Genomic DNA, 54539 nt, shown 5'->3' with positions numbered 1-54539 from the left:
GATGAGGGCGCTGGTCCCGCTGGGGGAGGCGGCCGTGGGCCCGGCCTGACCACCCCCGTACTCCGGCCGGTGCCACGCCGCGGAAGGGCGGGTGGGGAGGCGGGAGCTTCGCTCCCGGCCCTGCCCCGAGCCACGCCTCAGAAGGGATACCACCGCACCCCCGCGTCCCCGTCCCGCAGGGACGCCACCCGGCGGCGGAACTCCGCGAGCGCCTTCGGGTTGGCCGGGGCGTGCTGCGCGACCCACGCGCAGCTCGCCGTCTCCCGCGCTCCGCGCAGCACCGCGCAGCCGTCCCACTCCCGTACGTCCCACCCGTACGCCGAGGTGAACGCGTCATAGGCGTCGGCTGCCAGCCCGTACCGGTCGCGGGACAGGGCCAGCACCACCAGATCGTGTTCGCGCAGATCCGTCGAGAAGGTCTCCAGGTCCACCAGGACCGGCCCGTCGGGGCCGACGTGGACATTGCGCGGGAGCGCGTCGCCGTGGATCGGGCCCGGGGTCAGACGCGGTGTCAGTGCGGCGGCGGCCGTCGCGAACCCGTCACGGCGCTCGCGCAGATACGCGGCGTCGGCCGGGTCGATCGCCTCACCCGCCAGGCGCAGCCAGCGCTCGACGCCGCCCAGCAGCTCCCGGCGGGGGAGGGGGAGGCCTTCCGGGGCCGGGGTCGAGTGCACCGCGCGGAGCAGCGGCGCCAGATCCCGCGGCTCGGCGGGCCGCACCGCGTCGGGGAGCCGGTGCCACACCGTCACCGGGTGGCCCTCGACCAGCCGGGCGGCGGGCTCCGCGGCCCGTACCGCGGGCACCCCGGACGCGGCGAGCCACTGCGCCACGGCCACCTCGCGCTCGGCGCGGACCCGCAGCTCCGGACTGCCCACCGCGTCCCGGCCGACCTTGACCACCAGGTCGCCCGCGGCGAACACCGCGTTCTCGCCCAGCGCGAGCAGCTCCGCGTCGCCGGGGTGTCCGGCAGCGGTCAGTACCTCGCGCGCTCGCATCTCGTTCATGGATCCGATTTTCGCATCTGTGCAGGTTGCCTTGACGAACCGACGGCGCCTCAGCACGATAACGGAGGCCACCTGAGCGGCCGGAGCGGTATCAAGCCGGTCGAATGACGCAAAGGGGGCTCATCCATGACATTGGCGAGTGCAACCGTGCAGCCCGGACGGCACGGCCCGCCCGGCGGCCCGCGCGGCAAGGGCTCCGCGGGGGTCAACAGGAACGCGGGTTCCTGGTTCCTGGTGCTGCCCGCCCTCATCCCGATCCTGGTCCTCAGCGTCGGACCGCTGCTCTACGGCATCGCCCTGGCCTTCACCGACGCGCAGTCGGGCCGCACGAGGTCCACCCAGTGGACGGGGCTGCTGAACTTCCAGGACCTGCTCCACGACGGCCTGTTCTGGGACTCGTTCCGGATCGGCCTGGTGTGGGCGGTAGGTGTCACCGTCCCGCAGTTCGTGCTCGCTCTCGGCCTGGCGCTGCTGCTCAACGAGAACCTGCGGATGCGGTGGCTGGCGCGGGCGCTGGCGATCATCCCGTGGGCGATGCCCGAGGTCGTCGTCGGCATCATGTGGCGGCTCGTCTACACCCCGGACGCCGGGATCCTCAACGAGACCATCCGCGATCTTGGGCTCGGTGACGGCCGTGACTGGCTGACCGGCCTCGCCACCGCGCTGCCCGCGGTCGTCCTCGTCGGGGTCTGGGCCGGGATGCCGCAGACCACGGTGGCACTGCTGGCCGGTCTGCAGAACACCCCGGGCGAACTCCACGAGGCGGCCGCCCTGGACGGCGCCGGTGCCTGGCGCCGCTTCCGTACCGTCACCTGGCCCGCGCTCAGGCCCGTCGCCCTCGCCATCACCGCGCTCAACTTCATCTGGAACTTCAACTCCTTCGCCCTGGTCTACGTGCTGACCAACGGCGGTCCCGGTGGCCGTACCCGGCTCCCGATGCTCTTCGCGTACGAAGAGGCCTTCCGGTACGGGCAGTTCGGCTACGCCGCGGCGATGGGCTGTGTGATGGTCGCGGTGATCTCCGTGCTCCTGGCCGTGTACCTCGTGGGGCGGCTGAGGGGAGGCGAGGACCGATGAGCCCGCGTACCCGCAGGTCCGTGCGGGCCGGACAGTACGTAGCGCTGCTGTGCTACCTGGTCTTCCTGGCGTTTCCGTTCCTCTGGCTGATCTCGACCGCCTTCAAACCGGCACCCGAACTGGGTTCCCTGCACCCCACCTGGATCCCCCACCACCCGACGCTCGACAACTTCCGGGCCGCCTTCGACGAACAGCCGCTGCTGCGGGCCGCCGCCAACTCGCTGATCGCCGCCGTCTCGGCCGGGATCATCGCCGTCGTCATCGCCACCCCGATGGCCTATGTGATGGCCCGCCACCGCTCGCGGCTCTCCACGGCCGCGACCGGCTGGGTCGTCGTCAGTCAGGCGTTCCCGTTCGTCCTGCTGATCATTCCGCTCTTCCTGGTCCTCAAGCATCTCCATCTGATCAACACGCTGTGGGGGCTGATCATGGTGTACGTCGTCTGGTCGCTGCCGTTCGCGCTGTGGATGCTGGTCGGATACGTACGGGCGGTGCCGCCCGAACTGGAGGAGGCGGCGGCCGTCGACGGCGCGAGCCGGCTGCGGACGCTCGTCTCGGTCACCGCCCCGCTGCTGGCCCCCGGGATCGTGGCCACCTCCCTCTTCGCCTTCATCACCGCCTGGAACGAGTTCTTCTTCGCGCTCGTCCTGCTCAAGACACCGGAGAAGCAGACCTTGCCGGTCGTACTGACGCACTTCCTCGGCGCGGAGGGCGCGAGCGATCTGGGCCCGCTGGCCGCCGCCGCGTTCCTCGCCACCCTTCCCTCGCTCGTCCTCTTCGCGTTCATCCAGCGGCGGATCACGGGCGGCATGCTGGCCGGGGCGGTGAAGAGCTGATGGGCCGAGCGGTGCGCACGGCAGCCGCGGCGGCCACCGCGCTGGCCCTGCTGCTCACCGGCTGCGGCGGGGGAGGCGGCCGGACGGACGGCACGGTCAGGCTCCGCTTCCAGTCGCTGGCCTGGCAGAAGGAGTCCGTCGACGCCAACAGGCAACTGGTGGAGGAGTGGAACGCGAGCCATCCCGACGTCCAGGTCCAGTACGTCCAGGGCAGCTGGGACAGCGTCCACGACCAGCTCCTCACCTCGTTCGAGGGGGACGAGGCGCCCGACGTCATCCATGACGCGTCCGACGACCTCGCGGACTTCGCCTACGGCGGCTACCTCGCCGACCTGCGCACCCTGCTGCCGGACCGGCTCACCCAGGACATCCCGCAGCGGAGCTGGAGCACCAGCACCTTCGACGGCGGTGTCTACGGCGTGCCGTTCCTCCAGGAACCCCGCGTCCTGATCGCCAACACCAAAATCCTGAAGGCCTCGGGGGTCCGCGTCCCGACCCCGGAGAGGCCCTGGAGCTGGCCGGAGTTCCGGCGGATCACCAAGGAGCTGACGGGCAAGGGCCGTTACGGGATCGCCTGGCCGCTCAAGGAGCCGGTCTCCGTCACCCTCAACCTGGGCCTCTCGGCAGGCGGCGAGCTGTTCCACCGGGGCGCCGACGGAAAGGTCACGCTCGCCATGGACGAGGGCGACCTCGTCGTCCCCGGCACCATCCACGACCAGGTGGACACCGACCACAGCGCCGCGCGCACGGCCCTCGGCATGGGCGGCGGCGACACCCTTCCGGGCCTCTTCGGCGGCAAGTACGCGATGGTGCCGCTGGGCTTCTCCTACCGTCAGCAGGTGGTCGAGCAGGCGCCGAAGGGCTTCGAGTGGTCGGTGCTGCCCGCCCCGGCGGGCAGCGGAGGTCTGGCCCAGGGGGTGAGCCCGCAGACCCTGTCCGTCGCCGAGGACAGTCCGCACAAGAAGGAGGCGGCGGAGTTCATCGACTTCCTGCTGCGGCCGGCGAACATGGTGCGGCTGGCCAAGGGGGACTGGATGCTGCCGACCGGCAGGAAGGCCCTGGCGGATCCCTCGCTGCACACAGCCGACCGGGGCTGGGCAACCGGCGTGGCCCTCGCGGGCGCACTGCGTTCAGCGCCGGCCCAGTCCGTGCGCGGCTACCCCGAGTGGAAGGACAAGGTCGCCACCCCCGCGTTCCAGGAGTACTACAGCGGCGCGATCGGCGTGGCCGAGCTGAGGAAGCGTCTGGTCGATGACGGGAACCGGGTGCTGGCCCGGTATCAGCGCTGAAGCACCTGCGGCCGGCCGGCCCCCGTCGCCACCGCCACCGCCACCGCCTCGTGCGCGAACGCTGAAGCGGGGGAAAGCGAACGCGAATGCGGAGGAAAAGAGGAGGAGGGGGTGGAATCAAGCCTTCTCCTCGTGCTGTCCGCGGAGTCGGCGGAGGGGTGCCCGGCCCGTGCGGGGTGGAAGCGCCCCCGGTAGGGAGGGTGCGCGCCTCTCACATGTAACGGGCGTGAGGGGGTATGTGCCCGACTTGCGGAGCACTGGCCGGTTTCTTATTACGAAACCTTGTTGAGTAAGTCACAGGCGTATGAAGGTCTTGATCTGAGCGCGTCAATGGGCGAGGGTTTCGAGCCAGCCCCCGGAGATCTTCCGGCCGAGGGCCAATCCCCCCACAAAAGAATGACGAGGAGATCCCTCTTCATGGCAATTCACAAGCGCGCACGCCGCTTCAAGCTCACCGCCGCCATCACCGCAGTCGCCGCCGCAGCCGGAGTCACCCTGCTGGGCAGCCCCATGGCCGGAGCGGCGCCCGCCCCCGCGATGGGCAAGATCTACGGTGCCGACGCGGCAACGGCCGTGTCCGGCAGCTACATAGTGATGCTGGACCACAAGGCCGACAAGTCGAAGCTGGCCAAGGAGTACGGCGGCAAGCTCAAGCGCAACTACAGCTCGGCCATCAACGGCTTCTCCGCCAGCGGCCTTTCGCAGACCGAGGCCAAGCGGCTCGCCGCCGACCCGGCCGTCTCCAAGGTCGTCCAGAACAAGAAGTTCCACGTCGACGCCACCCAGGACAACCCGCCGTCCTGGGGCCTGGACCGCATCGACCAGACCGAGACCGCCGGCGACAAGGCGTACAACTACCCGGACAGCGCGGGCGAGGGCGTGACCGCGTACGTCATCGACACCGGTGTCCGCATCACGCACGAGGAGTTCGAGGGCCGGGCCAGCTACGGCTACGACGCCGTGGACGACGACGACACCGCCGACGACGGCTACGGTCACGGCACCCACGTGGCCGGCACCATCGCCGGTGCGACGTACGGCGTCGCCAAGAAGGCCAAGATAGTCGCCGTCCGGGTACTCGACGACTCGGGCTCGGGCACCACCGAGCAGGTCGTCGCCGGCATCGACTGGGTCACCGAGAACCACGAGGGCCCGTCCGTCGCCAACATGAGCCTCGGCGGCGGCGTGGACGAGGCGCTCGACGCGGCGGTCCAGAAGTCCATCGCCTCCGGAGTCACCTACGGGGTGGCCGCGGGCAACGAGTCGGGCGACGCGAGCGAGAGCTCCCCGGCGCGCGTCCCGGAGGCCATCACGGTCGCCTCGTCCACGGTCGACGACGAGCAGTCGTCGTTCTCCAACTACGGCTCGCTCGTGGACATCTACGCCCCGGGTTCGGACATCACCTCGGCGTGGAACGACAGCGACACCGGCTCGGACACCATCTCCGGTACGTCCATGGCGACTCCGCACGTCGTCGGTGCCGCCGCCCTCTACCTGGCGGGCCACCCGGACGCCACCCCGGAGGAGGTCTCCACGGCACTGACCGACGGAGCCACCCCGGACGCCATCAGCAACGCCACCCAGGGCACGGCGAACAAGCTGCTGAAGGTCGTTGAGTAACAGCACCACTTCCTGAACCGGCGGCCACCGCGCCCTCCCCCACGGGGCGCGGCGGCCGCACGGCCCGGGACGGCCGTCCTATGGTGTGCCCATGACGATGTACGCGGCGCTGCTGCGCGGGATCAACGTGAGCGGCCACCGGAAGATCCCGATGGCCGAACTCCGCGCCCTGCTCACCGGACTGGGCCACGGCGACGTCCGTACCCATCTGCAGAGCGGCAACGCGGTCTTCAGCAGCGAGTCGGACGACGAGAACGCGCTCGCCGCTGAGCTGGAGCGGGCCATCGCGGAGCGGTTCGGCTTCGACGTCCCGTGTCTGGTCCGGGACGGGGGTTACCTCGCGGCCGTGGTGGCAGCCTGCCCGTTCCCCGTCGCCGAGCTCCAGCCCAAGGAGCTCCACATCACCTATTTCGACCAGCGGGTCGACGAAGCACGATTCGCCCCCCTGGACGCTGCGGCCTTCCTCCCCGAGGAGTTCCGGCTCGGCGAACGCGCCCTCTATCTCCACGCCCCCGGCGGGCTGGGCGGCTCCAAGCTCGCCGCCGCGCTCTCCCGCCCCTCCCTCGTCAAGGGCCTCGTCGCCACCTCGCGCAACTGGAACACCGCCACCAGACTCGCGGAGATGACCGGGGGCGACGCGTGAGCGAGCCGACACCGGGCGTGGCCGCGGCGGTCGAGGGTGAACTCCGCCTCCTGGACCCGGTGGTGCGGGCCTCCACCGAACTCCTCGTCCAGGTCCTGCACCCCGAGTTCCACGAGGTGGACACCGACGGCCGCCACTGGAACCGGGACATGGCCATCACCTCGCTGATCACCGGCGGCGGCTCACGCCCCGGGCAGCTCACCGCCTCACGGATGCACGGCACCCAGCTCGCCGGCGAACTCGTCCACGTGACCTTCGACACCGAGGCCAGGGGCATGCGCGCCCACCGCAGTTCGCTCTGGCGGCTCACCGGGGCGGGATGGCAGCTCTACTACCACCAGGCCACCCCCTTCGTCACCGCTCCGGCGGCCGACGCGTGAGCCCCCGGGTCAGCGGCGTCCGCCCCGCTGGGCCCGCGCCGTCCACCGGCCGTCCGTGCGCGCGATCCGTACCGGATGACCGAAGCAGTCGCTGACCCGGTCCGTGGTCAGCACCTCGTCCGCCGGCCCCGATGCCACGCACCGGCCGGCACGCAGCAGCATGGCGTGCGTGGTGGAGGCGGGCAGCTCCTCGAGATGGTGCGTGACCAGCACCGTCGCAAGCTCCGGGTTCTCCTCCCGCAGCACGTCCAGGCTGTCCAGCAACTGCTCCCTGGCGGCCAGGTCCAGCCCGGTGGCCGGCTCGTCGAGCAGCAGCAGCCGGGGCTGTGGCATCAGGGCGCGGGCGATGAGCGTACGGCCCCGCTCGCCCTGCGACAGCGACGGCCAGCGTGACGTCTCCTTGCCGCCCATGCCCAGCATCTTCAGCAGCCGCTCCGCCCGCTCCCGCTGCTCCGGCCCCGCCGACCAGCGAGGCACCGGCTCCACCGAGTTGGTCAGACCCGTCAGGGCCACCTCGCGCACCGTCAGCGGGGAGCGCAGCGGATGGCGCGGATCGACATGCCCGAGCAGCGTGCGAAGCTCCCGCAGATCGACCCGCCCGATGGTGCGGCCCAGTACCTCGACCGAGCCGCTGGTGGGATGCCTGATCGCGCCCAGCAGCCCGAGCAGGGTGCTCTTGCCCGCGCCGTTGGCGCCGAGCAGCGCCCAGTGCTCCCCGCCGCGCACGGTCATCGAGACCGAGTCGAGCAGCACCTTGCCGTCCCGGACGAGAGTGACGCCGTCGGCCCTGATCACCGGAACCGGGGCGGTGGGGGACGGCGTGGCGAGGGCGGCTGTGGTGGTCACGTGCGGGTACTCCTTCATGCGGATGCGAGGGCCTCCAGGAGGCTCATGTCCTCGGTCGACAGCAGGATCTCCCGGGCCCCGAGGTTCTCCGCGAGATGCACGGGCGAACCGGTGCCGGGAGTCGGGCAGAGCACGGGGGGCGGTGCAGCGGCCAGGCGAGGGCGATCTGCCCGCGGGTGGCACCGTGGCGTTCCGCGACCCCGGCGAGCGCCGCGGCGTCCTCGCCGGTGAGAGCGCCGTTCGCCGGCGGGAACCAGGGGAGGAGGGCGAGGCCGTGGGTCTCGCACACCTTGAGTACCGCGTCCGACGAACGGTCCAGGAGATTGAAGCGGTTCTGCACCGAGACGATCCCGGTCAGGGAGAGCGCCTGCTCCAGCTGTTCGGCGGTAAGGGTGTCCAGGCCGATGTACCGGATCCTACCCTCCTGCCGCAGCGCATCCAGAGCGCCCAGCTGCTCGGCCATCGGCACCAGCGGATCCAGCCGGTGCGGCTGGTAGAGGTCGGTCCGGTCCGTCCGCAGCCGGCGCAGGCTCGCCTCGCACATCGCCCGCAGCTGTTCCGGTCGCCCCGCGATGTGCCAGGCGCCGTCACCTGTCCGTTGTCCGTACGACGCCGCCCTTGGTCGCGATCACCAGATCGTCGCGGTACGGGTGCAGGGCCTCGGCGACCAGTTCCTCGGCCACCTCCGGGCCGTAGTTGTCGGCGGTGTCGATCAGGGTCATGGAACAGTAGTCTGGATGGCGGATACAACTTCCGGCCCGGGGCGCCGGCTCCGCCACCACGGCGATGCCGTCGGCCCGGGCCGCGGCCGTGCGGAGGAGCGGGATGCGCTACGTCATCGTGGGAGCGGGCGCCGTCGGCGGCGCCATCGGCGGACGGCTGGCCGAGGCCGGCCACTCCGTGGTGCTGGTGGCGCGCGGGGCCCACTACGAGGCACTGCGCACCGGCGGGCTCCGGCTCGCCACCCCCGACGGCGCCCGCATCCACGACCTCCCCGTCGTCGACGGGCCCGAGGCCCTCGCCCTGGCCCCGGACGACGTACTCGTACTCGCCGTCAAGACGCAGGACAGTGTCGCCGCGCTCGACGCCTGGAGCATCCGGCCGGTGGCGGGCGGCGGCACGGCGGGGGAGCGGCTGCCGCTGATCTGCGCGCAGAACGGCGTGGAGAGCGAACGCCTCGCGCTGCGCCGCTTCGACCGCGTGTACGGCATGTGCGTCTGGCTGCCCGCCACCTTCGTGGAGCCCGGCCGGGTCTCCGCGGCAGGCGCCCCGCTCACCGGCATCCTGCACCTGGGCCGCTACCCGACGGGCACCGACGACACCGCCCGGCGGATCTCCGCCGACCTGGAGGGCGCCAAGCTCCTCGCCCCGGTGGTGGCGGACGTGATGCGCTGGAAGTACGGCAAGCTCCTCTCCAACCTCGCCAACGCCATCGAGGCGGCCACCGGCCCGCTCGCCGGCGACGACGCCGTCGCACTGTTCGAGCGGGCGCTGGCCGAGGGGCGGGCCGTGCTCGCGGCGGCCGGGATCGAGGCCGTCGGCCGGCAGGAACAGGCCGAGGTGCGCGGCGACCGGATCCGCTTCGAACCCTTCGACGGCTCCCCGCGCGGTGGCGGCTCCTCCTGGCAGAGCCTCAGCCGCGGCACCGGCACGATCGAGGCCGACTACCTCAACGGCGAGATCACGCTGCTCGGCCGGGTCCACGGCGTACCCACCCCGGTCAACGACGTACTGCGCCGGATCGCGAACGACTGCGCCCGCGAGCGCCGGGAGCCGGGCTCGATGTCCGTCGCCGAGCTGACCGCACGGGTCGACGCGGCCTGCTGAGAGCCGCTGTCGCCTTTCTTCAATACCCCGGGCACGCGCCGGTCCTAGCGTGCTGTGCATGAAGACCGAGCACGCCCATATGACCGAATGCGCCGCCGAGGCGGCCCGCGTGGCCCGCGCCGTCCGCGCGGCACGGCTCGACAGCCCAGACACCCCCTGCGCCGGCTGGGACCTCCGCGCGCTCATCAACCACTGGGTGCTCTACACCTCGCACGGCATGGAGCACCGCGCCCTGCGCACGGAGCTGCCCGAGGAACTCGTCGCCCGTGACTTCACAGCGGACCCCGACTGGGCCGAGCGATACGCGGCGCAGCTGGACCGTGCCGTCGCCGCCTGGTCGGACCAGGCCGCCTGGGAGGGCGCCATCGGGGAAGGCGAGGCGGCGTCCCCGGCCGCGGACACCGCCGCGATGCTCGTCGAGGAGACGGCCCTGCACGGCTGGGACGTGGCGCGGGCCACCGGCCAGGAGTTCCGGCTCTCCGACGGGGCGGCCGGCTACGTCCTGCGCACCGTGGAGAGGACCGCCGAGCTCTACCGGCGGTACGAGGGCTTCGCCGCCGAGATCACCATCGGCGAGGAGGCCTCCGGATTCGAACGGGCGCTGGCCCTGAGCGGACGCGATCCGCGGTGGACCGCCGGGTGAAAGTGGCCCAGCCCGGACGCTGTTGAATGGCCCGCGGGAGTGCGCCAACGGCTGGCTACGCTCATGCCATGACCACTCACCGCAGCCCGGCACCGGGCAGGCCCGTCGTCGACTTCTACTCCGACCCGGCCTGCCCGTTCGCCTGGATCACCTCCCGCTGGATGCTGGAGGTGGAGCAACAGCGCGACATCGAACTCCGCTTCCACGTGATGAGCCTCTACCTGCACAACACCGGCAACGAACTCCCCGACTGGTACCGCACCCTGGTCGACAAGTCGATCGGACCGGTGCGCGTCGCCGCGGCCGCGGCCGGACAACACGGTCAGGCGATCCTGCGCGACCTGTACACCGCCTTCGGCACCCGCATCCACCAGGAGAAGAACGAGGACTTCGACGAGGTGATCGCCCAGTCCCTGGCCGAGGTGGGCCTGCCCGCCGAGCTTGCCGCCGCCGCGCACACGGACACGTACGACGAGGCGGTGCGGCGCAGCCATGACGCGGGCAAGGACCCGGCGGCGGACGGATACGTGGGCACGCCCACCATCCATGTCGACGGGACCGTCTGGTTCGGTCCGGTGCTGCGGGCGGTGCCGCGCGGTGAGGCGGCGGCGCGGCTGTTCGACAGCTTCCGGGTGCTCGCCGGCTACGAGGACTTCTTCGAGCTCAAGCGCACCCGGACCGGCAGCCTCGACGTCGGCTGAGCGCGGGCCCGCAACTACGCGCTGAGCGACGCCATGCGGTCGGCAGGCACCCGGGCCTCGTCGTACCGGCCCAGCAGCAGCCGTGCCAGCTCCGGGGAAGGGCCCAGCACCCCTGCCAGGACATCCGCACGGGCCTCGGCCGCCCCCGCCGCGATGCGGTCAGGGAGGCGGCCGGGCGCGATCACGTAGGGGGCCACCGCGACCCGGCGGACACCCTCGGCCCGCAGGGCCCGTACCGCGTCCTCGGTACGGGGATGGGATGCGGAGGCGAACGCAGGCCGCACGGAACACCAACCGGTGCGCCGCAGCTCCCGCGCGATTTCAGCGATCACTGCGATCGCCTCCGGGTCTGTGGAGCCCGCCGAGGCCAGGACGAGCCCGGTCGACGCCCTGTCGCCGGGGCGCACCCCGGCCTCGCGCAGCCGCCGCTCCAGGGCGGAGTTGAGCAGCGGGGACGGGCCGAGCACCTCGGCCTGCCGAACCCTCAGCCGCGGCAGCCTGCCCCGCGCCTCACGCAGCACCGCCGGGATGTCGGACTTGGCGTGGAAGGCCCGGGTGAGCAGCAGCGGAAGCGCCACCACATCGCCCACATCCTGCGCGGCCAGCCGTTCCAGGACCCGCGGCACCGACGGCGCGTTGAAGTCCAGGAACCCGGTCTCCACCCGCAGTCCGGGCCGCAGCGCCCGCACCCGCGCGGTGAGCGCGTGCACGGTCGCGGCGTGCCGCGGATCGCGGCTGCCGTGGGCGATGACGAGAAGGACCGGAGCAGTCATGGCAGTGGCTCAGTTCTTGACGAGGAGACCGCGGCTGCGCAGCACCCACCGCTCCAGGGGACTGAAGATGAGCAGATCGATCGCGATGCCGACGATCAGGATCAGGAAGATGGCGAGGAAGACCATCGACATGCTGCTGGTCTCCCGGCCCTGCTCCAGCAACTGCCCGAGACCGACGCCGAGATCGGGCGAGGAGGCGATGATCTCGGCGGCCATCAGCGAGCGCCACGAGAACGCCCAGCCCTGCTTCAGCCCCGCGAGATAGCCGGGCAGGGATGCCGGGAGGACGATGTGCCAGGTGCCGCGCAGCCCGGTGGCGCCGAGCGTCTTGCCGGCCCGCAGGTGCAGCGGCGGGATCTGGTCGACACCGGCGACGAGCCCGTTGGCGATCGACGGGACGGCGCCGAGCAGGATCACCGCGTACATCATCCTGTCGTCCAGCCCCAGCCAGATGACCGCGGGCGGCACCCACGCCACCGACGGCAGCGACTGGAGCCCCGAGAGCACCGGGCCGATCGCCGCGCGCACCACCTTGACCCGCGAGACCAGCAGCCCGAGCGGGGTGCCGATGACGAGGGCGAGGAGGAAGCCGAGCAGGCCGCGCGAGACGCTGGTCCAGATGTAGCCGAGCAGGGTGCCCTGCGCCCAGGCGTTGGACACCTCGTCCCAGACGTGGGACGGCGCCGGCAGTTTGTAGTCGTCGGTGACCTTCGCCCAGATCAGGATCTGCCAGACGATGAGCACCAGCGCGACCGCCACCACCGGAGGCAGCACCTTCTGCACCAGCACCTGGCGCACCGGGGTCCGGCTGACCCGTACCGCGTCGAGGGCGTCGAGCCCCGCTTCGAGGCCGGCCAGCTCCTGGGCGGCGGCCTCGGGGGCGCCGTCCTCGGCCTTGCTGCCCTTGGCGGTGGTCTCAGTGCTGGCCATGTCGGCGGATCTCCCCACGCAGTTCTTCGGTGATCTCGACGGAGAGTTCCGCCACGGCGGTGTCCTCGATGCGGCGCGGCTGCTCGATGTCGACCGTCCACTCCCGGGCGATCCGGCCGGGCCGCGACGAGAGCAGGACGACCCGCTCGGCGAGCCGGACCGCCTCCCGCACGTTGTGGGTGACGAAGAGGACCGACACGTTCGTCTCGCGCCAGATCCGGGTCAGCTCGTCGTGCAGCACATCACGGGTGATGGCGTCGAGGGCGGCGAACGGCTCGTCCATCAGCAGCAGTTGGCTGTCCTGGGCGAGCGCGCGGGCCATCGCCACCCGCTGGCGCATACCGCCCGACAGCTCGTGCACCCGCTTGCCGTACGCCCCGCCGAGACGGACGAGTTCGAGCAGCCGCTCCGCCTCGGGGCGGCGCTCCGACTTCGGTACACCGCGCAGCCGCAGTGCCAGTTCGATGTTCTTGCCTGCGGTCAGCCACGGGAAGAGGGCGTGCTCCTGGAACATCAGGGCCGGCCGCCCGCCGGGGGTCTCGATGGACCCCGCGGACGGGCGGTCGAGTCCGGCCACCAGATTGAGCAGGGTCGATTTGCCGCACCCGGAAGCTCCCAGAAGGGTGACGAACTCGCCGGGAGCGACATCGAGTGTGATGTCGTCCAGGACGAGCTGCTGCCCCTCCGGTCCACCGAAGGACTTCGAGACGTGGTCGAGACGGGCGGCGTGCCCGACGGCCGTACGGTCCTCGGCCTTGGTGAGCGTGGTCGTGGCCATGGTCGTCACCTCCTGGGAGATCCTGGAACGGTCCGGTGGTTACTTGACGCCGAGACCGGCGTCGGCGACCTCGGGCCTGCCCGCGGCCTTGAGGATCTTGTTCAGCGGCTTCAGGTCGTAGATGCCGTCCAGGTCCGGCTCGTCCAGCAGACCGGCCTTCACCGCGTGCTTGGCCTCGGCGTCGAGCGTGGCGGCCAGCGGGTCGTCGGTGAACTGGATCGACTTCCACGCCGGGTCGATGACGTCGGCCGGCAGTTCCTTGCCGGACAGCTTCTTCAGCGCGGCGTTGGCGGAGTCCTTCGCCTTGTCCGAGTTGGCGTTGATCCACTTGTTGGTGTTGACCGAACCGCGCAGCACCGCCTCGACGACGTCCGGGTGTTCGGTGAGGAACTTCTGCGACACGATGATGTTCGTGATCACGAACTTGTTGTCCGGCCACAGCGTCGACTCGTCCAGGAGCACCTTCGCGCCCTGCTCGACCAGCTTGGACGCGGTCGGCTCGGGGGCCCAGGCACCGTCGATGGAACCGGACTTGTAGGCGTCCGGGGTCACCTTGTTGTCCGTGCGGACCACGGAGACGTCGCCCTTGCCGCTCTGGGCGTCGACCTTCCAGCCCTTCTCGGAGGCCCAGTTGAGGAACGCCACGTCCTGGGTGTTGCCGAGCTGCGGGGTGGCGATCTTCTTGCCCTTGAGGTCGTCCAGGGTCTTGATCTTCTTCGGGTTGACGACCAGCTTCACGCCACCGGAGGCCGAACCGCCGATGATGCGCAGGCTCTTGCCCTTGGACTTGGTGAATCCGTTGATGGAGGGCGAGGGGCCGATGAAGCCGATGTCGATCGAACCGGCGTTGAGCGCCTCTATCTCGGACGGCCCGGCGTTGAACGTCGAGGGCTTGACCTCCGTGGAGCCCAGCTCCTTGGCGATGATGCCTTCCTGGATGCCGACCAGGGCGGTGGCGTGCGTGAGGTTCGGGAAGTACCCGATCTTCACGGTGTCCGCGGAGAGCTTCTTCCCGCCGGCGGAGACGTTCGCCTTCTTGGCGTCGTCGTCCTTCGAGTCGGAGCCGTAGCCGCAGGCGGTGAGCGCCACGGCGAGCAGCGGCAGGGCGGCGGCGGCGGCGATGCTGCGGCGCAGCGTGGTACGGGGGGCAGACACGGGAGGTCTTCCTCTCGGAGGCCCGGTGCTCACGTCCCTCGGAGGTCCGGGGAGGCGGCCGGGAGATCGGCAGGTCTTCGTCTGAACTGGCTTTGCGGGCGGTGCGGGTGGTGCTGCCGGGCGCGCAGGCAGTGCGCGTACGTCATCACGCACATCGCGCGACCCCGCCCTTGCCTCCCCCAACCTCTCGGCTTCGCTCGAGCAGGGGGCACCCCCTTCCGAGGGCGCCGCTGCCGACGCGGCCGCCCTCCTTCGCGAAGGTCGAGAAGACGTCGATGCTCATCAGAAGTCCCATTCGGCGTCGTCGTCCGCCGGAGCCGGTACCTGCGACTCGGCGGCGAACGAGGCGCCCGCCATGCCGGCCGACAGGGTGGTGCCGTCCGCCGGGTCGATCAGCAGGAAGGAACCGGTGCGGCGCGAGTCGGCGTACGCGTCGAGCGCGAGAGGCTCGGCGGTGCGCACCACGACCCGGCCGATGTCGTTGGCGACGAGCTGTCCGGGGGCCGGGTGCTGCGAGAGGTCGTCCAGCGTGAGGCGCGAGGGGATGTCCTTGACGATCGCCTTCACCGTGCGGGTGGTGTGCTTGAGCAGCACCCGCTGTCCCACGGTGAGCGGCTGGTCCGCGACGTGGCAGACGGTCGCCTCCACGTCCTGGGTCACCGCGGGCGCGTCGTCCGCCGGGGCGATCAGATCGCCGCGCGAGACGTCGACGTCGTCGGTCAGCCGGACGGTCACCGACTGGGGGGCCCAGGCGATGTCCACGCTGTCGCCGAGCAGATCGATCCCGGCGATCGTCGACGTACGGCCCGAGGGCAGTACGGTGACGGGCTCGCCGACCCGGAACACACCGGCGGCGATCTGGCCCGCGTAGCCCCGGTAGTCGGGGTTCTCGGCGGTCTGCGGCCGGATGACGTACTGGACGGGGAAGCGGGCGTGGCAGGCGGTGAGGTCGTGGCTGACCGGGACCGTCTCCAGGTGCTCCAGGACGGTCGGGCCGCCGTACCAGTCCATGTTGGCGGACGGCTCCACGACGTTGTCGCCGGCCAGCGCGGAGATCGGGATCGTGGTGATCTCCGGGACGCCGAGGGAGGCCGCGTACGCGGTGAACTCCTCGGCTATGGCGGCGAACACCGGCTCCGCGTAGTCGACCAGGTCCATCTTGTTCACGGCCAGCACCACGTGCGGGACGCGGAGCAGGGCGGCGACGGCGGCGTGCCGGCGGGTCTGCTCGACGACACCGTTGCGCGCGTCGACCAGGACCACGGCCAGCTCGGCCGTGGAGGCACCCGTCACCATGTTGCGGGTGTACTGCACATGGCCCGGGGTGTCGGCGAGGATGAACCGGCGCCGGGTGGTGGCGAAGTAGCGGTAGGCGACATCGATGGTGATGCCCTGCTCGCGCTCGGCCCGCAGCCCGTCGGTCAGCAGCGCCAGGTCAGGCGCCTCCTGGCCACGCTTGCGGGACGCGTCCTCGACCGCCTCCAGCTGGTCGGTGAGTACCGACTTGGAGTCGTGCAGCAGCCGTCCCACGAGGGTGGACTTGCCGTCGTCGACGGACCCCGCGGTGGCGAACCGCAGCAGGGTCGTCGTCGACAGCTGCTCGGCCAGCTGGGTGGGTGTGGTCATGTTAGAAGTACCCCTCGCGCTTACGGTCTTCCATCGCGGCCTCGGACATCTTGTCGTCGGCACGCGTCGCGCCCCGCTCGGTGAGCCGGGAGGCGGCGATCTCGGTGATCACGGCGGCCAGCGTGGTCGCGTCGGAGTCGACGGCGCCGGTGCAGGACATGTCGCCGACCGTGCGGTAGCGCACCTGACGGGTCTCGGTCCGCTCGTGCTCCTTGGGGCCGCCCCAGTCGCCCGCGGTCAGCCACATGCCGGAGCGGCTGAAGACCTCGCGCTCGTGGGCGAAGTAGATGCCCGGGAGCTCGATCCCCTCGCGCTCGATGTACTGCCACACGTCGAGCTCGGTCCAGTTGGAGATCGGGAACACCCGGACGTGCTCACCGGCGGCGTGCCGGCCGTTGTACAGCTGCCACAGCTCGGGACGCTGGCGGCGCGGGTCCCACTGGGAGAACTCGTCGCGCAGCGAGAAGACCCGCTCCTTGGCGCGCGCCTTCTCCTCGTCGCGGCGGCCGCCGCCGAACACCGCGTCGAAGCGGTGCTGCTGGATCGCCTCGGTCAGCGGCACCGTCTGGAGCGGGTTGCGGGTGCCGTCGGGGCGCTCGCGGAGCTTCCCGGCGTCGATGTACTCCTGCACGGACGCGACGTGCAGCCGCAGCCCGTGCTCGGCGACCGTGCGGTCGCGGTACTCCAGGACCTCGGGGAAGTTGTGCCCGGTGTCCACGTGCAGCAGCGTGAACGGCACCGGCGCGGGCGCGAAGGCCTTGAGCGCCAGGTGCAGCATCAGGATCGAGTCCTTGCCGCCGGAGAAGAGGATCACCGGCCGCTCGAACTCTCCCGCCACCTCACGGAAGATGTGCACCGCCTCGGACTCCAGGGAGTCCAGGTGGCTCAGCGCGTACGGATTGCCGGTGCCTTCCGGCACAGTCGCGACGGTGGTCACGCCGCACCCCTCTCGCTCAGCAGCGTGTACAGCTCCGCCGCGGACTCCTGCACGGTCTGCTGGTGCGACTCGATCCGCAGATCCGGCGACTCCGGGGCCTCGTAGGGGTCGTCCACCCCGGTCAGCCCGCTGATCTCGCCCGCCGCCTGCTTGGCGTAAAGCCCCTTGACGTCACGCACCGAGCACACGTCGACCGGAGTGGCGACGTGCACCTCCAGATACGCGGTGCCCTCCGACCGGTGCCGCTTGCGGACGGCGTCCCGGCTGTCCGCGTACGGCGCGATGACCGGGACGAGTACCTTCACGCCGTTGGCGGCCAGCAGTTCGGCGACGAAGCCGATCCGCTGGACGTTGGTGTGCCGGTCCTCGCGGGAGAAGCCGAGGCCCGCGGAGAGGAACTCCCGGATCTCGTCGCCGTCGAGCACCTCCACCTTGTGCCCCTCGCCGCGCAGCCGCCCGGCGAGTTCGTACGCGATGGTGGTCTTGCCCGCGCTCGGCAGACCGGTCAGCCAGATGGTGGCTCCCGTCTCCGTCACGCTCATCGAAGTCTCCTGATCAGTCGTCATCAACCGTGCAGCCCGCACTCGGTCTTGCCGCTCCCGGCCCAGCGGCCGGCGCGCGCGTCCTCGCCCTCCAGCACCCGGCGGGTGCAGGGCGCGCAGCCCACGGAGGCGTAACCGTCCATCAGCAGCGGGTTGGTGAGCACCCCGTGCTCGGCGACGTACGCGTCGACGTCGTCCTGGGTCCAGCGGGCGATCGGCGACACCTTGACCTTCTGCCGCTTCTCGTCCCAGCCGACCACCGGGGTGTTCGCCCGGGTGGGGGACTCGTCGCGGCGCAGGCCGGTCGCCCAGGCCGTGTACGAGGTCAGGCCCTCCTCGAGCGGCTTGACCTTGCGCAGCCCGCAGCAGAGGTCGGGGTCGCGGTCGTGCAGCCTCGGCCCGTACTCGGCGTCCTGCTCGGCGACGGTCTGCCGCGGGGTGAGGGTGATGACGTTGACGTCCATCACCGCTTCCACGGCGTCGCGGGTGCCGATCGTCTCGGGGAAGTGGTAGCCCGTGTCGAGGAAGACCACGTCCACACCGGGCAGCGCCCGGGAGGCGAGGTGGGCGACGACCGCGTCCTCCATCGAGGAGGTGACGCAGAACCGGGGGCCGAAGGTCCGGGTGGCCCAGCCGAGGATCTCCGCCGCCGAGGCGTCCTCCAGCTCGCGGCCGGCCCGCTCGGCCAGCTCCCTGAGCTCCTGCGAAGTCAGCTTGTCGGTCTCCAGAGTGTCCGTCATATGCCGTCCCCTTCAACGTCGTTGCGCTGCAGCCCACGGGCCAGCAGGCCCAGGAACTTCAGCTGGAACGCTCGGTTGCAGGAGGCGCATTCCCAGGCCCCGTGCCCCGTCTCGTGCGGGCGCAGGTCCTCGTCACCGCAGTAGGGGCAGTGGAACGGTGCGGCGCGTTCGCTCATGACAGCGACTCCGCACTGGCCCGTGCCGCCCAGGTCGCGAAGCGCTCGTCGCCCTCGCGCTCCTTCTGGAAGTTGGAGAGGACCCGCTCGACGTAGTCGGGCAGCTCGGCCGAGGTGACCTTCAGACCGCGGACCTTGCGGCCGAAACCGGCCTCCAGGCCCAGTGCGCCGCCCAGGTGCACCTGGTAGCCCTCCACCTGGTTGCCCTCGCCGTCCAGCATCAGCTGGCCCTTGAGGCCGATGTCCGCGGTCTGGATGCGGGCGCAGGCGTTGGGGCAGCCGTTGATGTTGATGGTGAGCGGCTCGTCGAACTCCGGCATGCGGCGCTCCAGTTCGTCGATGAGCGAGGCGCCGCGCGCCTTGGTCTCGACGATCGCCAGCTTGCAGTACTCGATGCCGGTGCAGGCCATCGTGCCGCGGCGGAACGGGGACGGCTTCACCTGGAAGCCGAGCTCCTCGAGTCCCGCCACCAGCGAGTCGACCTGGTCGGGCTCCACGTCGAGGATCAGCATCTTCTGCTCGACGGTGGTGCGCAGCCGGTCCGATCCGTGTGCGGCGGCCAGATCGGCGATCTTGGTGAGGGTGGGGCCGTCCACCCGGCCGACCCGAGGGGCGAAGCCGACGTAGAGGCGGCCGTCCTGCTGCTCGTGGACGCCCACGTGGTCGCGCCAGCGGCTGCTGGGCTGCTCGGGGGCGGGGCCGTCGACCAGCGGCCGCTTCAGGTACTCGTCCTCCAGCACCTGACGGAACCGGGCGGGTCCCCAGTCGGCCATCAGGAACTTCAGCCGGGCACGGGTGCGCAGCCGCCGGTACCCGTAGTCCCGGAAGATCCCGACCACACCGGCCCAGACGTCGGACACCTCGTCCAACGGCACCCAGGCGCCCAGCCGTTCGGCGAGCCGCGGGTTGGTCGAGAGCCCGCCGCCGACCCAGAGGTCGAAGCCGGGGCCGTGCTCGGGGTGCACGACGCCGACGAAGGCGATGTCGTTGATCTCGTGGACCACGTCCTGCACGGGTGAGCCGGAGATCGCGGTCTTGAACTTGCGCGGCAGGTTGGAGAACTCCTTGCTGCCGATGTAGCGGTCGTGGATCTCGTCGACCGCCGGGGTCCCGTCGATGATCTCGTCGGCGGCGATCCCCGCCACCGGGGAGCCGATGATCACGCGGGGGCAGTCGCCGCAGGCCTCCGTCGTGGACAGGCCGACGGCCTCCAGCTTCTCCCAGATGGCCGGTACGTCCTCGATGCGGATCCAGTGCAGCTGGATGTTCTGCCGGTCGGTGACGTCGGCGCTGCCGCGCGCGTACTCGTGCGAGACCTCACCGATCGCCCGCAGCTGCGCCACCGTCAGCCGGCCTCCGTCGATGCGGACCCGGAGCATGAAGTAACGGTCGTCCAGCTCCTCGGGCTCCAGCACGGCGGTCTTGCCGCCGTCGATACCGGGCTTGCGCTGGGTGTACAGCCCCCACCAGCGCATGCGTCCGCGAAGGTCGTTGGGGTCGATCGAGTCGAACCCGCGCTTGGAGTAGACAGTCTCAATGCGCGTCCGCACGTTGAGACTGTCATCGTCCTTCTTGAACTGCTCATTGCCGTTGAGAGGGGTGTAGTGCCCCAGCGCCCACTGACCTTCGCCGCGGTGGCGTCCTGCCTTGCGGCGGGGTGCGGCGGGCGCAGGCTTTTCAGGGGTAGCGGCCATGACAGTACGTCCTTCGGGACTGCAGGAGGGCGGCTCTGAACTGCACACTCGCGGATGGGCGCGGCGGTGCGCAGCGTTTGCAGAGAAAGGGATCGCGGCGGAGCTGGGGAGACTCTCAGCGCGCCGGACAGATGGCGCTGGACATGCGGCCGAGGTCGACGTGGCGTCGACTCACCAAGGCAATTCCAGTTCCAGACATGACGGAAGCGTGTCACGCGGATCTCGGAGCAGTCCACCACTATCCATGATGTGGACGAGACTGTCCCGACAGGCGAGACGATGTGGCGCCCGTCACTGGGTCGACGGACGCCGGGCCGCCCGGAAAACCGGACAACCACGTGTATTTCCTACGGATGGCCCGCTACGGGAGCAGCTCCCGGCCGGAACCCGGCCAGGGGCCGGGTGTGGACGCCCCGGACGCCGGCTCGGTCCGGGTGTCGAAGAGCCGGAAACCGCGGCGCAGATAGTTGTCCATCGCGTGCGGACCGTCGTCGGAGCAGGTGTGCAGCCACACCCGCTTCGTCGGCGGCCGCTCCGGCCAGCGCTCCGCCAGGTCCCAGGCACGGGCCACCCCGTACGACAGCAGATGGCCGCCGATCCGGCGCCCCCGGAACGCCGGGACGAGACCGAAGTACATGATCTCCACTACACCGTCGTCCTGCGGATCCAGCTCGACGTAGCCGGCCGGGGTCCCGTCCGCGTACGCCACCCAGGTCTCCGCCCCGGGCCGCTCCAGGGCCTCCTGCCACTGCGCGTACGTCATCGTCAGCCGGTCCGTCCACCGGATGTCGCCGCCGACCGCCGTGTAGAGGAAGCGGCTGAACTCGGGCAGCGGTACGCCGGACCGGACGATCCTGATGTCCCCTTCCGGCACGGCCGATGGCGACAGATCGGCGGGGGAGGTCTGCTCCAGGGACCAGATGGTCACATCGGAGTCGGTGCCGGTGGTGGGCGCGGGGTTGCTCATGGCTGCCAGAGAACCACGTCCGGCGGCCCCGGCCCAAGCCGGTCCCGGCAGACGGGCACCCCCGGACCTGCGAGAACGCCGCTCAGCCGGTGCCGCGCGCCGCCGTCACCACCGGAGCCTTCGAGCGCGGCAGCAGATCGGCCGGGTGCTCCGGGCGGATGACCTCCACCTCGACGCCCTCCCCGAAGCGGTACGGGCGGTGCGCCAGCACCTCCGCGAGATGGCGCCGCAGCCGGGAGACCTCCGCCCGCACCGTCACCGTCCTGGTCGGATCGCCGAAGATGTCCTCGGCCAGTTCGGAGGCCGTACGCCCCTCGCGGTGCAGCGCCAGCGCGAACAGCAGCTCGGCGTGGCGGGGGGAGAGCCGCTGCGTCCAGGTGCCCACCGGGCTCACCACATTCACCGCGAGGCCGCGCGGCCGGCTCAGATCGAGCACCACCCGGCGCGGCGGGCCGTCCAGCGTGCCGTCCGCCACCTGCACCAGCCAGCCGCCCGGCAGCGGCTCCACCCGGCACATCCCGAGCGAGGGCAGCCACACCCGGCCCGGCTGAAGGGACTTCGGCAGCGGCAGCCGGTCCACCGGCGGCATCCCGGTGACCCCCGCCAGCCAGCCGTGGGCGTCCACGGCCAGTGCCGGCCCGTCCAGCCGGCACAGCATCGGCGCGGCCACCGAGCGCAGCCGGTCGATCGACTCCAGATGCCGGGTCCTGATCTCGCTCTCGGCCAGCCGGGCCACCGAGCCCACCAGGGCGAGCGTCGTCGGATGGAACGTCGACGCCGGACCGCTGATGTCGACGATCCCCATCAGCCGGCCGTCACGCGGATCGCGCACCGGCGCCGCCGCGCACGTCCACCCGTGCAGGCTGCGCACGAAGTGCTCGGCTGAGTGGACCTGCACCGGGGCGCGCGAGGCGAGGGCCGTACCGATCGCGTTGGTGCCGGTGCTCTCCTCGGACCAGGCCGCGCCCTCGGCCAGACAGATGTCGTCGGCCCGGCGCAGCACCCCCGTGTGGCCCTGGCGCCACAGCACCCGGCCGTCCACGTCGGTGACCACCATGATCTGCTGCGAGGCGTCCGCGATGGCCGCCAGACCGTCACCGAGCAGCGGCATCACCTCGCCCAGCGTGGAGCTCCGGCGCCGGTGCTCGATCTCGTCCAGCTCCAGCAGGACACTGTGGGTGGACTGCTCCGGATCGATTCCGCTGCGCAGCACCCGGTTCCACGAGGCCCCGATCTCGGCACGCGGTGCGACCGGCATGCGGTCACCCGCGATCCGCGCCTCACGGGCCCGGTGGACCAGCCGCGTGGCCCGCTCCGATTCCAGGGCAGCCAGCCGCATCACATCGACAGGACCAGTCTCCATGCCGCATCCCCCCAGGGCCTTTCGGAAAGCCGCACCAAGGCCGCAAGCCCCCATCCTGCCGCCACGGGGGTCCTGATGCCGCAACTCCACACAATGGTTGCAACCCTCTGCAACTCTGGCGACGCTCCCCGGACCGTACAAGAGTGGCGTTACACCGGGCGGCGCGGCCTCGGCCTCGCAGCCCGGTGTACAGCATGGGGGGTGGTGCCGTGTCGGCGCAGCACCACCCCCTGTTGCTGCCCCGCCCCCCGGGGCCGGATGTCAGACCTCCACGGGCCGTGCCCTCTCCACGACGGATGCCAGGTCGAGGGTGTGCGGCAGTGTTCCGAACGCCGAGCCCCAGTCCCCGCCGAGCCGTGACGCGCAGAACGCGTCGGAGACCGCCGGCGGAGCCCAGCGCACCAGCAGCGAGCCCTGCAGCACCAGCGCCATCCGCTCCACCAGCCGGCGGGCCCGCGCCTCGATCCCCTGGAGATCGGCGAGATCGGTCAGCAGCTCCTTGATCGCCCGGTCGAGCCGGTGATCGGCGCCGCGCGCCTCGCCGACCTCCTGGAGGAACGCGTTCAACGCCAGCGGCTCCCGTTGCAATGCCCGCAGCACATCGAGTGCCTGTACGTTCCCCGAGCCCTCCCAGATCGAGTTGAGCGGCGCCTCACGCAGCAGCCGGGGCATCCCCGACTCCTCCACGTATCCGTTGCCGCCCAGACACTCCAGCGCCTCGCCCACCATCGGCGTGCACCGCTTCGTCACCCAGTACTTGGCCGTCGGCACCGCGATCCGTAGGAACGCCGACTCACTCTCCGACCCGGAGTCGTACGCGGCCGCCAGCCGCATCGCCAGCACCGTCGCCGCCTCCGACTCCAGAGCCAGATCGGCCAGCACGTTGCGCATCAACGGCTTCTCGACCAGCACCCCGCCGAACGCGCTGCGGTACGTGGCGTGGTGGACCGCCTGCGCCACCGCCTGCCGCATCAGCGCGGCCGAGCCGGTCACGCAGTCCAGCCTGGTCGCCGCCACCATCTCGATGATGGTGCGCACCCCGCGCCCCTCCTCACCGACGCGGCGTGCCCACGTACCGTCGAACTCGACCTCGGCCGAGGCGTTGGACCGGTTGCCCAGCTTGTCCTTGAGGCGCTGGATCGCGAAGGCGTTGCGGGTGCCGTCCGGCAGTACCCGGGGGAGCAGAAAGCACGTCAGACCGCCGGGGGCCTGTGCCAGCACCAGGAACCCGTCGGACATCGGGGCCGAGCAGAACCACTTGTGCCCGGTGAGCAGGTACTCGCCCTCGCCTCCGATCGGTTCGGCCCGCGTCGTGTTCGACCGGATGTCCGTGCCGCCTTGCTTCTCCGTCATCCCCATTCCGAAGAGCACCCCGGGCTTGTCCCGGGCCGGCCGCAGCCCCTCCTCGTACACGTGCGAGGTCAGCAGGGGCTCCCACTCGGCGGCGACCGCGGGATCGGTGCGCAGCGCGGGCACGGCCGCGTGCGTCATCGAGAGCGGGCAGCCGTGGCCCGCCTCGGCCTGCGTCCAGACGAGGAAACCGGCCGCCCGGCGCACATGGCCGCCCGGCCGGTCCCAGGCGTCGGTCAGCCCCGCTGAGACCGCGTGGCCGAGCAGCCGGTGCCAGGCCGGATGGAACTCCACCTCGTCGACACGGTTTCCGTACCGGTCATGGGTGTGCAGCCGGGGCGGGTTCTCGTTCGCCTGCGTACCCCACCCCTGTGCCTGGGCGGATCCGGCGGACCGGCCGAGCCTGACGAGCCCGTCCCGCGCCTCGTCGAGCACCTCCGCCGGGAGGTGCCGGTCCACGGCTTCGCCGAGCGCCCGGTCCGCCGTGAAGACGTCGTAGCCGAGCAGGGGAGGGGGCTGGTTGGACACTGTGTGGTTGGTGGCTGCCATGCCGATACGGTAAGGAGGTGCAGGCAGCAAATGAAACACCCGAGCGGCCACCGGGCCGACTCCACCGGGCCCGAGTGCTCTACCGAAACGTGTCCAAGCGGCAACTGGCCTGGCAGTTGCTCAAGGACACTGTCAACTCGTGCATGGAGTACCGCATCCTGGGACTCGCCGCCGAGGCGGCGTTCTTCACCCTGCTGTCCCTGCCGCCGCTGCTCCTCGGTCTGATCGGCCTGCTCGGCTACGTCGACGCCTGGACGAGCACCACCACGGTCGCCTCCATCGAGCACAACATCCTCGACGCCGCGGGGACCGTGCTCTCGCAGCGGGGCGTCAACGACTTCGCCAAGCCGCTCCTGGAGGACGTCACCACCGGAGCCAGGCCCGATGTCATCTCGATCGGTTTCGCCATCGCGCTCTGGTCCGGCTCGCGCGCGGTCAACGTCTTCATCGACACCATCACCGTCATGTACGGGCTCGACGGCCAGCGCGGCATCGTCAAGACCCGGATGCTCGCCTTCCTGCTGTACGTGGTGGCACTGCTGCTGGGTGCGGTCGTACTGCCGCTCCTGGTGGTCGGCCCCGACCGGGTCGTGGAGTTCATCCCCTGGGGCACCGAGCTCATAAGCGTCCTGTACTGGCCGCTGGTGATCCTGCTGTCGATCGCCTTCCTGACGACGCTCTACCACGTGTCCGTCCCCGTGCGCTCGCCCTGGATCGAGGACACACCGGGCGCGCTGATGGCACTGGCGATCTGGGTCTTCGGCAGCTTCCTGCTCCGGATCTACCTCACCAGCACGGTCGAGGGGCCGACGATCTACGGCTCGCTGGCCGCGCCGATCGCCGTCCTGCTGTGGATCGGTGTCTCCGCGTTCGCGGTCCTGGTCGGCGCCGCGGTCAACGCGGCGATCGACCGGGTGTGGCCCTCGGTGGCGACCGCCGCGGCCCGTGCGGCCAACGACCGGGTGCGCGCGGTCCAGGCGGCGGAGTTCGTGGCCCGCACCCAGGCGGAGAGCCGGGACGCCAGCGCGTACGACGACGGGGACTACGGGGACGACGAGGACAGTCCCTACATGCCGTCCGAGTTCCCGGAGCGGTGGTCGCGGTTCCTGCCGCCCGACGACGTGAAGTCCAGGCTGCAGCCGAGCCGCGAGAAGGAGACGGACAAACCGCACCAGTCAGAGGGGTGAGGAGCGCCGTCAGGGGGCGGCAGGGGAGGGCGGGCTCTGCGGGGCCGGCTCCGGTGCGGGCGGGGCGGGCGTCGAACCCGGCGACCACGACAGCTTGACCGTGAGATGGCCCTCCATCGCGCTCTTCGCGATCACGGCCCCGGCCTCCGTGGTGATCTTCACCCCGAATTCGATCTCCACCCCGTCCGGCTTCAGCGAGCCGTCCCGGAAGACCGAGAGCGCCGATTCGGCCGCCGCCCGGATGCCCTGGAGCGCGTTGTCGAAGGTGCGCCCGGACCGGGCCAGGGAGTTACCGTCCCGCGCGACCAGCTGCGCGCCCGGGACGTGCCGGTCGACCTCCACCGTCACCGTCGCGCCGCTGTCCGTGGTGAACTCCATCAGTGCCGCCATGACCGCCCCCGGGATGCCGATTCCGCCTGCTGTCCGCCGTGCCCGTTCGTGGACGAGACTAGTGGCATGGGCGACCGGTACGAAGAGCGCGCGTCGGCACTGGACGGCGCGAAGGTGTGGACCCTGACCGTGCCGCCGGGCTCGGTCCACCCCGTGCTGCCTGACGGCTGCATGGACCTGCTCTGGATCGGCGGCCGGCTGCTCGTCGCGGGCCCGGACACCCGCACGAAGACCCCGGCCGCGAGCGACGGCGGCAGCTGCGCGGGCATCCGCTTCGCCCCGGGCTCGGCGCCCGCACTGCTCGGTGTGCCGGCGCACGAACTGCGTGACCGCAGCATCGCGCTGGCCGCCCTGTGGCCGGACGCGGAGGTCCGTGAGCTCACCGAGCGGGTGGCCGAGGCCGCCGACCCGGCCGCCGCCCTGGAGGAGATCGCCCTGCACCGGGCGGCCGGCACTACGCCCCCGGACCCGGCGATGCGGTTCGTCGCCGGGCAGCTGGACAGCGGCCTGTCCGTCGCGGACACCGCACGGGCGGCCGGCCTCGGCGCACGCCAGTTGCACCGCCGCTCGCTGACGGCCTTCGGATACGGACCCAAGACGCTCGCCCGGGTGCTGCGGCTGCAGCGCGCGCTGGCTCTCGTACGGTCCGGAACGCCGTACGCGGATGCCGCGCTCGCGGCGGGCTGTGCCGACCAGGCTCACCTCGCCCGGGAGATGCGTGAACTGGCCGGCACCACCCTGACCGGCTACCTCGCCGGTACCTGAGGGCCTCAGGAAGCCGCGGCGAACAGCGACACCGCGCAGCCGTCCGGGTCCAGCACCACCGCGTACCGCTGCCCCCACACGGCGTCCCACGGTTTCAGATGGCCGCGGTACCCGGCACCGGTCAGCTCTCCGTAGACCGAGTCGACCTCCGCCGGGCTGTCGCAGAGGAAGGCGAGCCCGAGGCGCTCCCCGCCGTTCGATCCCGACCACTCGGGATCGAACGAGCGGACGACGTCCTCGGTGTCCCACAGCAGGCGCTGTCCGCCCGGGAGCGTCACTTCGACATGGGGCGCGGATTCCGCGCCGGCGGGGATGTCGATGCCGAGCCGGCGGTAGAAGGCGAGCGATGCGGCCAGATCCGCGGTGGTGATGCCGATCGCGTCGAGTCGTGGAGTCATGGTCCGACCGTAGGCCGGGGCCCCGCCACCGGTCTTGTACGAATCGGTCATGTCCCGCCCGCGCCGGGCACGCGGCCCCGCGGGGCCACGGGCCTGTTCACGCCGTCCCGGCCAGGCCCTCCGCGTCCGTCAGACACTGTTGCGGGGAGGTGCCCGGGTCCGTCAGGGCCAGGCCCAGCGCGGCCCGTTCGGTGACCCAGCGGGTCGGGCGGTGGCGTGGGTCGCCGGTCGTCGCGTGCAGCGCCCGGTGCAGTTCCAGCATCCGGGCAGCGCCGATCCTCTCGCCCCAGGCCAGCGGGCCGACCGGATAGCCGAGACCGGCGGTGACGGCCGCGTCGATGTCGTCGGGGGTAGCCAGGGCACGTTCCGCGATGGACGCCGAAACCGACACGATCGAGGCGAGCAGCCGCTGGGCGACCGAGCCCGCCGTGTCCCGGACCACCGACACCGCGAACGGCTCACCGTCGTCCGCCGCCCGCGCCAGCACCGCGCGGGCGTCCCGCGCGGCCGCCGGTTCCGCCGCCGGTGTCACGGCCAGCACCCGGCGCCGGCCGGCCGCGGGCAGCGGGTCCACACCGAAGGTGCGCCCGGCGGGCAGCCGGTGCGCCCCTACCGCCGAGGCGACGGAGGTGCCCCAGACCGGGACCAGCACCACGGCCTCGGCGGACGGCCCGGAACCGGATTCGACGGTGGCGCCCGCAGCGGTGAGCGCCGCCCGCAGCGCGGCGACGTCCCGGTCATCGGCCGCGCGGGCGAAGACGTGCACCGGCCGGTCCGCGTCGCCGGTGACCGGTGCCTCCGGGGCGCGGGCCGGCGCCTCGGGGCCGTACGCGAACCAGCCGCGTCCGGTCTTGCGGCCGTGCAGTCCGGCCGCCACCCGGTTCGGGGTCAGGTACGAGGGGCGCAGCCGGTCCTCGTAGCGGAACCCCTCCCAGATCGAGTCGATCACCGCGGCGGTCACATCGAGCCCGGTGAGGTCCATCAGCTCGAACGGGCCCATGCGCAGGCCCAGTACGTCCCGTGCGATCCGGTCGATGCCGGCCGGGTCGCTCACCCCCTCCTCCAGCAGTGCGAGCGCCTCGGTCACCAGCCCGCGCCCGGCATGGTTGACGAGGAAGCCGGGGGCGTCGGCGACCGTGACCGCGCGGTGTCCACAGCTCTCCACGAGCGCCGTCAGCCGCGGCGGGATATCGGGACGGGTGGCGGCGCCCGGCACCACCTCGACGATCCGCATCAGCGGGACCGGGTTGAAGAAGTGCAGACCGGCCAGCCGCGCCGGGTCCTTCAGTGCGGCGGCGATCCGGGTGACGGACAGCGAGGAGGTGTTGGTCGCGAACACGGCCGAGGCCGGCAACGCCCGTTCCAGCCGGCCGAAGACCTCCGTCTTGGTGCCGAGGTCCTCCCGTACGGCCTCGATGACCAGCTCGACCTCCGGGCCCTCGGCCCACGGGTCCTCCAACGGGACAAGCCGCCGCACCGCGTCCGCCGCGTCCGTCGTGGACATCCGGCCCTTCTGCACGGCCCGCTCCAGCATGGAGCGTACGAAGCCGACCGCCTCGGCCACCGCCTCCGGCCGTACGTCGCACAGCTCGACGGTGTGTCCGGCGGCGGCCGCCCACTGGGCGATGCCGCGGCCCATGGCTCCGGCTCCGACGATCCTGATACGCATGCGGTTACGGTCCTCTCGAGGTGGTGGACGGACGGGTCGTGCGGCTCAGCGGAGATACACGCGGTCCGGGTCGACATCCTCGCGCAGCAGCCGCAGTTCGTCCTGTGTCGGGGGCGGCACCTCCTCGACCGTGTCCGCGACCCGGAGGTCCCAGCCGGTGGCCGCCCGGACCTGCGCGACGGTGACGCCCGGGTGGACGGCGACGAGCCGCAGCTCCTCACCGACCCCCTCGCGGGCCAGGATGCCCAGTTCGGTGATGACGCGGGTGACACCGGCGCCCAGCGGCCTGATGCCGTCGGCCAGGGCGCGGTCGGGACCGGGAGTGGTGCAGAAGTCGAGCTCGGCGGTGAACGAGCGGGGGTTGTGGCGGCGCATCACCACGAACACCTCATGGGAGTTGGCCATCACCTCGACGCCGCCGCCCGAGCCGGGCAGCCGGACCGAGGGGCTCTCCCAGTCGCCGATGACCGAGGTGTTGAGACTGCCCCAGCGGTCGATCTGCGCGGCGCCGAGGAACCCGACGTCGATGTGGCCGCCCTGGAGCACACAGCCGAAGAGCATGGGCATCGGGATGACCGCCTCGGCGTCCGTGATGAGGACCGCGTCGGCGATGGTCTCCGGCAGGTGCGAGGGGTGGGCTCCGCAGACACCCGACTCGTACACCACCTCGATGTCGGGGGCCACCGTCAGATGGGCCAGTTCGGTGGCGAGCGTCGGCAGACCGATCCCGGCGAACACGGTGCGGCGCGAGGCCAGTTCACGGGCGGCGACGACAGAGAGCAGTTCGGACGAGGTGATGGTGCCCGGTGCGGCGGTGGTCATGACCCGTTCCTTCCCGTGTCCGGTGTGCGGATCCGTACGCGGCGGGGAGGCGCTCACAGCCGCCGCCCGTAGTCGACCGGCTCGCTGAGCGCCTCGCCGACCGCCAGCCCCGCCCAGAACTCCGGGCCGAGCTTCTCGACGTACTCCGCGTGGTCCGCCGTCCCGCGCACCCACTCGTCCAGCCAGTCCTGGAGCCGCTGCGGATCCTTGCTGATGTGCGACCAGGCCCGGTAGAAGGCGTTGTCCCGGTCGTAGTACCCCTGCGCGAACGACGGATGCGCACCGCGCGGGCAGCAGACGACGGCGTCGACGGCGTGGGCGGGGACCAGGGTGCGGTTCGGGTCCGAGCGGACCACCGCCTCGTCCACGATCTCCTCCACGACGACGACCGCCTTCTTCGCCGCGTACACCGCCTCGGCCTGGACGCCGGTCAGCCCCCACATCTGGGTGTTCCCGCCGCGGTCGGCGCGTTGCGCGTGGATGATCGTCACGTCCGGGTTCACGGGCGGCACGACGTAGATCTGCTCCGGTTCGCCGTCCGGGCCCGGGTACGGCGAGGTGACCTTGCGCAGGTCGCTGTTGACGGACGGCAGATCGCTGCCCCCGTAGGAGCGCAGCGGGTAGAACGGCAGCCGCTGGGACCCGGCGAGATAGCGGCAGATCATCCCGTAGTGGCTGTACTCCTCGAAGGCCAGGGGCGCGGGATCGGCGCTCTCCACCCGGCGGCGCAGCTCACCGAGCGAACCGGCGGCGGAGTTGCCGACGAACGAGGAGACCAGGCGCGTCACGCAGCCGGCGGCCAGCATCTGGTCCACCACGATGTCCGCGGTCATCCGCACGACCGTCAGATCGCGGCGGCCCTGCCGGATGATCTCGTGACCCGCGGCCGTCGGGATGAGATGGGTGAAGCCCTCGATGCAGACGGTGTCGCCGTCGTGGACGAAGGAGGCGATCGCCGCCCTCATCGACATCGTCTTGTCTCTCCGGTCGGTCGTGGCCACGGTGCTCCTCTGCCGGTGCGTACGCGTCGCCCTACCGTGTCAGCAGCCATTGATTGCCGTCCAATACCGAATTAGGGTCAGATCAAGACGTTTGATGAATCAATGGCCGCTGGGGAGTGGGTTCGGCATGGAACTGCGCCATCTGTCCGCGTTTCTCGCGGTGGCCGAGGAACTGCACTTCGGCCGGGCCGCCAAGCGGCTCCAGATGGCCCAGCCACCGCTGAGCCAGCAGATCCGGCAGCTGGAGAAGGAACTGGGCGTCCAGCTCTTCGAGCGCAACACCCGCTCGGTGCGGCTCACCAGCGCGGGGGAGTCGTTCCGGCAGCCGGCCCGGACCGTGCTCGACGACCTCGACATCGCCGTACGGACGGCGAGGGCCGCCGGCCGCGGTGAGTACGGGCGGGTCCGTATCGGCTTCGCGGGGGCCTCCAGCCACGAGACGCTGCCGCGGCTGACCCGGGCCGTGCGGGCCGCCCACCCGGGTATCGAGCTCGTCATGACGGGCCAGACGTACGCCAACGTCGCACTCGCCCGCGTCGCGGACGGCTCGCTCGACCTGGGGTTCGTCCGGCTGCCGGTGACCCAGCCCGGCGTGGCCCACCGGGTGATCGACGAGGAGGAGCTGGTGTGCGCGCTCCCCTCCGACCACCCGCTCGCCGCGGGGGAGAGCGTTCCCATCGAGGTGCTCGCCGGGGAGCCGTTCGTCTCGTTCCCCGCCAACACCGGCTCCACCGTGCGTGACGCGATGGTCGGGACCTGTGAGGACGCCGGGTTCAACCCGAGAGTGGTGCAGGAGGCCCCCGACTCGTACACGATCCTGGCGCTGGTCGCCGCGGGTGTCGGGGTGACCCTCACGGTCACCTCCGTCCAGCACATCCAGCAGAGCGGCCTCGTCTACCGCCCGCTCGCCGGCCCGCCCATCCGGCGGCAGGCGGCCCTGGCCTGGCGGGCCGACAACCCGTCCGCCGCCCTCGGCGCGGTGCTCGCCGTCGCGGAGACGGCCCTGCCCACGCCCGCCCGCTGACCGCCCCGCCCCATTGAGACGCGCCGCGTCTGGAATCAGGGGGAACTGGATATTGGACCGGCTCAGTCACGGGTGCGAGGGTCGCACCACACCCCTGTCTCCGCCCGCCCCCTCCCGCCGCCCCGGAAAGGTCCCGCCGTGCCCGACCAGAACTCCGTCGTGATCTGCGAACCGCTGCGCACCCCCATCGGCCGCTTCGGCGGAGCGTTCGCGGGGCTGACGCCGGCCGCCCTCGCCGCCCGGGTCATCGCCGAGGTCGTGGCCCGTACCGGCCTCGACCCGGACCGGGTCGACGAGGTGATCCTCGGGCACGCCTACCCGTCCTCGGACGCCCCCGCCATCGGCCGGGTCGCCGCGCTCGACGCCGGGCTCCCCGAATCGGTCACCGGCGCCCAGATCGACCGCCGCTGCGGCTCCGGGCTGCAGGCGGTCCTGGACGCCGCGATGCAGATCAGGGCCGGGTTCAGCGAGGTGGTGATCGCCGGCGGCGTCGATGTGATGAGCGCCGCCCCCTACTACACGCACGACGGCCGCTGGGGCATCAAGGGCCCCGGCCTCCAGCTCCACGACTCGCTCGCCCGGGGCCGGGTCACCGCGGGCGGCGTCAACCACCCCGTGCCCGGCGGCATGATCGAGACGGCCGAGAACCTGCGCCGCGAGTACGGGATCAGCCGCGCCGGCCAGGACGCCCTGGCCCTGCGCTCGCAGCAGCGCGCCGCCCGGGCGGCCGCCGAGGGCCGGTACGCGGCGGAGACCGTCCCCGTCACCGTCGTGACGAGAAAGGGCGAGACGGTGGTCACCGCCGACGAGCACCCGCGCCCCGACACCACTGCCGAACAGCTCGCCGGTCTCCGTCCGATCATGGGCAAGTCCGACCCGGAGGCCACGGTCACCGCGGGCAACGCCAGCGGCCAGAACGACGCGGCCGCCGCCTGCCTGGTGACCAGTGCCGCCACGGCGGAACGGCTCGGCCTCACCCCGCTCGTCCGGCTGGTCTCCTTCGCCCGCGCCGGGGTGCCCGCGGCCACCATGGGCATCGGCCCGGTCCCCGCCACCCGCGCGGCGCTCGCCCGCGCCGGGCTCACCCTCGACGACATCGACCTGATCGAGCTCAACGAGGCGTTCGCCGCCCAGGTGCTTGCCTGCACCCGTGAACTGGGGCTCGGCGAGAAGGACCACGAGGAGCGCATCAACGTGAACGGCTCCGGTGTCTCGCTGGGCCACCCGGTCGGCGCCACCGGCGCCCGTATCCTCGCCACCCTCACCAGGGAACTGCACCGCCGCGAGGCGCGCTACGGCCTGGAGACCATGTGCATCGGCGGCGGCCAGGGCCTCGCAGCCGTCTTCGAGCGCGTCGCGGGCTGAGGAATCGCGGTCCGACGCGGCCTTACGCGGTCTGAGGAATCGCGGTCCGAGGAGGCGGACACCCGCGGCGGTCCGCAGACGCGGATCCGGGTGCCTACCGCTTCACGCGCACGCGCTCGTCCGCCGGTACCACCGCCAGATGATCGGCCGCGGCGTCCGGGTCCGTCAGCCGGTTCAGCCGGGCCGGTACGTCGAAGCCGACCAGCAGCACCACGATCACCGTGCCCGCGAACGTCAGCACCGCCAGCGCCTGCCCCAGGTCCATGCCGGAGGCGAGATGTGCGCCGAGCACCGGGGCGACCGCCCCGCCGAGGGCGCCCACGTTGTACGTGAAGCCGAGCGCGGCGCCCCGGCTCCGGGTCGGGAAGTGCCCGCCGATGTAGCGCGGCAGCAGTCCGGAGATGCCGAAGCTCGTCGCCTGGAGCAGGAAGAGCAGGATGCCGAGCAGCATCAGGTTGTCGTGCACGGCGAACACCGGGTAGACGAAGGCGAGCGAGGCCAGCAGCGTCAGCGCGTACGCCTTCTTCGCCCCGATCCAGTCGCCCAGGAACCCCGCTGCCCAGCAGCCGACCATGGTCCCGAAACCCGCGAAGTACAGGACGTCGGTGACCTGGTCCGGGCTGTAGCCGAGCTCGGTCTTCAGGTACGTCGGCAGCAGGGCCTGGATGGGCCACGAGTACAGGAACGCGAAGAACAGCGTCACGATCATCGACAGGTACAGCAGCCAGCCGCGCTTCCCGCCCAGCTGCACCGCGAACGCGGCGAGCGAGAGGCCGGCGACCACCGACAGCACCGGCACCATCCCGGCGCCGCCCGGCGTGAAGACCAGGAACAGCGAGACCGTGGCGACGAGGATCAGCACCGTGTTCGCGGTGGCGCGGGCACGGGTCACGAACAGCGGACCGAACGGATTGGGCTTGGCGCCCTTCTCCGCGACGGACTCCGTCCACTCCTCTGCCTCCGGCAGTGAGCGCCGCATCCACAGCGCGATACCGATCGGGATGAGGCCCACGTAGAACATCCAGCGCCAGCCGAGCGAGGGGACCACCCACTCGTAGACCTGGGCGGCGAGCACCGAACCGACCGAGAAGCCGGAGATCAGGAAGCCACTGGCCCGGCTGCGCAGCCCGGCGGGCCAGCTCTCCATGACGTACGTGGCGCTGGCGCTGTACTCACCGGCCATCCCCATGCCGATGGCCAGCCGGGCGGCGAACAGACTCTGGTAGTTCCACGCGAACCCACAGGCGAAGGTGCCCACCGAGTACAGCAGGATGCTCAGCACCATGGAGAGCTTGCGGCCGTACCGGTCGCCGATGGCCCCGAGCACGGCACCGCCCAGCCAGCGGGTGATGAACGCGCCGGAGATCAGGCTGGCGGCCTGCACCGTACTCAGGCCGAACTCGTCGCTGATCTCGGTCAGCACGAGCGTGATCAGCACGAAGTCGAAGCCGTCGAGTACGTAGCCGATCCAGGCGGCGAAGAACGACTTCCACTGGGTACGGCTGATCTGGCGGTACCAGGGGGGCGTGGGGGGTGATGTGGTCTGCACGGTGACTCCAGGATGCGGGACGGCGCTCGCCTTTGAACAGCCGCCCCGCGTGGTGGGGAGGGACTGGCCTAGGACCGGGCGATGCCTGCGACGAAGCGGGCGGTCAGGGCTGTGGGAGCGGTGATGGCGGTGCCGACGACGACGCTGTGCGCGCCCAGTCGCAGGGCCTCGGCCGCTTCCTCGGGGGTGTTGATACGGCCTTCGGCGACGACCGGGACGTCCACCGAGGCGGAGAGCTCAGCGACCAGAGCGAGATCGGGGCCGGTCTGCTTCGGTGTGCCGGGAACGTAGCCGGACAGCGTCGTGGAGACGAAGTCGGCGCCCTGCGCGGCCGCCGCGACGCCCTCGGCGAGGGTGGAGACGTCGGCCATGACGAGCGCGCCGGCCGCGTGGACCGCCTCGACGAGCTCGGCGAACGTCGAGCCGTCCGGGCGCGCCCGGTCGGTGGCGTCCGCCGCGACGACGGCCGCACCCGCCTCGGCAACCGCCAGGGCGTGCCGGACGGTCGGTGTGATGTACACGCCGATGTCGCCGTCCTTCCAGAGGCCGATGACCGGCAGGTCGACGGCCTGCACGATCGCGGCGACGACCTCCGGCTCGTTGGCCCGGATCGCCGCGCCGCCGCCGGCGACCGCGGACTGCGCGAGGCGCACCAGGGTGGCGGTCTCCCGCATCGGGTCGCCGGGCGGCGCCTGGCAGGACACGATCAGCTTGCCCTGAAGGGTGGCGGCCAGTTTCTGCGCGGTCATCGGAGTGCTCCCGGGTGGTGGAGGGGAAGGGTGGTGATCAGGGCGGCCGCGCCGAGCACGGCCGCGTCGTGGCCGAGGAGCGGGGCCCTGGGTACGAGTCCGCGCAGCGGCGCCATCAGCTCCGACGTGAAGGCGGCCCGCAGGGCGTCGGCGTACAGGGGGCCGATCCGCGGTACCCCGCCGCCGACAACGACCCGGTCGGGGCCGAAGGCGTTGGCCAGTCCGCCGAGCACATGGCCGGCGGCGGCCGCGCCGGTGGTGATGGCGGACACCGCGTCGCTGTCGCCCCCGGCTGCGCGGGCGGCGACGGTCTCCAGCCGGTCCACCGGGGCGCCGGTCAGCCGCGCGTAGTGGGCGGCGATACCGGGCCCGGAGGCGATGACCTCCAGATGGCCGGTGGCGCCGCAGGTGCAGAGCAGTCCGGCCGCCTCGGGGCTGGGCAGGTGGCCGAGGTGTCCGGCGATGCCGGCGGCGCCGTGCAGCATCCGGCCGTCGGCGGCGATGGCGCCGCCGACACCGGTGCCGATGGCGGCGAAGAGCAGCGAGCCGTGGTCCCGCTGTTCCGCGTTGAGCGCGGCCAGCTCGGGGCCGGCCGTGGCGCGTACGTCGTTGTCGCAGGCCACCGGGTATCCGGTCCGGTTGGCGAGGCCGACGCCCAGAGGGGTGCCGGCCCAGCCGCGGATCGAGTCGGTGGCGCTGGTGACCATGCCGGTACGCGGATCGACCACCCCGGCCGCCGCGATGCCGAGTGCGGCGGCGGTCCGGGCGGGGTCGACCTCGGCGGCGGCGGCGGCGAGCGCGTCGAGCACCGCCGCCGCACCTTCGCGGGCCGGGGTGGGCCGGCTGTGCCGGGCCAGCACCGTGCCGTCGCCGTCGAGCAGCGCGGCGGCGATCTTCGTACCGCCGAGGTCGAGGCCGACGACCGGCCGCCCGGCGGGCGCCGTCGGATCTGCCGAGTTCATCGGACCGGCGGCAGACCGGCGGCGCGCAGCAGTCCGGAGACCAGCGCTACGGACTCGGCGGACAGCTGGATCTGCGGGAACGCGGTGTCGCCGCAGTCGATGATGCCCAGCAGCCGCAGGGCCGCCTTGAACGAGCCGAGCGCCGAGGAGCTGCGGCCCATGTCCGCCTCCGGGCCGACGTCGACCATGGCGAACAGCTCGATGAGCCGCTCCTGCTCCTTCGCGGCGAGCGTCCAGTCCCCGGCGCGGGCGGCCTCGTAGAGCCGTACGTAGCCGGACGGGTCCACGTTGCCGATGCCCGGGACGACGCCGTCGGCCCCGGCGAGCAGCGCCGCGTCCACGGTCAGCTCGGAGCCGGTGAGGATGCTGAACTCCGGCACCGGACCCTGCGCGCGGCCCTCGCGGCCGCCGAGCTCGACGACGAGCCGGCGCAGTCCGCCCTCGTCGCCGCTGCTGTCCTTGAGCCCGGCCAGGGTGCCGTCCTCGGCGAGTTCGCGGACCAGCGCGGCGGACAGCTTGCTGTGCACGGCGACCGGGATGTCGTAAGCGAACAGCGGCAGGTCCACCTCGGCGCGCAGCCGGCGGAAGTGCCCGGCGATCTCCTTGCCGTGGGTGCGGGTGTAGAAGGGCGCGGTGGCGACCAGGGCGTCCGCGCCCAGCTGGGCGGCGGTCCTGGCGTGCTCGACGACCCGGGCCGTGGTGGTGTCGATGACGCCGGCCAGCACGGGGACCCGGCCGTCGGTCGCGTTGACGACGGTCTCCAGGACCGTGGCGCGCTGTTCGTCGGTGAGGTAGGCGACCTCGCTGGTGGACCCGAGTGCGAAGAGTCCGTGCACGCCCCCGCCGATGAGGTGCTCGACGAGCCGGACGAGGGAGGTGGTGTCGACCTCCCCGCGGGAGTCGAGCGGGGTGCAGACCGGCGGAACGACGCCGTGCAGCGGTGCGGTCAGAGACATGGTGGAGACTCCAGCTGATCGGGATACCGGTCCATGGCCTGTGCGGCTCATTGGATCGAGACGTGAGACGTAAGATGTCTGATGTCTATCCTCACCTTAAACAGATGCTCCTGTGACCGGTCAAGGGGCAAAGGCACCTCAGGAGGACGTTGTGGCGCGGCCCACCATGGCTCAGGACATCGAGCGAAGGATCAAGGAACTGATCCTGGAACGCCGGCTCGCACCGGGCGACGCACTGCCCACCGAGGCCGAGCTGATGGAACTCTTCGGGGCCGGGCGGGTCTCGGTGCGCGAGGCGCTCAAATCGCTCCAGGCGGTCAACGTCGTCGAGATCCGGCGCGGATTCGGCACCTTCGTCGGCTCGCTCTCCCTGTCACCGTTCGCCGAAGGGCTGGCCTTCCGCGCGGCGGTCCGGCACCGCCAGGGCGAGCCGGGCCTCGCCGAGCTGATGAAGGTGCGCGAGGCGCTGGAGGCCGGGCTGGTGGGGACCGTCGCGGCGGGCATCCCCGACGAGGACCTCGGCGTCCTGGGCGCGCTGGTGGCGAAGATGGAGGAGGAGGCGGGGGCCGGCCGGGTCGCCCGCGCCACGGACCGCGCGTTCCACCTCGCGCTCTACGCCTCGCTCGACAACCATCTGCTCAGCGAGGTACTGGACGCGTTCTGGGCGGCGATGGACCGGGTGCGCGAGGACCTCGACGACGGCCACCAGGACCCGTGGGTCACCTGCAGGCAGCACCGCGAGATCGTCGACGCGGTGGCGGCGGCCGACGGCCTGCGCGCGGTGCGGGCGATGCGCACCCACTTCGACGGCATCCGCGCGAGGCTCGCCCCGGAATCGAGCCCGTCCGCCGATTGAGGAACGGGGCCGACTGAGGAACAGGCGATCGAGGAACCGGCGATTGAGGCAGAGGCGATCGCGGGTCAAGGGGCCGAAGGCCACGCGACCGCACGGGTACGCCCGGCCACCGCGTACGGCGGCCGGGCGTACCCGTCCCGGATCTTCGCGCCCGGCTACGGAGCGACCGTCACCGTCGCACTGCCCTGGGCCTGCTTGCCGTCCGCCTTGTACGTCGCGGTGAGCGCGGCGCTGCCGGACGCGCCGGCCGGCACGGTGACCGGGACCTTGATGTTGGCGCCCTGACCGGGCTTCAGCGCGGGGATCGCGGTCTGCGTGGCCGTCCAGCCGCTCGGCACGGCCAGGTCGACCGTGCCCGCGCTGCGGGTCACGTCCATCCTGTTGACGACCCGGACCGTCACCTGCGTGCTCGTGCCCGCACCGAGGGAGGCCGGCGGAGTGATCGTGACGTCCGCACAGGTGCCGCCCAGCCACTTCAGATCGAACGAGTCGTACGTGATGTGCTCGGTGTTGCCGCGCTCGTACAGCAGACCCAGCCGGCCGTCCGGCAGCCGGGTCAGCGTCGAGTAGGCCGCTGCGCCGGGGTCGACGACCTTCCTGATCGGCCAGGTCTTCCCGTTGTCGCAGGACATCTTGACGGTGAGGTTGCGCCGGGAGCCGGTGTCCTCGGTGTTGCTGAACAGCAGCCAGGACGACTGCGGGTCCGAGGCCGGCGCGTCGGGTGCGTAGCGCATGACCGAGGCGTTGTTCGCCGGGTCGGGGAGCGCGGTGTCCTGGACGAACGGGGTGTAGGTGACACCGCCGTCCGTGGAGTACGCGATCGTCCGGTACGGTGCCGACCGGTTGTTGAGCATGATCGTGCCGTCGTTCAGTTCGACGGTCTTGTTCTCGTCGCCGCCCGGTCCGACCGGCGTGCCCGTCTTCCAGGTGGCGCCGTGGTCGTCGCTGTAGGCGCTGACCGCGTAGTTGGCACCGTTGTTGCGGATGGCGTACTGCTGGATCAGCCGGCCCTTGTGCGCTCCGCCGCGCAGCTGGATGCCCTCGCCCGAGGCCGCGAACACGCCGCCCCAGGCGGGGTCCTTGATCTGCTTGGTGATCCGGCGGCTCGTCCAGGTCACCCCGTCGTCGTCCGAGTAGCTGTAGTCGGCCTGCAGGACGTCCGGATCGCTCTCGTCGTTGCCGGTGGCCGAGCCGAAGAAGCCCTGGTTCACACCGGCCGCGTAGAACAGGAAGATCCGGCCGGTGGTCCGGTCGACCAGCAGACTCGGGTCCCCGTAGCCCTTGGGCGCGGCGTCCTTGCGGACCACCTGCTGTGCCTGCCAGGTCGTACCGCCGTCGGTGCTGCGCCGCAGCACGACGCCGATGTTCGATGGCAGGTCGCCGAGGGTGGGCCGGGCGTCGTACGCCGCCAGCAGGGTGCCCTTGACCGAGGTGGTCAGGGCCGGGATGCGGTAGTGGGGGGAGCCCACGCCGTCGACGGTCAGGTCCTGGGACGTGAGCGTGCCGGGGGCGGGTGACGCGGCCTGCGCCGTGCCGGTCGCGGCGACCACCAGCATGGCGGCGCTGAGCAGGGCGACGGGGACTGTTCGCTGCATGGACGATCTCTCTTCTCGGAAGGGTTGGTGCTTCTCGAAGGGTGGGAGACGGAGTGGCAGATGGGGGGAGAGGTGCGCCGGGGCTACGGGATGTTGAGCGAGCAGACCGGGCTGTCCGCCGCGAAGATCCGCAGGTCCTTGATCATTTTGAGTACCACCCGGTGGTGGCCCCGCTCGTTCGGATGGAGCCCGTCGTTGAGCAGGGACAGCGGGACCTGGCCGCCGTTGCCGTTCAGCCAGTCGTTGTAGTGGTCGATGAAGACGGCGTCCCGCTGCGCCGCGACCTCGCCCATGACCTGGGCGTACCGTGAAAGCCCCACCCGGCCCGGCCACTTCGCCGGATCGACCGGGTTGGGGGACTGGAGGACCGGAACCGGCGAGCCGGGCAGTGCGCGCACCGAGTCCACCAGTGAGACGAGGTTGGCGCGGTAGGCCTCGGGACCGAGACCGGTGGTCGCGATGTCGTTCGTACCGATCATGATCGAGACGATCTGCGGCGAGAAGGCGGTGACCCGCTCGCCGAACCGCGCGACGAGTTCGGCGCTCGTGGCGCCGCTCACCCCGGAATCGATCACGAAGTCACGGTTCTTCGGCTTGCCCAGCTCCCAGCGGACCCGTTCCGTCCAGTGCTCGGGGTAGCTGCGCCAGCCGTTGGTGTGCATGGCGCCGTGGGTGATGCTGTCACCCGTGATGACCCAGGTGGCCGGGGTGTCGCTGTTGAGGACGGTGGAGATCCGGCCCAGGTCCGCGAGGTCGGGGCGCGGGCTCTGCGCGACCAGCTCGCTCTCGTTCAGTACCCGGTCCCAGACGGCCGCCCGTTCGACGGTGCCCGTGCAGAACCATTCGCCGCCGGGGTGGTCGCTGTCGGTGTTGCGGCCCAGAGCGAGTGCGGTGAGCCCGGAGACGCCTGCGAAGAAGGCGTGCCGCGCGGTCTCGAACACCACGCGTCCGCCGGCGTGCAGCTTGGTGCCGGAGGCGTTGACGGTGACGGCGACGGTGTGGCTCAGCCCGTCGTCGTACCGTGTCCTGGTCATGACATTCAGCAGCACCGCTCCCTTCTCGCGTACGGAGAACTGGAGCGCGCCACCGCTCAGGTTCAGGGTGATGTTGGAGGACGGGGCGGTGGGGTCCGAGGCGCTGAAGAGCGTCATCGCCTCGTTGTGGCTGGTGGTGCGGAAGGTGACGAGGATGGTCCCCGTGGTGAGCGGGGCGACTACGCCGGCCTGGTTCGACAGGTCGACGTACTCGCTGCCGTCCAGGTCCACGGGGGTGTCGTGGTCCAGGACCGGTCCGCTGCCCGAAGCGGCGGCGAAGGCGCGGCCGCCGAGCTGGGTGCTCAGGGCCGCCGCGCCTGCGGCGAGAAGCATGGATCGTCTGCGCACGGAAGGTGCCTCCGGTCAGGAGTGCCGGGCCTGCCCCGACGGCAGGCCTGCGAACAGGTCACGCACCCAGGCAAGTTGCTCCCGCTGCTGGTACTCCGCGCCGCCCTCGTGCCCGTTGAACGCGTAGACCGTCACGTTCTTGGGCCCGCCGTAGCCGTTGTAGGCGGTGAAGCACGTGGAGGGCGGGCAGATCTCGTCCATCATGGCGATCGAGAACAGTGCGGGAGCGGTGGCGCGGGTGGCGTGCAGCGCCGCGTCGAAGTACGACAGAGTGGTGCGGACGGCTTCGGTGCGGTCGCGGTAGAGCTTCAGGTACTCGGCGATCTCGGTGAACGGCGGGCGTCCCGAAATCTCCGTGGCACGCGGGAAGTTGCAGAGGAACGGCACATCCGGCATCACGCCCGCCAGCCCCGGCACCAGCCCGGAGACGGCCAGCGCGATACCGCCGCCCTGGCTCACCCCGGTGACGACGATCCGGTCCGGATCGACCTCCGGGTGGTCGCGCATCGCCTCGACGCAGCGCACGGCATCGGTGAACAGCCGCCGGTAGTAGTACGTTTCCCGGTTCTCGATGCCACGGGTGAGGAAGCCGGGGACGGCCCCGGCCGCGCCGCCGTCCGGATCGGCGGTGTCGCCGCCCGCCGCCGACCAGCCCTGGCCGCGGGTGTCCATGATCAGGTGCGCGTGACCCGCCGACGCCCAGAGCAGGTTCTCGTGCGACAGGCCCCGGCCGCGGCCGTAGCCCAGGAACTCCACGACGCAGCCCAGGGGTTCGCTCGACCCGGCGGGCATCCGCAGCCAGCCGCGCACCGGTTGACCGGCGAAGCCGGGGACCGTCACGTCGTAGGTACGGATCTGGGTGAGCCCCGTATCCACCTCGGCGAACACCGGCTTCCGCGCCGGACCGTCCCCGGTCTCGGCCAGGGTCCGCGACCAGAAGGCGTCGAAGTCCGCCGGAACGGGCAACTGCGGCCGGTATTCGCGGCACTCCGCGAGCGAGAGATCCGACAACGGCATGGAGGTGCCCTCCTGGGCGCAGCATGAAAGGCCATGGCCAAGTGAAGCCCTGGTCATCAGACGGATGACGTCAGATGTCCTAGCGGCAAACGGACCCTAGGCAGCCCTTGCTGTGCTCGTCAAGGGTTCGCCGGGCCGGGTCCGTGCGAGGACGGGACCCGGCCCGCTCGCCGCGGCGCGGGCGGGACCTCGGGGACGGCCCTCAGCGGCTGTCGCGGGCCCGGGCCTCGGAGATCCGGCGCCTGACCGGGGCGTAGTGCTCGCCGAGCGCCTTGATGAAGCCGGTGATGTCCCCGGCCCTGGCGGCGTCCACGATGTTCTGGTGGGCGGCGATCGTCGCCCGCTCGTCGGCGTGGGTGAACCCGTCCAGATGGGGCGCGACGATCGTGTAGACGTCCCAGAAGGCCATCGAGAGCTGACCGATCAGCTCGTTGCCCAGGGGAGCGACGAGCAGTGCGTGGAACGCCCGGTCGGCGTCCACGAAGCCGTGGCCCTCCTGCGCCCCGGTCTCGCGCATGGTGGTCACCAGCGCGTCCAGCGCGTCGAGCTGCTCCGTCGTGAGCAGCGAGACGATGCGGTCGGCCATCCCGCGCTCGAAGAGCTCGCGCACCTCGACCAGGTCGGCCATCACCTGGAAGTCGTCGTCGGGCGAGAGCAGCCCGCGGAAGGTCAGGCTCTCCACCAGGGCCGACAGGCTCAGCCTGCCGACGTACGTGCCGTGGCCGTGGCGGACCTCGACGATGTCGAGCGCGTTGAGGATCTTGACGGCCTCGCGGACGCTGGAGCGGCTGGCGCCGAGTGCTTCGCACAGGGCGGGCTCGGTGGGCAGCGGGTCCCCGGGGCGGAGCCGTTCTTCGAGGATGTACCGCTTGATGCCGTCGACGACTTCCTGCCGGAGCAACTGCCGGCCGGGCCTCGTTCCGGACATATGTGAACTCCCCACCTCTTGACCCCTCTCGATTGTCAAGCTACGTTCCCACGCTATCAAGGCATCAGACATCTGACGTCTGATGCTCCAGGTTCCGCGGTCCCCGTGAACCACCGATCCACCGCCCGTCTCCACTCCCGACGCCACACCTCAAAGTCCCTGGAGGACCCGTGCCCGAGCTGAGTTCAGCCGGTGTCGAGCGCCGCACCTTCCTGCGTTACACCAGTGCTGTCGGTGCGGCGGCCGCCATCACGGCGAGCCTTGCCGCCTGCGGCGGACCGTCCTCGACCGCCGACGGATCGACGAACAAGAGCGGGGGCAGCGACCTCATCGAGGCCGGCATGTCCTACCCGCTGTCGACCGGCTTCGACCCGATGATCACCTCGGGCGCGACCCCGTACGCCGCCAATATGCACATCTTCGAGGGGCTGGTCGATCTCGATCCGGTAACGCTCGTGGCACGCCCCGCGCTCGCCACCGAGATGCCGAAGAAGATCAACGCCACCACCTACCGGGCCACGCTGCGCAAGGGCGCCACCTTCCACGACGGGTCGGCCGTCACCGCCGACGACGTGGTGTTCAGCTTCGAACGCATCCTGGACCCGAAGAACGCCTCGCTGATGGCGCAGTTCGTGCCCTTCATCGACACCGTCAAGGCCGTCGACGAGAGCACGGTCGAGTTCAAGCTCAAGTACGCCTTCGCGCTCTTCCCGTCCCGCATCGCCGTGGCCCGGATCGTCCCGAAGAAGATCGTCGAAGCCGGTGTCAAGGCCTTCGACGCCAAGCCCGTGGGCTCGGGTCCGTACAAGTTCGTCTCGGCCACCCGCGAGGACAAGATCGTCTTCGAGGCGTACGACAAGTACAACGGCGCCCACCCCGCCAAGGCCAAGAAGATGATCTGGCGGCTGATGTCCGACCAGTCGGCCCGCGTCAGCGCCATGCAGTCCAACCGCGTCCAGGCCATCGAGGACGTCCCGTACATCGACGTCAAGTCCCTCTCGACCAGCGCGAAGACCGAGTCCGTGCAGTCCTTCGGGCTGCTCTTCCTGATGTTCAACACCGCCGACAAGCGATTCGCCGACAAGCGGGTGCGCCAGGCGCTGTTCTACGCCCTGGACACCGAGAAGATCATCTCCACCGCGATGGTCGGCAACGCCGTGGCCGCCACCGGCTACGTGCCGGCCACCCACCCCGACTACCACAAGGCCGCCACGGTCTACACGCACGACCTGGCCAAGGCGAAGGAGCTCCTCGCCGACGCAGGCGTGAAGGACCTCAGCTTCACCGTCCTGACCACCGACACCGGCTGGGTCAAGGACATCGCCCCGCTGCTGAAGGAGAGCTGGGCCGCCGCCGGCATCAAGGCCACCCTCAGCATCGCGCAGTCCGCCGCCCAGTACGCCAAGGTCGACAAGGGCGACTTCGAGGTCCTCGTCGCCCCCGGCGACCCGTCGGTCTTCGGCAACGACGCGGACCTGCTGCTGCGCTGGTTCTACTACGGCTTCTGGCCCGAGAACCGCTACGGCTGGAGCAAGTCCGCCGCGTACAAGAAGGTCAAGCAGACCCTCGACAAGGCAGCCCAGGCCGCCGACGAGTCGAAGCGCAAGCAGCTGTGGGGCGAGGTCACCGACCTCGTCGCCGACGAGGCCGCGCTCTACCCGATCCTGCACCGCAAGCTTCCCACCGCCTGGAACGAGAAGACGCTCTCCGGCTTCAAGCCGCTGCCCACCACGGGCCTGTCGTTCCTGGACGTCAGCCCCGCCTGACGCCGTCACCGGGCCCGGGCAGACGCCGCACCGGCTGCCGGAGGCCCGGCGACCCGGCGGCCACCCCGGCCGCCGGGCCCCCACCCGGCACCGGTCAACCGGCGCCCGATCGCCCGGTCCTGGACACCGCACCCCCGCTGACCAGGACCGGCCCGCCCAACCGCAAGGAACCCGACGATGGTTGCTTTTCTCCGGCTCGCGCTGCGCCGCGTCGCGATGATGCCGGTGATGATCCTCGGTATCGCGCTGCTCGTCTTCGTGGTGCTGCAGTTCTCGCCGGTCGACCCGGCCTTCAACGCGCTGGGGGAGAGCTCCACTCCCGAAGCCCGCGCGGCCTTCTCCGAGGCGAACGGTCTCAACGACCCCCTGCCCGTCCGCTACTTCCGCTTCATCGGCCAGCTGCTCCACCTCGACCTCGGGACGACCGTCCCACCGAGCCAGCCGGTCATCGACCGGATCACCGCCGCCTTCCCGCTCACGCTCCAACTGACCGTCCTCGGGCTCGTCCTCGCGCTCATCATGGCCGTACTCGGCGGCGTCCTCGGAGCCATGTACCGCGACCGTTGGCCCGACCAGCTGTTCCGGGTGCTCTCCATGGCCGGCGTCGCCATCCCGTCGTTCTGGCTGGGTGTCCTGCTCATCCAGCAGTTCGCCCTGAACTCGCCGATCTTCCCGACCGGCGGCTACACCAACCCGGCCGACTCCCTCAGCGGCTGGCTCCGCAGCATGGTGCTGCCCGCCTTCTCCCTCGCCGTGCCCGTCGCGGCGTCCCTCGCCCGTCTCGTACGCACGTCGATGGTCTCCGAACTCGACCGCGACTACGTCCGTACCGCACGCGGCAACGGCCTGCCGGTCTTCCTGGTGATCCGCTCGGTACTGCGCAACGCGCTCGTCACCCCGCTCACCGTGCTCGGCGTCAAGGTCGGCTACCTGCTCAGCGGCGCCGTCGTCATCGAAGCGATCTTCGACCTGCCCGGCATGGGCAAGCTCATCCTCGAAGGTGTCACCGGCGGCGATGTCGCCCTGGTCCAGGGCACCGTACTGACCATCGCCATCGCCTTCCTGGTGGTCAACGTCATCGTCGACCTGCTCTATCTGCTGGTCAACCCGCGCATCAGGACGGTGTGACATGTTCGCCACGGGCCGTCTGGCCAATAAACTCTCCCGGCCCGGCGTCGCGTTCCGCGCCCTGCCGGTCACCTCCCGCATCGCGCTCGGCGTGCTGCTCCTCGTCATCCTCGGCGCCGTGTTCGCGCCGCTGCTCACCCAGGACCCGCTCACCACCGGCGTCCCGGTCCAGGCCCCGAGCGGCGACCACTGGTTCGGCACCGACCGGGCCGGGCGGGACGTCTTCGCCCGGGTCGTGCACGGCTCGCGCTACTCGCTGACCATCGGACTCGGCTCGACCGCCCTCGCCCTGGTCGCCGGCGCCCTGCTCGGCTCACTCGCCGCCACCTCGCGCAAGCTCGGCGACGAGTCCGTGATGCGCACCCTCGACGTGGTGATGTCGTTCCCGCCGATCGCCCTCGCGGCCGTCCTCGTCGCGGTCTTCGGCACCAGCATCCCGGTCATCATCTTCACCATCGCCTTCGTCTACACCCCGTCCCTGGCCCGGGTGGTCCGCGCCAACGTCCTGTCCCAGTACGGAGAGGACTACGTCGCGGCCGAGAAGGTCATCGGAGCCCGGCGCGGCTACATCGTGCTGCGCCACGTCGCGGTCAACTGCATGGCACCGGTCATGGTGTTCGCCACCGTGATGGTCGCCGAGGCGATCATCTTCGAGGCGAGCCTCTCCTTCATCGGCGCCGGTGTGCAGGACCCCGACCCCAGCTGGGGCAGCGTGCTGGCCTACGGCCGGCAGATCCTCCTCTCGGGCGGCTGGTGGGCCACGTTCTTCCCCGGCCTCGCCCTGCTGATCACGGTGCTCGCCCTGAACATCCTCTCCGAGGGCCTCACCGACGCGTCGGCGGCTCCGAAGAAGCCCCGTGCCGGCGCCGACGCCTCCCACACCACCACGGCACCCGACCCGGTGGAGGCGAGCTCCACCGTCGACATCGACGCCGCCCTCACCAAGCTCGCGCAACGCGTCAACGCCATCGAACCGACCATCACCCCGGTGCGCGAGGACTCCGCCGAACTCCTCGTCGTACGCGACCTCGCCATCCGCTTCCCCGACCGGTACGGCGACATCCCCGTGGTCGACGCGCTGAACTTCACCGTCCACGAGGGCGAGACCCTCGGTCTGGTCGGCGAGTCCGGCTGCGGGAAGTCCATCACCAGCCTCGCCGTCATGGGCCTCCTCGCCCGCAACGCCGAGGTCAGCGGCGAGATCCTCTACCGCGGCCGGGACCTGCTGAAGCTCCCGCCGAAGGAGCGCCGCGCCCTGATGGGCCCGGAGATCGCGATGGTCTACCAGGACGCGCTCTCCTCCCTCAACCCGTCCGTGCTGGTGGGCACCCAGCTGAAGCAGCTCACCTCGCGCGGCGGCACGAAGACCCCGGCGGAACTGCTCGAACTCGTCGGCCTCGCACCCGAACGCACCCTGCGCAGCTACCCGCACGAGCTCTCCGGCGGGCAGCGCCAGCGCGTCCTGATCGCCATGGCCCTGTCCCGCAGCCCCCGGCTGCTCATCGCGGACGAGCCGACCACCGCCCTGGACGTCACCGTCCAGGCCCAGGTCGTCGAACTCCTCGTCCGGCTCCGCGACGAACTCGGCTTCGCCATGGTGCTCGTCAGCCACGACCTCGCGCTCGTGGGCGATCTGTCGCACCGCGTCGCGGTGATGTACGCGGGCCGCCTCGCCGAGATCGGCGACACCCGGTCCGTGCTCACCGCACCCACCCACCACTACAGCCGCGGCCTGCTCGGATCCGTCGTCTCACTGGAGGCGGGCGCGGAGCGGCTGCACCAGATCCGCGGCGTCGTCCCGGCACCGCAGGGCTTCGGCGAGGGCTGCCGGTTCGCCTCGCGCTGCGGCGCCGCCACCGAACTGTGCCGCACCACCACGCCCGCACTCGCCGCACGCGGCAGCGCGCACGACCACGGCTTCGCCTGTCATCACCCGGCGAAGACCGTCCAGCTGGAAGGGAGCGCCCTGTGATCAGGCTCGACGGTGTCCACGTACGCCACAAGGCACGCAGCGGAGGCGTGTTCCGCCGTGACGCCGTGCACGCCCTCACGGACGCCTCCCTGGAGGTCAAGCGCGGCGAGATCGTCGGCCTGGTCGGCGAGTCCGGCTGCGGCAAGTCGACGATGGCACGGGTGCTGACAGGTCTGCAGAAGCCCACCGAGGGCACGGTCACCTTCCACGGCCGCGATCTGTGGGAGATGTCCGGATCCCAGCGGCGCGACGACTTCGGCTCCGCCGTCGGCGTCGTCTTCCAGGACCCCTCGACGGCCCTCAACCCGCGGCTCACGGTCCGCCAGGTCCTGCGCGACCCGCTCGATGTGCACGGTCGCGGCACCCGTCAGGAGCGGGAGGCGCGCGTCGAGGAACTCCTCGACCTGGTCGGCCTGCCCGGCCACACCCTGGCCGCGCTGCCCGGACAGCTCTCCGGCGGCCAGCGCCAGCGCGTCGCCATCGCCCGCGCCCTGGCGCTCGAACCGGAACTGATCGTCGCCGACGAACCCACGTCCGCACTCGACGTCTCGGTCCGCGCCCAGGTCCTCAACCTCCTGGTGGACCTCCGCGAACGGCTCGGTCTGGGCATGGTGTTCATCTCGCACGACATCCAGACCGTCCGCTACCTCGCCGACCGCATCGCCGTCCTCTACCTCGGCCGCATCGTCGAGGAGGGGCGCGCGGCGGATGTCGCGGGAGCCCCCTCGCACCCGTACACCGAGGCGCTGCTCTCCGCGACCCCCAGCCTGCTGGAGACCACCGAGCGCATCGTGCTCACCGGCCCGGTCCCCTCCGCGACCAACCCGCCCACCGGCTGCCCGTTCCGTACGCGCTGCTGGAAGGCGGACGACGAGTGCGCCACGGTCTTCCCGGTCCGCACCGACGGCCCCGACGGACACCGCTGGCACTGCGTCCACCCCCAGACCCCCGCGTCCCCCTCCGGGGACCCGATCCCCGCACCGTCCGCAAGGAGCACCGCATGACCGCCCGAACCCCCCGCTACACGGGAGTGATCCCGCCCGTCGTCACCCCGCTCACCGCGGACGGCGAGCTCGACCGCCCCTCCCTGGAGCGGGTCGTGGGGCATCTCATCGACGGTGGTGTCAGCGGGCTGTTCGCCCTCGGCAGCTCCGGCGAGACCGCCTATCTCACGCCCGGCCGGCAGGACCAGGTCATCGAGGTCATCACGGCGGCGGCCGCGGGCCAGGTGCCCGTCCTGGTCGGAGCGATCGAGACGACCACCAACCGGGCGATCGAGCGCGCCAACCGCGCCGTCGAACTCGGTGCGGACGCCGTCGTCGTGACCGCGCCGTTCTACACGCGCACCCACGACATCGAGATCGACCGCCACTTCCGGGACGTCGCCGCGGCCGTCGACGTGCCGCTCCTGGCCTACGACGTGCCGGTCTGCGTGCACAGCAAGCTCGACCCCGAGCTGCTGCTGCCGCTGGCGGCCGACGGGGTACTGGCCGGGGTGAAGGACTCCAGCGGCGACGACGGCTCGTTCCGCAGGCTCGCCATCGGCGCACGGGAGCTGCCCGGCTTCTCCGTGCTCACCGGCCATGAGCTGGTCGTCGACTCGATGATGCTGGCCGGCGCCGACGGCTCGGTACCCGGACTCGGCAACGTCGACCCGCACGGCTACGTCCGCCTCCACGAGGCCGCGGTCCGCGGCGACTGGGCGGCGGCGAGGGCCGAACAGGACCGCCTCGTCGCGCTCTTCGACATCATCCGTGCCGCCCGCCCGGGAACGGCGTCCGCCACCGCCGCGGGCCTCGGCGCGTTCAAGACCGCGCTCATGCTGCGCGGGATCATCGCCACCAACGTGATGAGCCCGCCGATGCGCCGGCTGGACGCCGAGGAGACGGCGGCGATAGCCGGCTGCCTGGACCGCGCGGGACTCTCCAGGATCTGAGGCCCCGGGCCCGTCACACGGACGGGACGACGAGAAGGTCCGGTCGGACAGCGTGGGCTGTCCGACCGGACCTTTTCAGTGCGTGGGGTGTGTCAGCTCTGCGACTTGCGGCTGCGGCGCATCAGCAGGCCGCCACCGAGGACCATCGCGGCGCTGGCGCCACCGGCGATGCCCAGGTTGTCGTTCGCACCGGTGTGCGCCATCTGCGGCGGCTTGTGGTGGTGCGCCGGCTTGTGGGGGTGCCAGGCGTGCGTCGGCGGGTTGTGGGTCGGCGGGTTGTGCGTGGGCGGGTTGTGGTGCGGCGGGTGGTGCGGGGGGTTGTGCGTGGGCGGGTTGTGGTGCGGCGGCTTGTGGTGGTGGTGGCCGGGAGGGCAGTCACCGTTGTGGTGGTGGCCCGGCTTCGTGGGCTTGTGGTGGTGCGGCGGCTTGTGGTGCGTGGGCGGCTTGGGGTGGGTCGGGGGCTTCGGGGTCTCGTTCCCGCCCTCGGCGTTCTCGCACTTGTTGCCGAACGCCGGGTTCAGCGCGCCGACCACGTCGACGGTGTTGCCGCAGGCGTTGACCGGGACGTCCACGGGTGCCTGGATGAGGTTGCCCGACAGCACGCCGGGGGAGTTGGCCGCGACGCCCTCGGCCTGAGCGCCCTGGCCGCCGTCGGAGTCCGAACCGCCGTCGGTGTTCGCGCACTCGTTGCCGAACGCGGGGTTCAGCAGGCCGATCACGTCGACCGTGTTGCCGCAGAGGTTGACGGGCACATGCACCGGCACCTGCACGGCGTTGCCCGAACCGACTCCGGGAGAACCGACGGCAGCACCCTCCGCGGAGGCGTCCGCGAAGGCGTAGCCGCCGGAGGCGGTCAGGATGCCTGACGCCGCCGCCATGACGAGCACGCTTTTACTCAAGGCTTTTCGCATTGATTGCCCTTCCTTTGGACAGTTCACGCGGGCGCAGGTGCCCGCAGTTCATTCATCAGCCGGCGCAGCAACCGTCGGGCGTGCCAGTTCCGCAGGTGAGCGGCCCGTCGGGCGGGCTTGACTTCACGCATAACGACGCTCAGGTGACAGGGAAACGTGGAATCTGTGAAAAACACGTGACCACCCGAACGGGCTACGTATGGGCGTTCGTTTCTGCGGGTCGGCGCATTTGGGCGCGCTCGACTCCGGTCGGGTGAAGGGCTGTTGAGGCTTGAAGCAATTACGGCCGCCACCGAATGTGCTGTGGACGTTTTGCGCCTGTCGCACGGACGTCCGTGACGTCGAGGCATTCGGGTGAATAGAGATAACCAAACGTCCGGCAGCGAGTTGGTCAGTGTGCTCCGGTACGGGGCATCCAGTACGAGAAGGGTTCATCGTGATCAAGAAGGTCCTGGCTACGGGTGCGGTCGCCGCCTCCATCCTCGGTCTCGGCGCCGCGCAGGCGATGGCCATCGGCAACGACGGCGGCACCACGTCGGTCAACGGCAACGGAGCCTCGCAGTCGTTCGGCAACGCCGAGACCCACGGCGACGGCAGCCCGCAGTTCGGCCTCGTCCAGGGCTCGCTGAACAAGCCCTGCGTCGGTCTGCCGCTCAAGGCCAACGTCGGTTCGCTGGTCGGTCTCGTCCCGGTCGCGGTCCAGGACGTCAACGTCCTGTCCTCGCCGCAGAACCAGCAGTGCACCGAGAACTCCACCCAGGCCAAGGGCGACGAGGCGCTGTCGCACATCCTGGACGGCATCCCGGTCCTCTCCGGCAACGGTGCCGGCAACAGCTGATCCAGCTGTGCACAGGCCCGGGCCGCCGGCGTTCCTCCTCCGAGCGGCCCGGGCCTGCTGCTGCCCTTCGAGGCCTGTCCACGGACGGCCCGTTGATCGCGACGGTGACGTCGCGTGATCGGAACTGCGTCATTCGGGCGGACTTTGAAGAATCTTCGTCTTGAAGAGTTTCGCTTACCGTCTTAAATCGTTACGAATTACAGCGGCGGAGTTACGAGTGATCAGGACCCGCGCTCGTGCGGTACGAAATTCGTTGCCGCTCCGGACTCCGTCAAAGAAAGGGTTGAACGTGAAGTACACCAAGATTGCCGCCGTCGCCGCCGGAACCCTCATGGCGATGGGTGCCGCTGCCCCGGCGTTCGCCGACTCCGGCGCCGAGGGTGCGGCCGTGGGCTCCCCGGGCGTCCTGTCCGGCAACGTGGTCCAGGTCCCGATCCACATCCCGGTCAACGTGTGTGGCAACACCGTGAACGTGATCGGCCTGCTGAACCCGGCCTTCGGGAACACCTGCGTCAACGCCTGATCGTTGTACCGCCGGGTTCGTCCCGGTACCGGTCTGCCCCGGATCGCATCTGTTGCGATCCGGGGCTTTCCTCTTTACTGCGTTCTCCGTCCCGGGAGTTCGCTGCCCTGCCCGGACGCGGCGAAAGGACCTGAGGCCATTTCGCCGGCCCGGGGCGCGGTGCGCCGGCGGCTGGGGGCTGACATCCGGGCGGGCGCGCGGGACGGAGCACCGACAGTGCACCACCGATATGTGCTCGCTGTCCCGCCGTCACACCCGATTCAGTGAATAGTCATGCAATCGATGGGGTGCGTCGGCGGATGATTCCCAGAAAAGCCGAAGGCTCCAGTTGCCCGGCGGCAATCGGGTCGTTAGCCATGGAGAAAGCGGCAGAAGTCACGGCTAAAGAAGGCTGGTGCGGCGCGGGGACGCGACCGAAAAAGCTGCCGCTGCAGAAGGGAACCTGAAAGTGAAGTACGCGAAGACTGCTGCGTTCGTTGCCGGCTCCGTGGTTGCACTGGGAACGGCTGCTCCCGCCTTCGCCGTCACCACCGCCACGGCTCCGAACTTCAGCCTCGACGGCGGTGTCAACCAGGTGGTGGCGGCTGCTCCGCAGGCCGTCGACCCGGTCGTCGACACCGTCGGCGGCGCCGCCGACGCGCTGCAGAAGGACGGCACCGTCACCAAGGTCGCCGGTCAGGCCACCGGTGCGGCCAAGAGCGCGGCCCCGCTCGTGGGCGGCCTCCCGCTCGGCCGCTGACCCGTCCGAGAACGGCAGTTCCCGCTACGAAGCGTGCCGCCTCCCTCCGGTGCAGCACGTCCGTGAACAGGTGGACGTCGAAAACACCGTTCGAGTGAAGCGCCACAACCATTCCCGCCGCCGCGAGTTGATCAAAGCGCTCAGGACAGGCGGGCAACAGAGAACCCCAGAAGGGCTATTTCATGATCAAGAAGATTATGGCCTCGGCAGCCGTCGCTGCTTCCATCGTCGGCGTCTCCGCCGCGGTGGCCCCCGCGGCCATGGCGATCGGCAACGACGGCGGCACCACGTCGGTCAACGGCAACGGTGCGGTGCAGTCGTACGGCAACTCCGCGACCCACGGTGACTGGAGCCCGCAGTTCGCGCTCATCCAGGGTTCGCTGAACAAGCCCTGCATCGCCCTGCCGGCCAAGGTCAACGCCGGTTCGCTGCTCGGCGTCGTCCCGGTCTCGGTCCAGGACCTCAACGTCCTGTCCTCGCCGCAGAACCAGCAGTGCACCGAGAACTCCACCCAGGCCAAGGGTGACGAGGCGCTGTCGCACATCCTCGACGACATCCCGATCCTGTCCGGCAACGGTGCCGCCAACGACTAGCGGTTCCTGCTCCGACCCGTGGGGCCGACCCGTCCGCACGGCAGCCGATCACCGGCCGCCGGGACGCGTCGGCCCCACGCGCGTGCCGGGACGCGGGCCGGAACTCCCCCGAAAGGGCGGGCCGCTGGGCCGGTTGCCGTAGCGGCGCCGGGCCCTTTCGCCCACAACGGGTATGGCCCACTCATGGACCAGTACGACAGCAGCCGCCCGCGGGACCGGCACAGCGGCCCGGAAGGCGGCACACCGATCTACGACCGGCTCCTCGCCGAGTGGCAGGCGGCCAGGGGCGAACCGGAACGGCCGGAACCCGAGGAGCGGGGACCGGCCGGCGCGGGCGGGCTCGTACCGGCGGCGCGCACCTCCGGCGAGGCCTTCCCGGGTTGACGAAACGGTGTCGAACTTACACTGGATCGAACCCATTTGAGTGGAAGTGCGCAACCGATCGAGCCGTGAGGGGTTGATCAGTACGTTCCAGAACGGGACGCTTCGAAAGGTGACGTGTGATGAAGAAGATGATGGCCGGCGCGGCAGTAGCCGTGTCCATGGTCGGCCTGTCCGCCGCGGTGGCCCCCTCGGCCATGGCGATCGGTAACGACCAGGGCACGACGACGGTCAACGGCAACGGCGCCGAGTCCTCGTACGGCAACAGCGTGACCCGGGGCGACGGCAGCCCGCAGGCCCAGCTCATCCAGGGCACGCTGAACGACCTGTGCCTCGGTGTGCCGGTCAAGGCCAACGTCGGTTCGCTGGTCGGTCTCGTCCCGGTCGCGGTCCAGGACGTCAACGTCCTGTCCAACCCGCAGAACCAGCAGTGCGCCGACAACTCCACCCAGGCCAAGGGCGACGAGCCCCTCTCGCACCTGGTGGACGACATCCCGGTCCTCTCCGGTAACGGCGTCGCCAACAACTGACGTTCCGCACACGTGCCGTGGGCGGTCCGGGGAGTCCCGGGCCGCCCGCAGCACGTCGGTGGACCGCCGGCGGAACACCCGGGTACGCGCGATGCCCACCGCTCCACGGGGGAGCGGTGGGCCGGTCTCTTATAAACAACATACGCTGCCGACGAAAGTCC

Annotated in this window: 58 protein-coding genes (1 of these 58 running past the window's edge); 26 read left to right on the top strand and 32 right to left on the bottom strand. The window is 71.1% G+C overall.

Annotated features, from left to right (window positions below):
- Window positions 1-5 carry the end of a 3'-5' exonuclease gene (locus ACFVJX_RS22835; RefSeq protein ID WP_384129171.1) on the top strand. 709 nt of this gene lie to the left of the window's left edge, so the window shows 5 of its 714 coding nt (coding positions 710-714); its start codon lies beyond the left edge, outside the window; it ends in the stop codon at window positions 3-5.
- Between the two features lie 132 nt (window positions 6-137).
- Here the strand turns inward: ACFVJX_RS22835 and ACFVJX_RS22830 are convergent, their stop codons facing one another.
- Entirely contained in the window at window positions 138-1004 is an 867-nt protein-coding gene (locus ACFVJX_RS22830; protein ID WP_384129174.1) for a phosphotransferase enzyme family protein, read from the bottom strand.
- 126 nt (window positions 1005-1130) lie between these two features.
- On the opposite strand from ACFVJX_RS22830, the gene ACFVJX_RS22825 reads away from it, so the two are divergent.
- The 6 genes from ACFVJX_RS22825 to ACFVJX_RS22800 all read left to right on the top strand — a co-directional run bounded on the left by ACFVJX_RS22825 (window position 1131) and on the right by ACFVJX_RS22800 (window position 6849).
- Complete coding sequence (locus tag ACFVJX_RS22825; protein WP_384129176.1) at window positions 1131-2081, top strand: carbohydrate ABC transporter permease; 951 nt, start codon at window positions 1131-1133, stop codon at window positions 2079-2081.
- Window positions 2078-2917, top strand: coding sequence for a carbohydrate ABC transporter permease (locus ACFVJX_RS22820; RefSeq protein ID WP_384129179.1), 840 nt, complete (start codon window positions 2078-2080; stop codon window positions 2915-2917). The genes ACFVJX_RS22825 and ACFVJX_RS22820 overlap by 4 nt, the downstream gene beginning before the upstream one ends.
- Window positions 2917-4206, top strand: a complete 1290-nt coding sequence (locus ACFVJX_RS22815) for an ABC transporter substrate-binding protein (RefSeq protein WP_384129182.1) — start codon at window positions 2917-2919, stop codon at window positions 4204-4206. The genes ACFVJX_RS22820 and ACFVJX_RS22815 overlap by 1 nt, the downstream gene beginning before the upstream one ends.
- A gap of 417 nt (window positions 4207-4623) precedes the next feature.
- Window positions 4624-5826: a S8 family serine peptidase gene (locus tag ACFVJX_RS22810; protein WP_384129185.1), complete on the top strand. Its 1203-nt coding sequence runs from the start codon at window positions 4624-4626 to the stop codon at window positions 5824-5826.
- 91 nt (window positions 5827-5917) lie between these two features.
- Window positions 5918-6469, top strand: coding sequence for a DUF1697 domain-containing protein (locus tag ACFVJX_RS22805; RefSeq protein WP_384129188.1), 552 nt, complete (start codon window positions 5918-5920; stop codon window positions 6467-6469).
- Entirely contained in the window at window positions 6466-6849 is a 384-nt protein-coding gene (locus ACFVJX_RS22800; RefSeq protein ID WP_384129190.1) for a DUF4440 domain-containing protein, read from the top strand. Before ACFVJX_RS22805 ends, ACFVJX_RS22800 begins: the two co-directional genes overlap by 4 nt.
- A 9-nt stretch (window positions 6850-6858) precedes the next feature.
- On the opposite strand, the gene ACFVJX_RS22795 is transcribed toward ACFVJX_RS22800, so the two are convergent.
- Genes ACFVJX_RS22795 through ACFVJX_RS22785 form a run of 3 tightly spaced genes read right to left on the bottom strand, consistent with a single transcriptional unit; the run spans window position 6859 to window position 8417 of the window.
- Window positions 6859-7695, bottom strand: coding sequence for an ABC transporter ATP-binding protein (locus tag ACFVJX_RS22795; protein ID WP_384129193.1), 837 nt, complete (start codon window positions 7693-7695; stop codon window positions 6859-6861).
- A 43-nt stretch (window positions 7696-7738) separates the two neighbouring features.
- Entirely contained in the window at window positions 7739-8239 is a 501-nt protein-coding gene (locus tag ACFVJX_RS22790; RefSeq protein WP_384129195.1) for an aldo/keto reductase, read from the bottom strand.
- 43 nt (window positions 8240-8282) lie between these two features.
- Entirely contained in the window at window positions 8283-8417 is a 135-nt protein-coding gene (locus tag ACFVJX_RS22785; protein WP_384129198.1) for an aldo/keto reductase, read from the bottom strand.
- A 103-nt stretch (window positions 8418-8520) separates the two neighbouring features.
- Here ACFVJX_RS22785 and ACFVJX_RS22780 point away from each other — a divergent pair, with 103 nt between their 5' ends.
- The 3 genes from ACFVJX_RS22780 (at window position 8521) to ACFVJX_RS22770 (ending at window position 10866) form a co-directional block, all read left to right on the top strand.
- The gene (locus ACFVJX_RS22780) at window positions 8521-9522 is read left to right on the top strand and encodes a ketopantoate reductase family protein (RefSeq protein WP_384129201.1); all 1002 of its coding nucleotides are present in this window, start codon (window positions 8521-8523) and stop codon (window positions 9520-9522) included.
- A gap of 58 nt (window positions 9523-9580) precedes the next feature.
- Window positions 9581-10165: a TIGR03086 family metal-binding protein gene (locus ACFVJX_RS22775; RefSeq protein WP_384129204.1), complete on the top strand. Its 585-nt coding sequence runs from the start codon at window positions 9581-9583 to the stop codon at window positions 10163-10165.
- Between the two features lie 68 nt (window positions 10166-10233).
- On the top strand, window positions 10234-10866 hold the full coding sequence (locus ACFVJX_RS22770; protein ID WP_384129207.1) for a DsbA family protein: 633 nt from the start codon (window positions 10234-10236) through the stop codon (window positions 10864-10866).
- Between the two features lie 14 nt (window positions 10867-10880).
- Here the strand turns inward: ACFVJX_RS22770 and ACFVJX_RS22765 are convergent, their stop codons facing one another.
- From ACFVJX_RS22765 to ACFVJX_RS22700, 14 genes are all read right to left on the bottom strand, one after another.
- Window positions 10881-11639: a sirohydrochlorin chelatase gene (locus tag ACFVJX_RS22765; RefSeq protein WP_384129210.1), complete on the bottom strand. Its 759-nt coding sequence runs from the start codon at window positions 11637-11639 to the stop codon at window positions 10881-10883.
- Between the two features lie 9 nt (window positions 11640-11648).
- Window positions 11649-12569: an ABC transporter permease gene (locus tag ACFVJX_RS22760; protein WP_384129213.1), complete on the bottom strand. Its 921-nt coding sequence runs from the start codon at window positions 12567-12569 to the stop codon at window positions 11649-11651.
- Entirely contained in the window at window positions 12556-13347 is a 792-nt protein-coding gene (locus tag ACFVJX_RS22755) for an ABC transporter ATP-binding protein (RefSeq protein WP_384129216.1), read from the bottom strand. The genes ACFVJX_RS22760 and ACFVJX_RS22755 overlap by 14 nt, the downstream gene beginning before the upstream one ends.
- A gap of 39 nt (window positions 13348-13386) precedes the next feature.
- A complete protein-coding gene (locus ACFVJX_RS22750) occupies window positions 13387-14502 on the bottom strand; it encodes an aliphatic sulfonate ABC transporter substrate-binding protein (protein WP_384129219.1) in 1116 nt (371 codons plus the stop codon).
- Window positions 14503-14784: 282 nt separating this feature from the next.
- On the bottom strand, window positions 14785-16128 hold the full coding sequence (locus tag ACFVJX_RS22745; protein WP_384129222.1) for a sulfate adenylyltransferase subunit 1: 1344 nt from the start codon (window positions 16126-16128) through the stop codon (window positions 14785-14787).
- A gap of 1 nt (window position 16129) precedes the next feature.
- On the bottom strand, window positions 16130-17065 hold the full coding sequence (cysD, locus tag ACFVJX_RS22740; protein WP_384129225.1) for a sulfate adenylyltransferase subunit CysD: 936 nt from the start codon (window positions 17063-17065) through the stop codon (window positions 16130-16132).
- A complete protein-coding gene (gene cysC, locus ACFVJX_RS22735; protein WP_384129228.1) occupies window positions 17062-17607 on the bottom strand; it encodes an adenylyl-sulfate kinase in 546 nt (181 codons plus the stop codon). Before cysC ends, cysD begins: the two co-directional genes overlap by 4 nt.
- 23 nt (window positions 17608-17630) lie before the next feature.
- The gene (locus ACFVJX_RS22730; RefSeq protein ID WP_384129231.1) at window positions 17631-18347 is read right to left on the bottom strand and encodes a phosphoadenylyl-sulfate reductase; all 717 of its coding nucleotides are present in this window, start codon (window positions 18345-18347) and stop codon (window positions 17631-17633) included.
- Entirely contained in the window at window positions 18344-18523 is a 180-nt protein-coding gene (locus ACFVJX_RS22725; protein ID WP_384129234.1) for a hypothetical protein, read from the bottom strand. The genes ACFVJX_RS22730 and ACFVJX_RS22725 overlap by 4 nt, the downstream gene beginning before the upstream one ends.
- Window positions 18520-20217 carry a nitrite/sulfite reductase gene (locus ACFVJX_RS22720; protein WP_384129237.1) on the bottom strand — a complete coding sequence of 566 codons (1698 nt, stop codon included), beginning with the start codon at window positions 20215-20217 and terminating at the stop codon, window positions 18520-18522. Before ACFVJX_RS22720 ends, ACFVJX_RS22725 begins: the two co-directional genes overlap by 4 nt.
- 115 nt (window positions 20218-20332) lie before the next feature.
- Window positions 20333-20416: a putative leader peptide gene (locus ACFVJX_RS22715; RefSeq protein ID WP_310591794.1), complete on the bottom strand. Its 84-nt coding sequence runs from the start codon at window positions 20414-20416 to the stop codon at window positions 20333-20335.
- Between the two features lie 162 nt (window positions 20417-20578).
- The gene (locus tag ACFVJX_RS22710; RefSeq protein WP_384129240.1) at window positions 20579-21184 is read right to left on the bottom strand and encodes a GNAT family N-acetyltransferase; all 606 of its coding nucleotides are present in this window, start codon (window positions 21182-21184) and stop codon (window positions 20579-20581) included.
- 82 nt (window positions 21185-21266) lie between these two features.
- On the bottom strand, window positions 21267-22547 hold the full coding sequence (locus tag ACFVJX_RS22705) for a GAF domain-containing protein (RefSeq protein WP_384129244.1): 1281 nt from the start codon (window positions 22545-22547) through the stop codon (window positions 21267-21269).
- A 261-nt stretch (window positions 22548-22808) separates the two neighbouring features.
- A complete protein-coding gene (locus tag ACFVJX_RS22700; RefSeq protein WP_384129247.1) occupies window positions 22809-24446 on the bottom strand; it encodes an acyl-CoA dehydrogenase family protein in 1638 nt (545 codons plus the stop codon).
- Window positions 24447-24520: 74 nt separating this feature from the next.
- Here ACFVJX_RS22700 and ACFVJX_RS22695 point away from each other — a divergent pair, with 74 nt between their 5' ends.
- Window positions 24521-25633 carry a YihY/virulence factor BrkB family protein gene (locus ACFVJX_RS22695; RefSeq protein WP_384129329.1) on the top strand — a complete coding sequence of 371 codons (1113 nt, stop codon included), beginning with the start codon at window positions 24521-24523 and terminating at the stop codon, window positions 25631-25633.
- 9 nt (window positions 25634-25642) lie between these two features.
- Here the strand turns inward: ACFVJX_RS22695 and ACFVJX_RS22690 are convergent, their stop codons facing one another.
- Complete coding sequence (locus ACFVJX_RS22690) at window positions 25643-26023, bottom strand: CU044_2847 family protein (protein ID WP_384129250.1); 381 nt, start codon at window positions 26021-26023, stop codon at window positions 25643-25645.
- 66 nt (window positions 26024-26089) lie between these two features.
- Between ACFVJX_RS22690 and ACFVJX_RS22685 the strand changes: the two genes are divergently transcribed.
- Complete coding sequence (locus ACFVJX_RS22685) at window positions 26090-26788, top strand: DUF6597 domain-containing transcriptional factor (protein ID WP_384129253.1); 699 nt, start codon at window positions 26090-26092, stop codon at window positions 26786-26788.
- Between the two features lie 5 nt (window positions 26789-26793).
- Here the strand turns inward: ACFVJX_RS22685 and ACFVJX_RS22680 are convergent, their stop codons facing one another.
- The 4 genes from ACFVJX_RS22680 to ACFVJX_RS22665 are packed head-to-tail and all read right to left on the bottom strand — an operon-like array spanning window position 26794 to window position 30648.
- Window positions 26794-27237, bottom strand: coding sequence for a VOC family protein (locus tag ACFVJX_RS22680; RefSeq protein ID WP_384129256.1), 444 nt, complete (start codon window positions 27235-27237; stop codon window positions 26794-26796).
- Between the two features lie 46 nt (window positions 27238-27283).
- Window positions 27284-28855 (bottom strand): 3-hydroxyacyl-CoA dehydrogenase, encoded by a 1572-nt coding sequence (locus ACFVJX_RS22675; protein WP_384129259.1) that lies wholly within the window; start codon window positions 28853-28855, stop codon window positions 27284-27286.
- Between the two features lie 45 nt (window positions 28856-28900).
- On the bottom strand, window positions 28901-29677 hold the full coding sequence (locus ACFVJX_RS22670; RefSeq protein ID WP_384129261.1) for a CoA-transferase subunit beta: 777 nt from the start codon (window positions 29675-29677) through the stop codon (window positions 28901-28903).
- Window positions 29678-29730: 53 nt separating this feature from the next.
- Window positions 29731-30648 (bottom strand): CoA transferase subunit A, encoded by a 918-nt coding sequence (locus ACFVJX_RS22665; RefSeq protein WP_384129332.1) that lies wholly within the window; start codon window positions 30646-30648, stop codon window positions 29731-29733.
- Window positions 30649-30805: 157 nt separating this feature from the next.
- Here ACFVJX_RS22665 and ACFVJX_RS22660 point away from each other — a divergent pair, with 157 nt between their 5' ends.
- Together ACFVJX_RS22660 and ACFVJX_RS22655 are read left to right on the top strand one after the other, a co-directional pair.
- Window positions 30806-31702: a LysR family transcriptional regulator gene (locus ACFVJX_RS22660; protein ID WP_384129264.1), complete on the top strand. Its 897-nt coding sequence runs from the start codon at window positions 30806-30808 to the stop codon at window positions 31700-31702.
- A gap of 138 nt (window positions 31703-31840) precedes the next feature.
- Window positions 31841-33067: an acetyl-CoA C-acetyltransferase gene (locus ACFVJX_RS22655; protein WP_384129266.1), complete on the top strand. Its 1227-nt coding sequence runs from the start codon at window positions 31841-31843 to the stop codon at window positions 33065-33067.
- A gap of 94 nt (window positions 33068-33161) precedes the next feature.
- On the opposite strand, the gene ACFVJX_RS22650 is transcribed toward ACFVJX_RS22655, so the two are convergent.
- From ACFVJX_RS22650 to ACFVJX_RS22635, 4 genes are all read right to left on the bottom strand, one after another.
- Window positions 33162-34616 carry a sialate:H+ symport family MFS transporter gene (locus ACFVJX_RS22650; RefSeq protein ID WP_384129269.1) on the bottom strand — a complete coding sequence of 485 codons (1455 nt, stop codon included), beginning with the start codon at window positions 34614-34616 and terminating at the stop codon, window positions 33162-33164.
- A gap of 68 nt (window positions 34617-34684) precedes the next feature.
- The gene (locus ACFVJX_RS22645) at window positions 34685-35365 is read right to left on the bottom strand and encodes an N-acetylmannosamine-6-phosphate 2-epimerase (RefSeq protein ID WP_384129272.1); all 681 of its coding nucleotides are present in this window, start codon (window positions 35363-35365) and stop codon (window positions 34685-34687) included.
- The gene (locus ACFVJX_RS22640; protein WP_384129275.1) at window positions 35362-36327 is read right to left on the bottom strand and encodes an ROK family protein; all 966 of its coding nucleotides are present in this window, start codon (window positions 36325-36327) and stop codon (window positions 35362-35364) included. Before ACFVJX_RS22640 ends, ACFVJX_RS22645 begins: the two co-directional genes overlap by 4 nt.
- The gene (locus tag ACFVJX_RS22635; protein WP_384129278.1) at window positions 36324-37283 is read right to left on the bottom strand and encodes a dihydrodipicolinate synthase family protein; all 960 of its coding nucleotides are present in this window, start codon (window positions 37281-37283) and stop codon (window positions 36324-36326) included. Before ACFVJX_RS22635 ends, ACFVJX_RS22640 begins: the two co-directional genes overlap by 4 nt.
- A 151-nt stretch (window positions 37284-37434) precedes the next feature.
- Between ACFVJX_RS22635 and ACFVJX_RS22630 the strand changes: the two genes are divergently transcribed.
- A complete protein-coding gene (locus tag ACFVJX_RS22630) occupies window positions 37435-38139 on the top strand; it encodes a FadR/GntR family transcriptional regulator (RefSeq protein WP_384129280.1) in 705 nt (234 codons plus the stop codon).
- A gap of 155 nt (window positions 38140-38294) precedes the next feature.
- Here ACFVJX_RS22630 and ACFVJX_RS22625 read toward each other — a convergent pair whose 3' ends face one another.
- The 4 genes from ACFVJX_RS22625 to ACFVJX_RS22610 form a co-directional block, all read right to left on the bottom strand.
- A complete protein-coding gene (locus ACFVJX_RS22625) occupies window positions 38295-39734 on the bottom strand; it encodes an exo-alpha-sialidase (RefSeq protein ID WP_384129283.1) in 1440 nt (479 codons plus the stop codon).
- Window positions 39735-39817: 83 nt separating this feature from the next.
- Window positions 39818-41116: a GDSL-type esterase/lipase family protein gene (locus tag ACFVJX_RS22620; protein ID WP_384195791.1), complete on the bottom strand. Its 1299-nt coding sequence runs from the start codon at window positions 41114-41116 to the stop codon at window positions 39818-39820.
- 15 nt (window positions 41117-41131) lie between these two features.
- A complete protein-coding gene (locus ACFVJX_RS22615) occupies window positions 41132-42133 on the bottom strand; it encodes an acetylxylan esterase (RefSeq protein WP_384129288.1) in 1002 nt (333 codons plus the stop codon).
- Between the two features lie 202 nt (window positions 42134-42335).
- The gene (locus ACFVJX_RS22610) at window positions 42336-43061 is read right to left on the bottom strand and encodes a FadR/GntR family transcriptional regulator (protein WP_384129291.1); all 726 of its coding nucleotides are present in this window, start codon (window positions 43059-43061) and stop codon (window positions 42336-42338) included.
- A gap of 170 nt (window positions 43062-43231) precedes the next feature.
- On the opposite strand from ACFVJX_RS22610, the gene ACFVJX_RS22605 reads away from it, so the two are divergent.
- From ACFVJX_RS22605 to ACFVJX_RS22585, 5 genes are all read left to right on the top strand, one after another.
- A complete protein-coding gene (locus ACFVJX_RS22605) occupies window positions 43232-44827 on the top strand; it encodes an ABC transporter substrate-binding protein (RefSeq protein WP_384129294.1) in 1596 nt (531 codons plus the stop codon).
- 177 nt (window positions 44828-45004) lie between these two features.
- Window positions 45005-45955 (top strand): ABC transporter permease, encoded by a 951-nt coding sequence (locus ACFVJX_RS22600; RefSeq protein WP_384129296.1) that lies wholly within the window; start codon window positions 45005-45007, stop codon window positions 45953-45955.
- 1 nt (window position 45956) lies between these two features.
- Complete coding sequence (locus ACFVJX_RS22595; RefSeq protein ID WP_384129299.1) at window positions 45957-47927, top strand: dipeptide/oligopeptide/nickel ABC transporter permease/ATP-binding protein; 1971 nt, start codon at window positions 45957-45959, stop codon at window positions 47925-47927.
- Window positions 47924-48931, top strand: coding sequence for an ABC transporter ATP-binding protein (locus ACFVJX_RS22590; protein WP_384129302.1), 1008 nt, complete (start codon window positions 47924-47926; stop codon window positions 48929-48931). The genes ACFVJX_RS22595 and ACFVJX_RS22590 overlap by 4 nt, the downstream gene beginning before the upstream one ends.
- Window positions 48928-49863, top strand: a complete 936-nt coding sequence (locus ACFVJX_RS22585; RefSeq protein ID WP_384129305.1) for a dihydrodipicolinate synthase family protein — start codon at window positions 48928-48930, stop codon at window positions 49861-49863. Before ACFVJX_RS22590 ends, ACFVJX_RS22585 begins: the two co-directional genes overlap by 4 nt.
- 92 nt (window positions 49864-49955) lie before the next feature.
- On the opposite strand, the gene ACFVJX_RS22580 is transcribed toward ACFVJX_RS22585, so the two are convergent.
- Window positions 49956-50750: a chaplin gene (locus ACFVJX_RS22580; RefSeq protein WP_384129335.1), complete on the bottom strand. Its 795-nt coding sequence runs from the start codon at window positions 50748-50750 to the stop codon at window positions 49956-49958.
- Between the two features lie 460 nt (window positions 50751-51210).
- Between ACFVJX_RS22580 and ACFVJX_RS22575 the strand changes: the two genes are divergently transcribed.
- From ACFVJX_RS22575 to ACFVJX_RS22550, 6 genes are all read left to right on the top strand, one after another.
- Complete coding sequence (locus ACFVJX_RS22575) at window positions 51211-51612, top strand: rodlin (protein WP_384129308.1); 402 nt, start codon at window positions 51211-51213, stop codon at window positions 51610-51612.
- A 289-nt stretch (window positions 51613-51901) separates the two neighbouring features.
- On the top strand, window positions 51902-52135 hold the full coding sequence (locus ACFVJX_RS22570) for a chaplin (protein ID WP_384129311.1): 234 nt from the start codon (window positions 51902-51904) through the stop codon (window positions 52133-52135).
- 448 nt (window positions 52136-52583) lie between these two features.
- The gene (locus ACFVJX_RS22565; protein ID WP_384129314.1) at window positions 52584-52874 is read left to right on the top strand and encodes a hypothetical protein; all 291 of its coding nucleotides are present in this window, start codon (window positions 52584-52586) and stop codon (window positions 52872-52874) included.
- 182 nt (window positions 52875-53056) lie between these two features.
- Complete coding sequence (locus ACFVJX_RS22560; protein WP_384129317.1) at window positions 53057-53467, top strand: rodlin; 411 nt, start codon at window positions 53057-53059, stop codon at window positions 53465-53467.
- 183 nt (window positions 53468-53650) lie between these two features.
- Complete coding sequence (locus ACFVJX_RS22555) at window positions 53651-53851, top strand: hypothetical protein (protein WP_384129320.1); 201 nt, start codon at window positions 53651-53653, stop codon at window positions 53849-53851.
- Window positions 53852-53970: 119 nt separating this feature from the next.
- Window positions 53971-54378: a rodlin gene (locus ACFVJX_RS22550; protein WP_384129323.1), complete on the top strand. Its 408-nt coding sequence runs from the start codon at window positions 53971-53973 to the stop codon at window positions 54376-54378.
- Window positions 54379-54539: the final 161 nt, after the last annotated feature.

The organism is Streptomyces sp. NPDC127177 (genome assembly GCF_042672475.1).
Classification (GTDB): domain Bacteria; phylum Actinomycetota; class Actinomycetes; order Streptomycetales; family Streptomycetaceae; genus Streptomyces.
Note: the sequence above shows the minus strand (reverse complement) of the source record. Positions and strands in the feature narration are given on the sequence as shown.

What these genes read in the sequence shown, in the direction of transcription:
- ACFVJX_RS22555 (WP_384129320.1), top strand. Translation starts at nt 53,651, where the DNA reads ATGGACCAGTACGACAGCAGCCGCCCGCGGGACCGGCACAGCGGCCCG.
- ACFVJX_RS22805 (WP_384129188.1), top strand. Translation starts at nt 5,918, where the DNA reads ATGACGATGTACGCGGCGCTGCTGCGCGGGATCAACGTGAGCGGCCAC.
- ACFVJX_RS22715 (WP_310591794.1), bottom strand. Translation starts at nt 20,416, where the DNA reads ATGTCTGGAACTGGAATTGCCTTGGTGAGTCGACGCCACGTCGACCTC.
- ACFVJX_RS22745 (WP_384129222.1), bottom strand. Translation starts at nt 16,128, where the DNA reads ATGACCACACCCACCCAGCTGGCCGAGCAGCTGTCGACGACGACCCTG.
- ACFVJX_RS22645 (WP_384129272.1), bottom strand. Translation starts at nt 35,365, where the DNA reads ATGACCGCGCAGAAACTGGCCGCCACCCTTCAGGGCAAGCTGATCGTG.
- ACFVJX_RS22830 (WP_384129174.1), bottom strand. Translation starts at nt 1,004, where the DNA reads ATGAACGAGATGCGAGCGCGCGAGGTACTGACCGCTGCCGGACACCCC.
- ACFVJX_RS22685 (WP_384129253.1), top strand. Translation starts at nt 26,090, where the DNA reads ATGGGCGACCGGTACGAAGAGCGCGCGTCGGCACTGGACGGCGCGAAG.
- ACFVJX_RS22700 (WP_384129247.1), bottom strand. Translation starts at nt 24,446, where the DNA reads ATGGCAGCCACCAACCACACAGTGTCCAACCAGCCCCCTCCCCTGCTC.
- ACFVJX_RS22705 (WP_384129244.1), bottom strand. Translation starts at nt 22,547, where the DNA reads ATGGAGACTGGTCCTGTCGATGTGATGCGGCTGGCTGCCCTGGAATCG.
- ACFVJX_RS22660 (WP_384129264.1), top strand. Translation starts at nt 30,806, where the DNA reads ATGGAACTGCGCCATCTGTCCGCGTTTCTCGCGGTGGCCGAGGAACTG.
- ACFVJX_RS22675 (WP_384129259.1), bottom strand. Translation starts at nt 28,855, where the DNA reads ATGCGTATCAGGATCGTCGGAGCCGGAGCCATGGGCCGCGGCATCGCC.
- ACFVJX_RS22585 (WP_384129305.1), top strand. Translation starts at nt 48,928, where the DNA reads ATGACCGCCCGAACCCCCCGCTACACGGGAGTGATCCCGCCCGTCGTC.
- ACFVJX_RS22680 (WP_384129256.1), bottom strand. Translation starts at nt 27,237, where the DNA reads ATGACCGATTCGTACAAGACCGGTGGCGGGGCCCCGGCCTACGGTCGG.
- ACFVJX_RS22820 (WP_384129179.1), top strand. Translation starts at nt 2,078, where the DNA reads ATGAGCCCGCGTACCCGCAGGTCCGTGCGGGCCGGACAGTACGTAGCG.
- ACFVJX_RS22765 (WP_384129210.1), bottom strand. Translation starts at nt 11,639, where the DNA reads ATGACTGCTCCGGTCCTTCTCGTCATCGCCCACGGCAGCCGCGATCCG.
- ACFVJX_RS22640 (WP_384129275.1), bottom strand. Translation starts at nt 36,327, where the DNA reads ATGAACTCGGCAGATCCGACGGCGCCCGCCGGGCGGCCGGTCGTCGGC.
- ACFVJX_RS22665 (WP_384129332.1), bottom strand. Translation starts at nt 30,648, where the DNA reads ATGTCGATGAGGGCGGCGATCGCCTCCTTCGTCCACGACGGCGACACC.
- ACFVJX_RS22710 (WP_384129240.1), bottom strand. Translation starts at nt 21,184, where the DNA reads ATGAGCAACCCCGCGCCCACCACCGGCACCGACTCCGATGTGACCATC.
- ACFVJX_RS22730 (WP_384129231.1), bottom strand. Translation starts at nt 18,347, where the DNA reads ATGACGGACACTCTGGAGACCGACAAGCTGACTTCGCAGGAGCTCAGG.
- ACFVJX_RS22550 (WP_384129323.1), top strand. Translation starts at nt 53,971, where the DNA reads ATGAAGAAGATGATGGCCGGCGCGGCAGTAGCCGTGTCCATGGTCGGC.
- ACFVJX_RS22610 (WP_384129291.1), bottom strand. Translation starts at nt 43,061, where the DNA reads ATGTCCGGAACGAGGCCCGGCCGGCAGTTGCTCCGGCAGGAAGTCGTC.
- ACFVJX_RS22670 (WP_384129261.1), bottom strand. Translation starts at nt 29,677, where the DNA reads ATGACCACCGCCGCACCGGGCACCATCACCTCGTCCGAACTGCTCTCT.
- ACFVJX_RS22810 (WP_384129185.1), top strand. Translation starts at nt 4,624, where the DNA reads ATGGCAATTCACAAGCGCGCACGCCGCTTCAAGCTCACCGCCGCCATC.
- ACFVJX_RS22815 (WP_384129182.1), top strand. Translation starts at nt 2,917, where the DNA reads ATGGGCCGAGCGGTGCGCACGGCAGCCGCGGCGGCCACCGCGCTGGCC.
- ACFVJX_RS22690 (WP_384129250.1), bottom strand. Translation starts at nt 26,023, where the DNA reads ATGGCGGCACTGATGGAGTTCACCACGGACAGCGGCGCGACGGTGACG.
- ACFVJX_RS22725 (WP_384129234.1), bottom strand. Translation starts at nt 18,523, where the DNA reads ATGAGCGAACGCGCCGCACCGTTCCACTGCCCCTACTGCGGTGACGAG.
- ACFVJX_RS22770 (WP_384129207.1), top strand. Translation starts at nt 10,234, where the DNA reads ATGACCACTCACCGCAGCCCGGCACCGGGCAGGCCCGTCGTCGACTTC.
- ACFVJX_RS22760 (WP_384129213.1), bottom strand. Translation starts at nt 12,569, where the DNA reads ATGGCCAGCACTGAGACCACCGCCAAGGGCAGCAAGGCCGAGGACGGC.
- ACFVJX_RS22775 (WP_384129204.1), top strand. Translation starts at nt 9,581, where the DNA reads ATGAAGACCGAGCACGCCCATATGACCGAATGCGCCGCCGAGGCGGCC.
- ACFVJX_RS22595 (WP_384129299.1), top strand. Translation starts at nt 45,957, where the DNA reads ATGTTCGCCACGGGCCGTCTGGCCAATAAACTCTCCCGGCCCGGCGTC.
- ACFVJX_RS22780 (WP_384129201.1), top strand. Translation starts at nt 8,521, where the DNA reads ATGCGCTACGTCATCGTGGGAGCGGGCGCCGTCGGCGGCGCCATCGGC.
- ACFVJX_RS22560 (WP_384129317.1), top strand. Translation starts at nt 53,057, where the DNA reads ATGATCAAGAAGATTATGGCCTCGGCAGCCGTCGCTGCTTCCATCGTC.
- ACFVJX_RS22755 (WP_384129216.1), bottom strand. Translation starts at nt 13,347, where the DNA reads ATGGCCACGACCACGCTCACCAAGGCCGAGGACCGTACGGCCGTCGGG.
- ACFVJX_RS22600 (WP_384129296.1), top strand. Translation starts at nt 45,005, where the DNA reads ATGGTTGCTTTTCTCCGGCTCGCGCTGCGCCGCGTCGCGATGATGCCG.
- ACFVJX_RS22825 (WP_384129176.1), top strand. Translation starts at nt 1,131, where the DNA reads ATGACATTGGCGAGTGCAACCGTGCAGCCCGGACGGCACGGCCCGCCC.
- ACFVJX_RS22615 (WP_384129288.1), bottom strand. Translation starts at nt 42,133, where the DNA reads ATGCCGTTGTCGGATCTCTCGCTCGCGGAGTGCCGCGAATACCGGCCG.
- ACFVJX_RS22790 (WP_384129195.1), bottom strand. Translation starts at nt 8,239, where the DNA reads ATGTGCGAGGCGAGCCTGCGCCGGCTGCGGACGGACCGGACCGACCTC.
- ACFVJX_RS22720 (WP_384129237.1), bottom strand. Translation starts at nt 20,217, where the DNA reads ATGGCCGCTACCCCTGAAAAGCCTGCGCCCGCCGCACCCCGCCGCAAG.
- ACFVJX_RS22785 (WP_384129198.1), bottom strand. Translation starts at nt 8,417, where the DNA reads ATGACCCTGATCGACACCGCCGACAACTACGGCCCGGAGGTGGCCGAG.
- cysC (WP_384129228.1), bottom strand. Translation starts at nt 17,607, where the DNA reads ATGAGCGTGACGGAGACGGGAGCCACCATCTGGCTGACCGGTCTGCCG.
- ACFVJX_RS22635 (WP_384129278.1), bottom strand. Translation starts at nt 37,283, where the DNA reads ATGTCTCTGACCGCACCGCTGCACGGCGTCGTTCCGCCGGTCTGCACC.
- ACFVJX_RS22625 (WP_384129283.1), bottom strand. Translation starts at nt 39,734, where the DNA reads ATGCAGCGAACAGTCCCCGTCGCCCTGCTCAGCGCCGCCATGCTGGTG.